Below are 56736 nucleotides of genomic sequence, written 5' to 3'. Positions count from 1 at the left end.
GCTTTAACCGCCTCGACCTGCTCGGCCATCCAACGCCGCTGGAAAAACTCGAACGCCTGTCCGCATGGCTCGGTCGCGAGGTGTACATCAAGCGCGATGACCTGACGCCGCTGGCCATGGGCGGCAACAAACTGCGCAAACTCGAATACCTCGCCGCTGATGCCTTGGCGCAAGGCGCCGACACGCTGATCACCGCCGGCGCGCTGCAATCGAACCACGTTCGGCAGACCGCTGCGCTGGCCGCCAAGCTCGGTCTCGGTTGTGTGGCGTTGCTGGAAAATCCGCTGGGCACCGACGACAGCAACTACACCGGCAACGGCAACCGACTGCTGCTGGATCTGTTCGACGCCAAGGTCGAACTGGTCGACAACCTCGACAACGCTGATGAACAACTCGCCGCCCTCGCGGTGCGTTTGCGCAGCAACGGTAAGAAGCCGTATCTGGTGCCGATTGGCGGTTCGAATGCGCTCGGTGCGCTGGGTTATGTGCGCGCCGGCCTGGAGCTGGCCGAGCAAATCAAAGACACCGGCCTGAATTTCGCCGCCGTGGTGTTGGCCTCGGGCAGCGCCGGCACGCACAGTGGTCTGGCCTTGGCGTTGAGCGAAGTGTTGCCACAGTTGCCGGTGATCGGCGTGACGGTTTCGCGCAGTGAAGAAGATCAGCGGCCGAAGGTGCAAGGGCTGGCTGAGCGTACGGCGGCGCTGCTCGGCGTCGAACTGCCGGCGGATTTCAAGGTCGAGTTGTGGGACGAATACTTCGGCCCGCGCTATGGCGAGCCGAATGCCGGGACGTTGGCGGCGGTGAAGTTGCTGGCGAGTCAGGAGGCGGTGTTGCTGGATCCGGTTTATACCGGCAAGGCGATGGCGGGGTTGCTGGATGGTATTGGTCGTCAGCGCTTTGATGAAGGGCCGATCATCTTTTTGCACACCGGCGGCGCGCCGGCGTTGTTTGCCTATAGGGATTTTCTGTAACGAGATCGTTCCCCACGCTCTGCGTGGGAATGCAACCTGGGACGCTCCGCGTCCCTTTTAAAGCCGGAACGCGGAGCGTCCCTAGAGCCGTTCCCACGCAGAGCGTGGGAACGATCAATATTCAAATAAGATCTAACAAATTAAATATTAAGTATTTTCAAGTCTAACGCAGACATCTTATAGTCTCGCCGCAGGCGAATTTCGCGCAAGACGCATAAGCTGCTTTAGGGCACGATAACGCAGGCGCACGAATCACGAATTCGCCAACTTTCCTTTAGCGTCTTCCATAAGAAAACACAGGGGCTCGTCATGAATTTTTCCGCACTACGTCGCAATCTGCTGGTGGGTTCACTGGGTCTGGCGCTGAGCGCCGGTCTGATCAGCCAAGCCATGGCCGGTGAGCAGCTACAACAGATCAAGGACAAAGGCGTTATCAACGTCGGCCTGGAAGGCACTTACCCTCCGTTCAGCTTCGTCGATGCCGACGGCAAACTGTCCGGTTTCGAAGTCGAGCTCTCGGAAGCGATCGCGCAAAAACTCGGCGTCAAAGCGAAGATCCAGCCGACCAAATGGGACGGCATCCTCGCCGCGCTGGAATCCAAGCGTCTCGACGTTGTGGTCAACCAAGTGACCATCTCCGACGAGCGCAAAAAGAAGTATGACTTCTCCGAGCCGTACACCGTTTCCGGTATTCAGGCGCTGGTGCTGAAGAGCAAAGAGTCCGCACTGAACATCAAGACCGCCGCTGACCTGTCCGGCAAGAAAGTCGGTGTGGGCCTGGGTACCAACTACGAACAATGGGTTCGCGCCAACGTGCCGGGCGCTGACGTGCGCACTTACGATGATGATCCGACCAAGTTTGCCGACCTCAACAACGGTCGCACCGACGCCATCCTGATCGACCGTCTGGCCGCGCTGGAATACGCCAAGAAAGCCCCGAAAACCGTCGCCGCCGGTGAAGCGTTCTCCCGTCAGGAAGCCGGTGTTGCCCTGCGCAAAGGTGAGCCGGAACTGCTGGCTGCCGTGAACAAGGCCATCGACGAACTGCGTGCAGACGGCACGTTGAAGAAGCTGTCCGAGAAGTACTTCAACGCAGACGTCACTAAATAATGGAAGTTGGATTTCAATTCGAAGCGCACTTCCCGCAGTTGAGCCAGCAACTCGCCGAGACATCGGCGCTGTTGCTGGACTCCGCGCCCTTTCTGCTCAAGGGCGCGTACTACACGGTAGTCCTCAGCCTCGGCGGGATGTTCTTCGGCTTGCTGCTGGGCTTCGGCCTGGCGTTGATGCGCCTGTCGCGCTTCAAATCAGTGAGCTGGCTGGCGCGCGTGTATGTGTCGTTCTTTCGCGGGACGCCGCTGTTGGTGCAGTTGTTCGTGATCTATTACGGCTTCCCGCAATTGGGAATCGAACTGGATCCGTTACCAGCAGCGCTGATCGGCTTCTCGCTGAACATGGCCGCGTACGCCTGTGAAATTCTGCGCGCCGCGATCGGTTCGATCGAACGTGGTCAGTGGGAAGCTGCCGCGAGCATCGGCATGACCCGCGCGCAAACCTTGCGTCGGGCCATCCTGCCGCAAGCAATGCGCACGGCGCTGCCGCCGCTGGGCAACAGCTTCATTTCGCTGGTCAAGGACACGGCACTGGCCGCCACCATTCAGGTGCCGGAGCTGTTCCGTCAGGCGCAATTGATTACCGCCCGGACTTTCGAAGTCTTCACCATGTATCTTGCCGCCGCGCTGATCTACTGGATTCTGGCCACGGTGCTTTCGCACTTCCAGAACAAGTTGGAAGAGCGGGTCAATCGGCACGACCAGGAGTCCTGACGATGATTGTCGTGGAAAAACTGACCAAGCAATTCAAGGGTCAGGTCGTGCTCAACGGCATCGACCTCGAGGTCAAGGAAGGCGAAGTCGTCGCGATCATCGGCCCCAGCGGTTCGGGGAAAACGACGTTCCTGCGCTGCCTGAATTTCCTTGAACAGCCCACCAGCGGCCGGATCAAGGTCGGCGATATCGAAATCGATACCAGCCGCCCGTTGAACCAGCAGCAGGGTCTGGTGCGCAATTTGCGCCAGCACGTGGGTTTCGTCTTTCAGAACTTCAATCTGTTCCCGCACCGCACCGCGCTGGAAAACGTCATCGAAGGCCCGGTCGTGGTCAAGAAAATGCCTCGCGAGGCCGCCATCGCCTTGGGCAGAAAGCTCATGGCCAAGGTCGGTCTGGCGGGCAAGGAGGACGCTTATCCGCGTCGTCTGTCTGGCGGTCAGCAACAGCGAGTGGCGATTGCCCGGGCGCTGGCGATGGAGCCGGAAGTGATCCTGTTCGACGAGCCGACTTCGGCTCTCGACCCGGAACTGGTGGGCGAAGTGCTGGCGACCATCCGTGGTCTCGCCGAAGAGAAACGCACCATGGTCATCGTTACCCACGAAATGGGTTTTGCCCGCGACGTGGCCAACCGTGTGGTGTTTTTCGACAAAGGCGTGATCGTCGAACAAGGCGAAGCCAAAGCGTTGTTTGCCAACCCGAAAGAAGAGCGCACCAAACAGTTTCTCAGCAAGTTTCTGAATCACGCCTGAATCTGTTCAATGCATTAAACGATAACTTCCATGGATGGAAGTTACGCTATCCCGCTGAATAAACCTCCTGCAATAACAAACACCCTAAATGCAGTGCACTTATATGTTCTGCAACAGACACATATCAATAGAAAACCCTGCTCAAACCATGATTGGGTTCAAACAGTCTCGCCCTCGAAACCGGCAAAACGCCCGGATAATCGTGGTCTCATTCGCCAATCCTCCTAGGCAGAATGCCTCGCAAGCGTAGGAAGGTTCTGATTAATTCGTAATTCACGGATTAGCTTAACGCCTCTATTGACTCCACTTCCCGCACGCTCTTATCTAGTCGCCAACCGACGTTTATTAGTTCAATCAACCAGCATTCTGACGCAACAGAAGTTCGCTGTTGTATTGCCTGGCAATTCACGCCTTTTGTTTTTCAGAAACGGACTTCGCTGCAAGGCTTCAAGGAGAGAAACCGATGACTCGCACTTCGAACACCCCCGAACTGGCGGCGCCGATCCTGGCGTCCGCGCAAAAAACCGGCATCAACCTGTCTGCGGCTGCACACCTGCTGATCGAGGTGGCGCCCTACCCCGGCATGGACGCCGGCGATCTGATCGAACTGTTCTGGAATCGCTGCTACGTCGCCTCCCGTGTACTCACCCGCGACGAGGTGGGCGAGGCCGTCAGTCTGCGTGTGCCGGAGAGTTTTATCGTCGACGGTACGGCGAGCATTCATTACCGGCTCATGCAGGTTGGCCAAGGCCCGGCGCTGTCGGCGGCGACGCGGGTGCAGGTCAAACTCGATTGCCCGGGCGGCCAGCCCCCAGCGCTGTCTGGGGACGAAAACCAGCAATTGGCACCCGTCACTCTGCCCGACACTATTCGCCGTCAGGGCGTGAATCCGAACCAGATCAAACGCGGTGTGCCGCTGACCATCGAGCCTTACGTGAACATGGCCGAGGACGACGAAATCACCTTGCGCTGGGGCGATGTGCGCATGGATCTGCCGGCAGTCACGGCGGCCGATGTTGGGCGGGCGATTCAGGTGTGGGTGCCGCCGGCGGTGATTGTCGAAGCGGGCGAGGATTTGCGCCTGGACGTGACGTACTGCGTGATTGATCGGGTGGGCAACAACTCGCGCTGGGCACCGCCACGGACATTGAAGATTGGATGCGCGAATCCTTATCTGAAAGTGCCGCTGAGGCCGGAGCTCAAGGCCGCAGAATCCCGCAAATATTGACTTCACTCCCCTGTGGCGAGGGGATTTATCCCCGCTCGGCTGCGAAGCAGTCGTAAACCCATAACTCGCGGTGTGTCTGATGCACCGCGTTGTCTGATTTTGGGGCCGCTTCGCAGCCCAACGGGGATAAATCCCCTCGCCACAGGGATCGCGTTGGCGCTTACAAATATTGTTAACCAACCCGACCATCACCCCTTCTATGCATATTCCTAAAAGTTAGTTTATTTAATATTTATACACGCTTAGGGTATATGCACCGGACCACCGGACATTCTTTCGTTCGCCGCACTTATGCGGCGTTTTTCATAAGATGTGAGGTAGGTAGTATGGTCCGGAACACAATCACCCCAGTGCAGATCGCCAGGGCATTGCGTGCAGCCAAGGAGCGGCACTGATGTCCAGTCTGGCAGACGCAAACGTCCAGTCGGATCTGGACATCGCCCCGTTGTTGTTGCCCGCGCAGGTTTTGCGCAACGACGCACAAGCCATCAAGGCCGCCCATGAGCTGGCGCAAGTTGCCCGCCTGCAGGCCGCCAAACGCGACCGTCAGCGCAAGCTGCCGTGGTCGGAAATCGAGCAGTTCACCCGCAGCGGTTTAGGCAGCATCGCCATCCCGCGCGAATACGGTGGCCCGCAGGTTTCATTCGTCACCCTGGCCGAGGTGTTCGCGATCATTTCCGCCGCCGACCCGGCGTTGGGACAGATTCCGCAGAACCAGTTCGGCATCATCAATCTGGTGCTCGGCAGCGCCACCGAAGCGCAGAAAAAACAGCTGTTCCAGAGCGTTCTGGAAGGCTGGCGCATCGGCAATGCCGGCCCGGAACGCGGCACCAAAAACACCCTGGAATTGAAAGCGCGAATCACCGCCGACGGCGACGATTACGTGATCAATGGCCAGAAGTTTTACTCCACCGGCGCACTGTTCGCTCACTGGGTCGCAGTCAAAGCGCTCAACGATGACGGCAAGCAAGTGCTGGCCTTCGTCCGTCGTGGCACCCCGGGTTTGCGCATCGTCGATGACTGGTCGGGCTTCGGTCAGCGCACCACCGCCAGCGGCACGATTTTGCTGAACAACGTTCGCGTCGAATCGAGCCTGGTCGTCGACAACTGGAAGATCAACGAAATCCCCAACACCCAAGGCGCGGTGTCGCAGTTGATTCAAGCGGCGATCGACGCCGGTATCGCTCGTGGTGCTATCGACGACGCTATCGATTTCGTCAAAACCCGTGCACGGCCATGGATCGATGCCAAGGTCGAGCGGGCCAGTGATGACCTCTACGTGATCGCCGACATCGGCAAACTGAAAATCGAACTGCACGCCGCCGAAGCGCTGTTGCGCAAGGCCGGCAAAGTGCTCGATCAGGTGCACGCCGCGCCGCTCACCGCCGAATCCGCCGCGCGCGCCTCGATTGCCGTGGCCGAAGCAAAAGTGCTGACCACCGAGATCTCCCTGCAAGCCAGCGAAAAGCTGTTCGAACTCGCGGGCAGCCGCGCGACCCTCGCCGAATTCAATCTCGACCGCCACTGGCGCAACGCCCGCGTGCACACGCTGCACGACCCGGTGCGCTGGAAATATCACGCGGTCGGCGCCTATCGCCTCAACGGTACTTTGCCTGCTCGCCATTCCTGGATCTGACGACCGCACACTTTCTCAATTGCAATGGAGAAACCTATGACTTTTTCCCATCACGTCGCGGTCATCACCAGCGATGAACAAGCCCTGATCGTCGCCAGCGACCTGGCCGAAGACTTCAAACGCGACAGCGCCGTGCGCGACCGCGAACGTCGCTTGCCACTGCCGGAACTCGACGTGTTTTCACGCTCCGGTCTATGGGGCATCAGCGTGCCGAAGGAATACGGCGGCGCTGGCGTGTCCAACGTCACCCTGGCCAAAGTCATCGCCCTGATCGCTCAGGCCGACGGCTCGCTCGGGCAGATTCCACAGAACCATTTTTATGCACTGGAAGTGCTGCGGGTAAACGGCAGCCACGCGCAAAAACAACGGCTGTACGCCGAAGTACTCGCCGGCCAGCGCTTCGGTAATGCACTGGCGGAACTGGGCACCAAAACCGCTCACGACCGCGTCACCAGCCTCAAACGCGACGGCGACGGTTATCGCATCAACGGCCGCAAGTTCTATGCGACCGGCGCGATTTACGCGCAGCGCATCCCGACCTCGGTCGTCGATGAAAACGGTGTGCAGCAACTGGCGTTCGTCCCGCGTGACAGCCAAGGGCTAAGCGTGATCGACGACTGGAGCGGTTTCGGCCAGCGCACCACCGGCAGCGGTTCGGTGGTGTTTGAGGACGTCTACGTCGCAGCTGAAGACGTGCTGCCGTTTCAAAGTGCCTTCGAACGCCCGACCACTGTTGGCCCGTTGGCACAGATCCTTCACGCCGCCATCGACACCGGCATCGCCCGCGCCGCGTACGAAGACGCGCTGCACTTTGTGCGCAGCAAAACCCGGCCATGGATCGATTCCGGCAACGACAAAGCCACCGAAGATCCGCTGACCCTGAAAAGCTTCGGCCACTTGAGCATTCGTCTGCACGCCACCGAAGCCTTGCTCGAACGCGCCGGCGAATTTCTCGACGCCGCACAAGCCGAGAGCAATGCCGAAACCGTCGCTGCGGCATCGATTGCTGTCGCCGAAGCCCGCGCGATCAGCACTGAAATTTCGCTGGCCGCCGGCAGCACATTATTCGAACTGGCCGGCAGCCAAGCCACGCTGATCGAGCACGGCCTCGACCGTCACTGGCGCAACGCCCGCGTGCACACCTTGCACGACCCGGTGCGCTGGAAATATCACGCCGTCGGCAACTATTACCTCAACGATGAAAACCCTCCACTGCGAGGGACGATCTGATGAGCGCGGCGAAAAAGAAGATCTTGCTCAACGCGTTCAACATGAACTGCATCGGCCACATCAACCACGGCTTGTGGACGCACCCGCGCGACACCTCAACGCGGTACAACACCATCGAATATTGGACTGAACTGGCGCAACTTCTGGAGCGCGGGTTGTTCGACGGACTCTTCATCGCCGACATCGTCGGCGTGTACGACGTCTATCAGAACTCGGTCGATGTGCCGCTGAAAGAGTCGATCCAGTTACCAGTCAACGACCCGCTGTTGCTGGTTTCAGCGATGGCCGCCGTGACCAAAAACCTCGGCTTCGGTCTCACCGCGAACCTCACCTACGAGCCGCCCTATCTGTTCGCCCGACGCATGTCGACGCTTGATCATTTGAGTCGCGGCCGTGTCGGCTGGAACATCGTCACCGGCTACCTCGACAGCGCCGCCAAAGCCATGGGCCTCAGCGAACAAGTCGAGCATGACCGTCGTTATGATCAGGCCGACGAGTATCTGGAAGTGCTCTACAAACTCTGGGAAGGCAGCTGGGAAAACGGCGCGGTGCTCAATGATCGCGAGCAGCGGATTTACGCGCAGCCGGAGAAAGTGCACAAGGTCGAGCACAAGGGCGAGTTCTATCAGGTCGAGGGTTATCACCTCTGCGAGCCGTCACCGCAGCGCACGCCGGTGTTGTTTCAGGCCGGCAGTTCCGATCGCGGTTTGCTCTTTGCCGGGCGTCACGCCGAGTGCGTGTTCATCAGCGGTCAGAACAAACCGTCGACCAAGGTTCAGGTCGACAAGGTGCGCGCCAGTGCCGTCGAGGCTGGGCGCAATCCTGAGGACATCAAGGTGTTCATGGGCCTCAACGTGATCGTCGGCGCGACCGAAGAAGCGGCGTGGGCCAAGCATGCCGAGTACCTGAGTTACGCCAGTGCCGAGGCCGGCGTGGCGCATTTTTCTGCATCGACCGGCATCGACTTTTCTCAGTACGAAATCGACGAACCGATCCAGTACGTGAAGAGCAACGCCATTCAATCGGCGACGAAAAACCTGCAGAACAACGACTGGACGCGACGCAAATTGCTCGACCAGCACGCCCTCGGTGGCCGCTACATCACCGTGGTCGGTTCGCCTGAGCAAGTCGCGGATGAGCTGGAATCGTGGATCGCCGAAACCGGTCTCGATGGTTTCAACCTGACCCGGATTGTTACCCCGGAAAGCTATGTCGATTTTATTGAGCTGGTGATTCCGGAGTTGCAGCGGCGTGGGTCGTACAAGACCGCGTACGACAGCGGCAGCTTGCGCGAGAAGCTGTTTCACGGGGAGGCGCAGCTACCTGAGCAACACACAGGATCCGCGTTTCGCCGCTAAAAGCATCGCGAGCAGGCTCACTCCTACAGGGGAACGCATTCCAAATGTAGGAGTGAGCCTGCTCGCGATGAGGCCATAAGAAACACCACAAATTTTATGCACTGACTGGAAAACCCATCATGACCCAGAAACTCCTGTCCCACCCAGTCAAAGCACTGGCCCTGGCCCTCGGCCTGTTCAGTTCGGCGATCTTCGCCGCCGACGCCCCGCTGAAAGTCGGCACCACCGCCGCCTTCGCCATCCCGCTGGAAGCCGCCGTTGAAGAAGCCTCCAGACAAGGCCTCAAAGTCGAGCTGGTCGAGTTCACCGACTGGATCGCACCCAACGTCAGCCTCGCCGCCGGCGACATCGACGTGAACTACTTCCAGCACATCCCTTTCCTTGAAAACGCCAAGGCCGCCGCCGGTTTTGACCTGGTGCCGTTCGCTCCAGGGATCATCAACAACGTCGGTCTCTACTCGAAAAAATACAAAAGCTTCGATGAGCTGCCAGAAGGCGCCAGCGTCGCCATCGCCAACGATCCGATCAACAGCGGTCGCGGTTTGCAGCTGCTGGCCAAGGCCGGTTTGATCACCCTGAAACCCGGCGTCGGCTACAAGGCCACCGAAGACGACATCGTCGCCAACCCGAAGAAAATCAAAATCCTGCAAGTCGAAGCGGTGCAACTGGTGCGCGCTTATGACGACGCCGATCTGGTGCAGGGCTACCCGGCCTACATTCGTTTAGCGAAGACTTTCGATGCCGGTTCGGCGTTGCTGTTCGACGGCCTCGACCACAAGGAATACGTGATCCAGTTCGTCATCCAGCCGAAGAGCAAAACCGATCCGCGCCTGATCAAATTCGTCGACATCTACCAGCATTCGCCGGCCGTTCGCGCTGCGCTGGATAAGGCCCACGGCAAGCTGTATCAAGCCGGTTGGGAAAGCTGAGCATGACGGCCGCGATCCAACGGCGACTGGAAATTCCAGAGCCACACAATGCTGAAAAAACCGAACTGCATCCGGAATTGAATCGCGCTCATGTGCGCTTCATCGGGCTGGGCAAAACCTACAACGGTCGACAAGGCCCGGTCGCCGCGTTGCAAGGCATTGATCTGGCGATTCAGCGCGGTGAAGTGTTCGGCATCATCGGTCGCAGCGGCGCCGGCAAGTCGTCGCTGATTCGTACGATAAATCGTCTTGAGCAACCAACGTCGGGGCGTGTGTTGATCGATCAGGTCGACATCGGCGAGTTCGATGAAGACCGCCTCGTGGCGCTGCGCCGACGCATCGGCATGATCTTCCAGCACTTCAATCTGATGTCGGCCAAGACCGTTTGGCAGAACGTCGAACTGCCGCTGAAAGTCGCTGGCGTACCGAAAGAGCGACGCGAGAAAAAGGTGCGCGAACTGCTTGAACTGGTCGGTCTGCAAGAAAAGCACAAAGCCTATCCGGCGCAGCTTTCCGGTGGCCAGAAACAGCGCGTCGGCATCGCCCGCGCGCTGGTGCATGACCCGGATATTCTGCTCTGCGACGAGGCGACTTCGGCGCTCGATCCAGAGACCACCCAGTCGATCCTCGGTCTGCTGCGCGAGATCAACCAACGCCTGGGCCTGACCATCGTGCTGATCACTCACGAGATGGCAGTCATCCGCGAAATCTGCGACCGCGTCGTCGTGCTTGAGCATGGCCGCGTCGTCGAACAAGGCCCAGTGTGGGAAGTGTTCGGCAATCCGCAACACGAGGTCAGCCAGACCTTGCTCGCGCCGCTGCAACACGCGCTGCCGGAAGAATTACAAAGCCGTTTGCACCCGCAAGCGCCCTCCTCCGACGCGGCTGTGGTGCTGCGTTTGCAGTTCACCGGCAGCGCCAGCGACGAACCGGATCTGGCGGCACTGTTTACCGCGCTCGGCGGCCGGGTGAAATTGTTGCAGGGCGGCGTCGAACGGATTCAGGGGCATGCACTGGGGCAACTGTTATTGGCCGTCAGCGGCTCAGCGTTCAGCGCCGAGCAATTGCGCGAGCGCGCCGCACCGTGGGCGCAACGAGTGGAGGTGTTGGGTTATGTGGTTTGATCGCTTGTTGCAGGGGTTTATCGACACGTTTCTGATGGTCGGCGTGTCGTCGCTGATCGCGCTGCTGGTGGGGATTCCCATGGCGGTGATTCTGGTCACCAGCGACAAGGGCGGCATCTACGAAGCACCGCTGTTGAACCGTGCGTTGGGCGCCTTCGTGAACCTGTTCCGCTCAATCCCGTTTCTGATTCTGATGGTCGCGCTGATTCCGTTTACCCGGTTGATCGTCGGCACTACGTACGGAGTCTGGGCGGCGGTTGTGCCGCTGACGATTGCGGCGACGCCGTTCTTTGCGCGGATTGCTGAAGTGAGTTTGCGTGAGGTTGATCATGGTTTGATCGAAGCCGCGCAGGCGATGGGGTGCCGGCGTTGGCACATCGTCTGGCATGTGCTGTTGCCGGAAGCGCTGCCGGGAATTGTCGGCGGGTTCACGATTACGCTGGTGACGATGATCAACTCGTCGGCGATGGCCGGGGCGATTGGTGCGGGCGGGTTGGGGGATATCGCTTATCGCTACGGGTATCAGCGGTTTGATAGCCAGATCATGCTGACGGTGATTGTGTTGCTGGTGGCGTTGGTGGCGGTGATTCAGTTGGGTGGGGATCGGTTGGCTCGGGGGTTGAATAAGCGGTGATTGACCCGGGCACTGCATATTCAAGTCAGCAAAATTCTCCCATAGAGAATGCGATTATCACCACAACGCACTGTGTCTGCGTACCACTTTTCCCATGACTACCGAAGACGCCTTCTGAACTTGTGCTTGATGACTAGGCAATTCCACTGAGTCGTCCGAAGAACTCCCGCTTTGGGAATAGTCATGGTCATCAACCGGCCTTACTGATATGTAAAAATCCGTACCCCCAAAATCCTCACGAGAAATTTTGGTAGCCTCCATCCCAAATGCTTTGAGCACATTACTCATAGATTTCCCCAACGGAGTTTGTGAAATAAATACACTCAACATCCTCTCAGGTTCGTTGGCCAACCCATTTATTGATTCAAGCGTCTGAAGATTCACAACTAATCCTCCCTTTAGCACAGAGGGCAAATACCCAAAAAAGCCGCCAGACCTAGATGCTTTTACATATTGAGACAGAGCAACATCGCTAGCAAAGTAATTGGAAGAACGATCATTTTTGAAATTCTCGGAAAAAGTCCACATTTCCTTTGAATAAGTATTAACAAATCTGTTTGATCCATGAACTGAGCTGACAGTAACTCCGTCATTGGAGTGTGTTTCATGATGAATGAACTCTTCACCCACTGCAGCGATCCGCCTCAAAGCCTCCCTCCCTGTTCCATCCAGGCGATGTTGTAGGTCGTCCATAAAAAAAGAGGCCGATTGATCTTGTATACCCGAATTAAAGTACGAATCGAACAACTCATTCCCTGTTGAAATGACCTCCGCATCAACTCCCAATTTTTGTATTTTTGCTGGAGGCTGGTTAATTCCCGCTCCAAAAACGTCCTCAAGATCACTCCAAATATCATCGTCATCCAGAATTGGAGACAAACCTAAAAAATCTCGCAAGACTGCCGGCCTGTTACCTACCATTTGGTAAAAATTCAGTCCGTCGATACTCCCGGCGGGATCGGCTGCCATCCAACGCTGCAACCACGGCGCGTAATATCGATATCCATAATAGTAAAGCCCCGTGGCATCCCGTTCTTTACCTGAATAACGAATCGTCTTGTACTTCGCCGTCAATGCACTTTTACCCGCCCAACACGCTGTACCACCAAAAGCGTAGAAATACTCCTGGCTCAATATCCCCGCACTCTCATCCAACTCCATCGAGCTGGAACCAAGATGATCGCCGAGGCTGTAACCCCATTGATCGCTTTCAGCACCTTCGGGCCAATGCAGTAATCGCGCGTGGTTCCGCCCGGCGTCGACACTGACTACATGCCGCTCTACGCCGCCGACTTCGCGATGAATCTCAAGACCCGGCAGATAACGCACTTCTGTTGTCAGGGCTTGCCCGGATGCCCGACTGATTTGCGTCTTACGCAACCGATGCCCCGGCTGATCGTAGACATAACACTCAAAGTCATCCGCCTCAGCCCCACGCCGCACCAGCGTCACCCGACTCAACTCATTGCGCACATTCCACGCCATGGCCTGCCCACGCTGCAATTCCAGCTGATTACCCGCCGCATCAAATCCAAGCGCTATCTGCGCCTCTCCCGGCAGGGATCCATCGTCAAGCTGCGCCAGACTCCGATTGCTGCGCGCAGAAGTGAACATCGAAAACCCAGGCGCGCCACTGTGATGCCGTGTGATCAGGTTGCCTGCCGCGTCATAAGTAAACGTCTGCGTGTAATTGCGCCGTTGAGCGGGATCCAGCGGCATAGGCAGCAAATCGGGTAGCGCCGGGCCATGGCTCGGTTTGCTGACCTCCCAGCCTTTGGCTTCGACCAATTGGTACAGGCTGTCATAGCGATATCGGCTGACCGGCTCGATGCGCTGGCCGTTGAAGTGGCTCACGGTTTGGCACTTGTCTTCGAGCTCGACAATATTGCCCACCGGATCGTAGGCGTAATTCAAATCTTGCAAAGGCTGTTGCCCTACGACACCTGCGAAAAGCCTCAGCAGGCGACCATCCTCAAGGCTGTAATCTACGCTTGAGACTACGCCGTTGCCGGCCGTTTCACTTTCGATCTGATCTTGTGCGTTGTAACGGATTTCGCTGACAAGACACCGTGGATGCTGACCTTCACCGGATTGCAAAAGCCATGTCGCAGAGGATTTTCCCGCCACGTTGAAATGGAAAATTTGTGCATTACCCGCTGCATCGATCTGACGCTGCACCTCGCCCGTTGGATAGAAAGCGTATCGGGTGACGTAGGCTTTTTCTTCGAGAAGTTCGTCTCGGGCGTCCAGTAGAAGCGGCCAGTCCGGCGCATCCAGCTCAATGAGAAAACGTCGAGACTCCTCCAGCACTGCACCCGACCAACCATAATCGCCTAGGAACTGGCCACCGCCCGGGTCGTCATGCCGGATCAGTTGCCCACACTGATTGTGCTGGGCAAAACTCTCCGTGGCGTCGGCATAAGTCCAGCGCTCAACCACTTGAAGTTGCTTACCAAAGGCCTGCTCCGTCAGTGCAACCGGACGCTGCAAATCATCAAACTCACGATGACATTGGCTACCCCGCTCATCCCAAAAAGAACTTTGGGAACCTGCTTGATTGCACATGCTCAACTGCCAACCGGCATCCACGCTGTCCGTCAGCAACACCTGACCGCTCAAGGCGTAAACGGTGCTCAGATTCGGTTTCGGCCCGACTCCCCACAACCGGGGATCCCACGCCGCCACTTCGCGCCCCACCTCATCGAAGATCTGCCGGGTGATGCGCGGTTCGACGCCGGGTTTGTCCGGGTGCTGGCAGTAGGCGACGTTGCGAATCGCCAGTGCTCGCGGGTCGACGACGGACAGGGTGGGATGAGGTGAGTGCTGAGTCGCCTTCATGGCTGTGAACGTACTCCAGGCTTGGGGGTAGCCTGAAGGTTTTTTCATCGGGTCGATACTGTAAGAAGTAACAGGTGGAGTGAAAGAATCACGTTCGTGAGTGGCGACTGAACAAGGATCGAAAAAACGACGGTTTATTGCCTTGTCCCTTGGGCGGCGAAGCCGGCTGTCTCGTAGCTAGCGTCCGCTTAGGCGGCGGTGCCACGACCCTCGCATACCTCGCCTCGGACTCTTTGGCGTAGATCTGTTGCGCAGTCATTCCTGATGCGTCCATTTTAAAAATCACATTGATTCCTTCGCTACTTTCCCAACGCTCTTTAGCGGCTTCCCATGCTCCATGTTCTTTCAAGTGCTCAATCAGGCCATTGAAGTCACTTTTGTATTGCTTCACCAATTGCCCGTAATGTTCCGGGGAGCTAATCGATTCCATTCGGATTGCTGAATCAAACGATGTGCTTTCAGGTACCGGCACATACCTGACTGATTGTTGCTGCGGCGCAATCTCGCGAATCATCGCCTCGACCGCGATCGAAGGCTCTGGCTTGTAATGACCGGAATGATTGTTAATGAGAAATCTGTTGCCTTGCGCGTCCTCACTTTTCATCAGGCCGGCGAATTCCGGCAAGCCCATACCAGGCTGTATGCCCATATGTTGAAAGTGCATGTTGGCGAACAGACGAAGCTTCTTATCTTGATCGCGGAACATGGCGATGGCTTGGCCGAATGAAGACGGGGTCCACTCCGAAAGTTCTCCCTCATAGACCTTCATCCCTTGCCCATACACCAAACCAGTGCTGGCGAAAGCGGCTTTTTTTTCGTCCCAGATCAGCTCCTCAAACCATCCGGTGCCGATATCTTTGGCGATGGGATTGACGATATCGCTGATAAAAATATCCACCGGGATTTTTATCAGGCCCTGCCAATCGTAAAAATTGAGCGGGCAGTTGCCCACCATTTGATATTGATTCAGGTCGTCGGCACTCCCCGCCGGATCCGAACTTACCCACCGCTGCAGCCACGGTGCGTAATACCGGTATCCGTAGTAATAAAACCCCGTCGCATCACGCTCCTTGCCACAATATCGATAGGTTTTGTACTTCGCCACTGAAGCGTTTTTACCTGCCCAGCAGGCTGTGCCGCCGAACGGATAGTAGTGTTCACGTGTCAGCACTGCGCCTTCATCGTTCAGCTCTAACGTGCTGGAACCCAGATGATCGCTCAAGCCATAGCGAAGTTGATTCGAGTACGCCCCATCGGGCCAATGCAGCACCTGCACTGAATTACGCCCGGCGGGAACAGTGATGACATGATGTTCCTCACCACTGTTATGACAACGTAATTCCAGGCCCGGAAGATAACGGACTTCACTTCGCAGCGACTGACCTGCGGCGCGGGCAATGGACACTTTGCGCACGCGATGGCCGGGACGGTCGTAGCGATAACATTCGAAATCATCCGGTTGGTTTTCTCGTGCGACCAGGGTGACTTCCTGCAACTGATTGCGAGCGTCCCAGACCATGTTTTGGCCACAGTTCAGATTCAGTTGATTTCCGCATGCATCGAAACCCGCACTGATTTCCGGCTCTCCTGGCAACGAACCATCATCGCGCTGCCCGAGGCTACGGTTGCTGTTGCCGGAGGTGAACATCGCAAATCCGGCCGTTGCGCTGTGCTGGCGGGAAACGAGATTGCCGCCGCTGTCGTAGACGAACTTCTGGAGATAATTGCGGCGCTGAGCCGGATCCAGCGGTGTCGAAATCAGCTCGGGTAATGCCGGCCCGTGACTTGGCTGGCTGACCTCCCAACCCTTGGCTTCGATCAGTTGATAGAGACTGTCGTAACGGTAAGAACAGACCGGAGCAATGCGCTGGTTCTTGAAGTACGTGATGGGTTGGGCCTTGTCTTCCAGCTCGACGATATTGCCCACCGGATCGACGCAATAATGCAAATCCAGCAAGGGCTTATGAGGGTGGATGGCAGCGGTCAACCGAGTCAGCCGGCCATCCCTGGCGTCATAGTCAGCACGGGCGATAACGCCGTTCCCGGCGGTTTCGATTTCAACCTGATCCTGTGCGTTGTAACGAATATCGCTGACCAGACTTAGCAGCGTCGTTGCCTCTCCCGCCATTTGCAGCCAGACCTCGCGAGATCTGCCAGCGATGTCATAACCGAACCTTTGCGCGTTGTCCCGAGCATCGATCTGCTTGAGCAATTGCCCTGCGGAATTGAATTCCGAGCGAGTCGTAAACGTCTGTTCTTCCAATAGCGCATCGCGTCCGGCGAGATCGACGGGCCAGTCAGGCGCGTCAAGAGCCTCGAGGAATCGCTCCTGCACCGTCAATATGGAACCGGCTATGCCATAGCTGGGGCATTTCCGCGAACCTGCGGGATGATCGTGGCGGATCAATCGGCCGCACTGGTTGTGTTGCGCGAGCGCTTCATCGGCGTAGCCATAAATTAGTCGCTCAACAATTTTTGCTGGGTGGCTGACCCTCTGCTCTGTAACGGAGACTGAGCGACGTTGTGTGTCGTACTCATAATGTCGCTGCGTACCCCGTGCATCCCAGAAGGAACGCTGCGAACCTGCGTCATTGCACAGATTCAACTGCCAACCGGCATCCACGCTGTCCGTGAGCAACACCTGACCACCCAAACTGTAAACAGTGCTCAGATTCGGCTTCAACGCGACGCCCCACAATCGTGGATCCCACGCCGCCACTTCGCGCCCCACCTCATCGAAGATCTGCCGAGTGATGCGCGGTTCGACCTCGGGTTTGTCCGGGAGCTGGCAGTAGGCAACGCTGCGAATCGCCAATGCTCGCGGGTAGACGACGGACAGTGTGGGATGAGATGAGTGCTGAGTCGCCTTCATGGCTGTGAACGTCCTCCAGGCTTAGGGGTAGCCTGAAGGTTTTTTCATCGGGTCGATACTGTAAGAAGTAACAGGTGGGTATTGAGGCAAGATCAAAAGATCGCAGCCTGCGGCAGCTCCTACAGGATCGAGGCCGACCGTGGATGAACGCCTGTAGGAGCCGCCGCAGGCTGCGATCTTTTCGCTTATAGTCGGCACATCTCTCCCTGAACGTGCAGCCGACCATGAAGCAAACCCCCTCCGATCTCGAACAGATCACCGCCACCACCCTCGGCCATTACAACTCGGTGGCCGAAGACTTCCGTGAAGGCACACGTGATCACGATGTCAGCCAGAATATCGATGCGTTGCTGCGGCATATTCAGGGTTCAGCGCCGTTGACGATTCTGGATTTCGGCTGCGGGCCGGGGCGGGATTTGCAGACGTTTACGCGTATGGGTCACGTTGCGGTGGGGCTGGATGGCTCTGAGGAATTTGCGCGGATGGCGCGGGAGGACAGCGGCTGTGAGGTGTTACAGCAGGATTTTCTGAAGCTGGATCTGCCGGCTGAACGCTTTGACGGGATTTTTGCCAATGCGGTGCTGTTTCATGTGCCGTTGCAGGAGTTGCCACGGGTGCTCAAGCAATTGCATGGCGCTTTAAAACCCGGTGGGGTGTTGTTCAGTTCCAATCCGCGCGGGGATAACCGTGAGGGCTGGAACGGGCCGCGTTATGGCTCGTATCACGATCTGGCGGCGTGGCAGGGGTTGTTGACGGCGGCGGGGTTTGTCGAGCTAGAGCATTACTTCCGGCCGGCGGGGCTGCCGCGCGAGCAGCAGCCTTGGTTGGCCAGCGTTTGGCGGCGTGTTGGTTGAAGATCAAAAGATCGCAGCCTGCGGCAGCTCCTACATTGGAATGCGTTTCAATGTAGGAGCTGCCGCAGGCTGCGATCTTTTGCTTTTGCCTTAGGCAGTTTCTTTTTTCGGTTCGCGAATCTTGTACCAGGCCACGTACAGCGCCGGCAGGAACAGCAGCGTCAGCAGCGTCGCCACCACAATCCCGCCGATCATCGCGTACGCCATCGGCCCCCAGAATACTTCGCGGGCGATCGGGATCATGCCCATGCTCGCCGCCGCAGCGGTCAGCAGGATAGGCCGGCGTCGATGCTCTGTCGCTTCCACCACCGCATCCCACGGCTCATAGCCTTTGCGTTCGAATTCATCGATCTGCGTGACCAGGATTACCGAGTTGCGGATGATGATGCCGATCAGCGCGAGAATCCCCAGAATCGCCACGAAGCCCATCGGCGTGCCGGTCGGCACCAGCGCCAGCACCACGCCGATCAGCCCCAGCGGCGCGACACTCGCCACCAGGAACATTTTCTGCACGCTGTGCAACTGGATCATCAGGAACGTCGCCATCAAGAACAGCATCAATGGCAACACCTTGGCGATCGGCCCTTGGGCCTTGCCGCTTTCCTCGACCGTACCGCCGGTGGCGACTTTGTAGCCGACCGGCAGTTTTTCCGCGAAGGCATCAATCGATGGCTTGAGGATTTTCACCAGGTCGGTCGGCTGAATCTCGTCGCGCACCGAAGCCTTGATGGTGATGGTCGGCAAACGATCGCGACGCCACACCAGCGGTTGCTCCAGCTCATAACGAACCGTGGCGAATGCGAGCAGCGGGATCGAGGTGCCGCTCGGTGTGACGATCTGCAGGTTCTGCAGGGTTTCCGGGGTACCGCGTTCGGAATCCACCGCACGACCGACCACGTTGATCAGGTAGATATCGTCATCGACCTGGGTCAACGGCGAGCCACTGACGATGCTGTTCATCAGGTTGGCGACGTCTTCGGACGACAACCCGAGCTGGCGCGCCTTGTCCTGTGCGATGTCGATGCGCAGGACTTTGCCCGGCTCGTTCCAGTCGTAAATGATCTCGCCGATGTGCGAGTTTTTATCCAGTTCGGTGGCGAGGTCGATGGCGTGCTTGCGCACTTGATCGATGTCCTTGCCGCTGACCCGGTACTGAATCGGACGCCCTACCGGCGGGCCCATTTCCAGTGCCTGCACGTAGCTGCCGATGCCGACGAACTCTTTGCGCAGACGCTCACGCAGCCGTGCGCTCAGAGCCTCGCGAGACTCGAAGCCTTTGCTGACGATCACCAGTTGCGCGTAGTACGGGTTTTGCAATTGCTGGTCTAGTGGCAGGTAGAAACGGATCGCGCCCTGACCGATGTAGGTGCTCCAGCGCACGATGTTCGGGTCGCCCTTGAGGGTTTCTTCGAGCTTGTCGACGGCCTTGCGGGTTTCGTCGATCGAGGCGTTTTGCGGCAGGTTCAGGTCGACGAGAATTTCCGGACGATCCGAGGCCGGGAAGAACTGGTTCTGCACGAAACGCATGCAGAAAATCGACAGTGCAAACAGCAGCACGGTGATACCGATCGCCCACCAACGGTTGCGCATGCTCCACAGCAAACCGCCGTTGAATGCGCGGCCAATGCGCCCTGGTTCAGCGGCGTGGGGTTTCACGTTGGCGCTGAGGATGTGCACGCCGATCACTGGCGCGAAGAACACCGCGACGATCCACGAGACGATCATCGCCACCGCGATCACCGCAAACAGCGTGTAGGTGTACTCACCAGCGGAGCTGGCGTTGAGGCCGATCGGCACGAAACCGGCGACGGTCACCAGCGTACCGGTGAGCATCGGGAACGCGGTCGAGGTGTAGGCGTAGGTCGCGGCCTGCTCCTTGGTCTCGCCCATTTCCAGGCGCGTGACCATCATCTCCACCGTGATCATCGCGTCGTCCACCAACAGGCCGAGGGCGATGATCAACGCACCGAGGGAAATCCGCTGCATGGTGATGCCGCTGTATTCCATGAAGACGAAGACCATCGCCAGCACCAGCGGAATCGAGCACGCCACCACCAGACCGGCGCGCACGCCGAGGCTGATAAAGCTCACCACCAAGACGATGATCACCGCTTCGAACAGCGCGCTGGTGAAGCCGCCGACAGCTTCCTCAACTACCACGGCCTGATCGGATACGGTGTGGATACCGACGCCTACCGGCAGGTCTGCGGTGACTTGATCGATGCGCTCATGCAACGCCTTGCCGAACGCCTGGACGTTGCCGCCCTTCTGCATGGCGATCGCCAGACCGATTGCCGGTTTGCCGTCGAAACGGAATTCCGGGGTGGCCGGGTCGACGTAACCGCGACTGATCTCGGCGATGTCGGCCAGACGATAGAAGCGGTCGTTGAGCTTGAGGTTGACCTCGGCCAGGTCTTTCTCCGAGGCGAATTGCCCCGACGTGCGCACGGAAATCCGCTCCGGCCCGGCCTCGATCACACCTGCCGGGGTCACGGCGTTCTGCGATTGCAGGCTCTCTACGACCTGGCGCTGATCGATGCCCAGCGCAGCCAGTTTGCGCGTGGAGAAGTTCAGGTAAATCACTTCGTCCTGCTGGCCGACCATTTCGATCTTGCCCAGCCCCGGCACGTTGCGAATCTCCGCCCGCGCCTGCTCCACGTAGTCGCGCAACTGGCGCATGGTCAGGCCGTCGGCGGTAAACGCGTAGACCGAACCGAACACATCACCGAACTCGTCGTTAAACCCCGGGCCTTGAATGCCTTGGGGAAACTGCCCGCGAATATCGTTGATCTTCTTGCGCACCTGGTACCAGATTTCCGGGATGTCCTTGGCACTGGTGGTGTCGCGCAGGTACACGTACACCGTCGATTCGCCGGGGCGCGTGTAGCTTTTCACGTAGTCGAGGGAGTCCAGCTCTTCGAGTTTTTTCTCGATGCGGTCGGTGACCTGCTTGAGCGTTTCCTCTTGGGTCGCGCCCGGCCATTTGGTCTGGATCACCATGGTTTTGATGGTGAACGACGGGTCTTCTTCGCGGCCCAGATTGAAGTAGGAAAACACCCCCATCAGCAACGCGACGAACATCAGGTACCAGACGAAGGACTGGTGTTTCAGGGCCCATTCGGAGAGGTTGAAAGAGCCTTTCATTGACTGTCCTCGTCAAGTTTCACTGATTGTCCGGGTTTGAGACTGTTGACGCCGGCGCTGACCACTTGCTCGCCGTTCTTCACCCCACCGGCCAGCACCACGGTGCTGTCGGTGCGGCTGACGACGGTGACATCGCGGGGGCTGACGGTTTTGTTTTGGGTGTCGATCACCCAGATCCGTGTTTTGCCATCGACTTCCTGCAACGTGGTTGCCGGCAGTTCGATGCGCGGTTTGATCGCTGAGCTGAGGGTCACGCTGATCGCGGTGCCGAGACGGAAACCTTCCGGCGTATCAGTCAGGGTCAGACGAGCGCGGCGGGTGCGCGTGGCGCTCTGTGCCTGCGGTTCGATTTCGCGGATGACCGCTGTGGTTTTGATGCTGGGATCGAGTTGCGCAGCGACCAGAAAAACCACGTCCTTGGGGATCTGATCGACCAAAGTGTCCGGCAGATCGATCACCGCTTCCTTGATGTCCGGCTGCGCCAGCGTCACCACTTGTTGACCCGCCGTCACCACTTGCCCGGCCTCGGCATTCCACGCGGTGACCACGGCTTTGTGGTCGGAGCGCAGTTCGGTGTAGCCAAGTTGATCCTTGCTCTGATTGACCGCCGCCCGCGCCTGATCGAGCGAGGCCTGAGTGGTTTTCAGGTTAGTGGTGGCCTCGTCGAGTTGCGCCTGCGCGCCGACGCCGCGATCAAACAGCGCTTGCTGACGTCGCGCATTGGCTTGTGCGTTGATCAGTTGCGCTTCGATTTTTGCCAGATCGCCCTGCGCCGAACGCAGCTGATTCTGCTGATCGGACGGGTCGAGGGTGGCGAGCAGTGTGCCCTTCTCCACTTCGGTGCCGACATCAACGTTACGGCTGGCAATGCGCCCGCCGACACGGAATCCGGTGTTGCTCTCGTAACGCGCCTGAATGCTGCCGGCGAAGCGACCGAGGGTTTCTTCGTTCAAGGCCTCGACCTTGACCGACAACACCGGGCGCACCGGCTCCGGAGGTGGCTCCTTCTTGGAGCATGCCGCGAGCAACAGCCCGACGGCCAACAGCCCGAAACGCTTCATGGCTGCGCTCCCATTTCCAGATCCTTGTAAGTGTTCTCGGCAATCTCGACTTTCATGCCCGGGTGCAATAACTGGCCGCCGGCGATGATGACTTTTTCGCCGCCATTGAGACCTTCGCTGATGATCACTTTGCCGGTCAGGTAACGGCCGACCGTGACCGTGTGCAATTGCGCTTCGCCCTTGTCGTCGACCAGCCACACGGCGGGGTCGCTGACATTTTTGGTCAGCGCCGACCACGGCAAAGCCACCGCCGATTTGCCGGTGCCCTTGGCCGTCGCGCTCACTACCGAACCGAGTTGCATGCCTGGCGGCAGTTTGTCGAGGGTGACTTTGACTTGCACGGTGCCGGACTGCGCGGACACCGACGGGGTGATTTCGCGCACGGTGCCGGTGGTTTTGATCTCGGGATTGTCGAGCAGGCTGACGGTGATTTTGTTGTCGGTAGGCCGCTCGGCCAGCAGCGACTCGTAGACGTTGAACACCGCATCGCGATCGCCATCGCGGGCCAGACTGAAAATTGGCGCCGTGGCTTGCACGACCTGGCCAACTTCGGCCTGACGCTCAGTGATGACGCCCGGCGCATCAGCAATCAGCGAGGTGTAGCTGAGCTGATCCTTGGCATTGGCCAGTTGCGCCTGAGCCGCGCTCAAGGCGCTTTGGCTACTGCGCAACGCGGCTTGCGCGGTATCGAATTCGCTTTGGCTGGTGTAGCCCTTGGGCAGCAGTTTTTGCTGACGCACAAACGCCGCCGCGCTCTGCTTGACCCGCGCCTGTTCGGCGACGACCTGAGCCTGAGCGGAATCGACGTTGGTCTGCAAATCCTTGGGATCGAGTTTGGCCAGCACTTGCTTGGCCGTGACACGGTCGCCGACATCGACCGAACGCTGGATGATTTTGCCGCCGACGCGGAACGACAATTCTGTCTGCACGCGCGCCTGCACATCACCGGTCAGTGTCACCGAGGCCGCGTAATCCGCGGGTTTCACCTCTTGAACAAAGACTCTCGGCAGGTACTCCTGGGGAGCCTTCTTTTCGCCGCAAGCGGTCAGCAAGGCAATGGCGCTCAAGGCCATTACCACTTTAATTCCGGGACCCGCCATGCAGACTCCTTGGCATTTTTAGACGATCAGGACGATACGACTTCAGAGCTTAGAACAGGGTTCAACCATTGCTCATGCGAATAACAGATTAAACACCGAAGGAGCTGCCGAAGGCTGCGATCTTTTGCTTTTTTGCGGAAAAGATCAAAAGATTGCAGCCTTCGGCAGCTCCTACAGGGGGTATTCTGCGGCGGATTCGGAGGATCTCATTCATGCTCAACACCCTGGCGGTGGCCAATTACCGCTCGATCAATAAATTGGTGATCCCGCTGGGTCGTCTGAACCTGATCACCGGCCCCAATGGCAGCGGCAAGTCCAACCTCTATCGGGCCTTGCGCCTGCTGGCGGAAACCGCGCAGGGCGGTGTGGTCAATGCACTGGCGCGTGAAGGCGGACTGGATTCGACGTTCTGGGCCGGGCCGGAAACCATCAGCCGGCGCATGCGCAACGGCGAGGTGCCGATCCAGTCGACGGTGCGCCAAGGCGTGAAGCGTTTGCGCCTGGGCTTTGCCGGGGAAGATTTCAGTTATTCGATCAGTCTCGGCCTGCCGGATTCCAACGGCCATTTCATGCTGCCCGAGCATTCGCGGCCGATCCCCTCGCGCTTCAGCCTCGACCCGCAGATCAAGCGCGAATGCATCTGGGCCGGCCCGCATTACCGCCCCGCCAGCCTGTTGGTCGATCGCGACGGCCCGATGATCCGCGCGCGCAACGAGCGCCAATGGGATGTGCTGGCGCAGCACACGCCGAACTTCGACAGCCTGTTCGATCAGGTTGGCAGTCTGCGCAGCTCGCCGGAAGTGTTCCAGATGCGCGAGTTCATTCGCCGCTGGCGTTTTTATGATCACTTTCGCAGCGACGCCGACGCACCGGTGCGCCAACCGCAATTGGGCACGCGCACACCGGTGCTGCACCACGACGGCCGCGATCTGGCGGCAGCGTTGCAGACCATTATTGAAATCGGTGACGGCGACGCGATGCGTGCGGCGATTACTGATGCCTTTCCGGGGGCGCGCTTGCATATCGACGCTCAGGCGGGTGGACGCTTTGCCATCGAGTTTTATCAGGAAGGTTTGCTGCGGCCACTGTCGGCGGCGGAGTTGTCGGACGGGACGTTGCGTTATTTGTTGTTGGTCGCGGCGTTGCTGACACCGAGGCCGCCATCGCTGATGGTGCTGAACGAGCCGGAAACCAGCCTGCACCCGGATCTGCTGCCGGCGTTGGCACGGTTGATCATTCGTGCGTCGGAGCAATGTCAGGTGTGGGTGGTGTCACATGCGCGGCGGTTGATTTCGGCGTTGCAGGAGGATCCGGAGTGCAATTGCATTGTGCTGGAGAAGACGTTGGGGGAGACCGGGATTGTCGGGCAGAAACTGCTGGAGACGCCGGCGTGGTATTGGCCGGATTGAGTGCTTTGGTCACAAGCCCCTCACCCTAGCCCTCTCCCGGGGGGAGAGGGGACTGATTAGGGGATGCTCCAGAGTGACGCCGACCTGAAAATGCTGCTGTGAATCCATAATCGACTCGGTTTTTCAGGTCGATGTGTGACGCAGGACACCTCGGTCGGCCCCCTCTCCCTCCGGGAGAGGGCTGGGGTGAGGGGCAAGCCTCACCACCGACCCATCAGGCAATCACCCCTGCCACTTGCCCCCTTCAACAATCACGCTTTCAGGCTTGGTGTCATCGCTCAGTTCTTTACGCACGTATTGGTCGTACAGCTTGAGCAGATACTTCTCTTCACCCAACTTCGTCAGCTCGGTATTCACCCAGTCACGCAGTTCAATATTGCCCTTCTTCACCGCCGGTGCAATCGGCGCTTCGGCACCGAGTTTATCCTCCAGCACGCGATAGCCCGGGTTCTGCTTGGCCCAGCTGAACAGCACCAGATTGTCCTGCGCATACGCATCGCCGCGACCATTGGCCAGGGCTTGCAGCGACTCGGAGTTTTTCTCGAACTTCAGCAGTTTCCAGTCCGGGTGATTCTTGGTCAGCCAGATATCGGCAGTGGTGCCGGTGGTGACGATGGTGGTGCGGGTCGCCAGGTCATCCAGGTTTTTCACCGAGCTGCTTTGCGGCACCAGCGCTTGCACCGCGACCTTGAGGTTCGGGTTGGTGAATTCCACCGCTTCCTTACGCTCAGGCGTGACGGTCATGTTGGCGAGGATCAGGTCGACCTTGTCGCTTTGCAGAAACGGAATGCGGCTCGCCGGTTCGACGGCAACGAATTCGACCTTGTTTTCATCGCCGAGCAGATCCTTGGCGAAACGACGGCCGATGTCGGTATCGAAACCTACGTAGCGCCCCGCTTCATCGACAAAACCAAACGGCGGCTTGTCGGTAAACACGCCGACGATCAGTTTGTCGCGGGCCTTGATCTTGTCCAGATAACCGGCCGGCGCGGTACTTTCGCTGGCGACTTTCGGCTTTGGCGGTTCTTCGGTTTTGCTGCAACCGGCAAGCAAGGCGAGGCTCAGTAGGGGCAGTAAAAAAGCGGCAGTTTTCATAACAGTTCCAGTTCCTTTGTCGGATTCGTTTTTGGCAGTGTTGCAACGAAGGAGAACTTCTCCAGAAACTGCTGCGCGCGTGCGGTTTGCGGGTTCGTAAAGAAAATCTCGGGCGGGGTTTGTTCAAGGATGCGCCCGGCATCCATGAACACGATGCGGTCGGCCACCGCGCGGGCGAAGGCCATTTCGTGGGTGACTATCAGCAGGGTCATGCCCTCACGGGCCAGGCCCTGAATGACCTGCAAAACTTCCTTGACCATCTCCGGATCAAGGGCGGCGGTGACTTCATCGAAGAGCATCACCCGTGGGTTCATGCACAGCGAACGGACGATGGCGATGCGTTGCTGCTGACCGCCCGAGAGCTGACGCGGGAAGGCATCGCGCTTGTCCAAAAGTCCCACGCGTTCGAGCAAGGCTTCGGCTTGTTGTTGCGCTTCACGGCGCTGACGCTTTTGCACCTTGAGCGGGCCGAGCAGCAAATTGTCGAGCACGCTCATGTGCGGAAACAGGTGATAACTCTGAAACACCATGCCGATCTGCTGGCGGATGTCGCGCCAGTCGGTGGCCTTGTCGAGCAGCTCGCGGTCGAGAAATTTCAGGCTGCCGCTGTGGGCGACTTCGAGGCCATTGAGGCAACGCAGCAGCGTACTTTTGCCGCAGCCGCTGGGGCCGAGGATGACGATCACTTCACCGCTCTGCACTTGCAGATCGATGCCGTTGAGCACCTGCTGCTCGCCGAAGAATTTGTTGAAGCCGTGAAACTCGATCAATGCGCTCATGCTTGCGTCCAGCGCCGCTCCAGCACGCGCGAGGCGGCCGACAGCGGGTAGCAGATGAAAAAGAAAAACAGGAACAGCGCGCCGTAGATCAGCACTGATTCATAGGTGCGTTCGATGATCTGCTGGCCGACCTTGATTACATCCACCACACCGATCAGTACCGACAGCGAACTGGTTTTGATGATTCGCGTGTAGACGTTGATGGTCGGCGGCGTCATGCGCTTCAGCGCTTGCGGCAGCAACACGTAGCCGTAGAGTTGCGCAGCGTTCAGTCCAATCGACAGCCCCGCTTCACGCTGCCCGCGCGGCAACGAATGCAGCGCACCGCGCGCCACTTCGCCGACCTCGCTGGCGCCCCACAGCGATAGCACCAGCACTGCGCACCAGAAACTCGGAATGCTCAGGCCAAAGAAAATCGGCAAGCCGAAGAACAATAGGTACAACCAGACCAGCACCGGGATCGCCCGGAACAGCTCCAGATACACCCGCAGAATCGCGTTCAGCCACGTCACGTTCAACGTGCGCAATACACCGTAGAGCACGCCGCCGACAGTGCTGATGGCGATGCTCAGAAACGAGATCGACAAGGTTTGCCCGGCGCCTTTTGCCAGTTGCGGCAACGATACCCAGAGTAATTCAAGACCCGAACTGGCCATGCTGGAGCCTCCTTTCCAGACGGCTGAGCAACAGCGACAGCGGCAAGAACAACAGCACGCAGATCAGCGTCAGCACGGCGAGCATTTCGTAGGTTTTGTAATAGAGCGCGATGTAGCTCTTGGTGGTATAGAGAATTTCCGGCACCGCCACCGCCGACACCACGGTGGTTTCCTTGAGCAGGAAAATGAAATTGGCGAACAGCGACGGCAGGCTGAGAATCCCCGCTTGCGGCAGGATCACATAGCGCAGCAACTGTCCGTGCGACAGGCCGATGGAGCGCCCGGATTCCAGTTGCGCCTGCGGCACCGCGTCGACGCCGGCGCGCAGCACTTCAGTCAGATAGGCGCCGCCAAGGAAAGTCATGGTGATGATCGCGGCGGTGAAACCGGATACCTGAATCCCTACTGCCGGCAAAGCGAAGTAGACGAAAAACAACTGGATCAGCAGCGGCGTGTTGCGCGCCAGTTCCACGTACAGGCCGACCAGTTTTTGCAGGTACGGCGTGCGGAACACCAGAATCGTCGCGTTGAGCAGCGCCACCACCAGCGAGGTGCCAATGGCGATGAAACCGACCTGCAGCGTCACACCCACGGCTTTGAGAAACGCCGGCAGCGTGCTGAGAATAAAAGCGTAATCGAAGGTCATGAAGCGTCCTGGACATCGCTCGGTAAGCGACGGTCGTGCAGTCCATGGACAGCGGGTGGCTGTCCGGCAGGCACTGACTTTATAGGTATAAAAACAAGAATTTAAATACCGTTAAAGCATATTGATATCACTCAAAAAACTATCCTGTCGGTTTGCCGGGGAGGAATAAGAAGGCTATTTTTCCTTGCGCTGTAGGACGGATCTTTTTTTGATTCAGGCCCTCCAAGGACGCACAGCTTTTGGCCAGACTCCTCCGGCCGAAACCAATTACAAGGAAGAGAACATGGACGTAAAAGCGCCGCAGCGGCTGGATCCGCAGGAGATTTTGAAATTGTTGGTGGCGTTGAGGCGGGCGTTGAAGGCTGGGGTGGCCTGAGCAATAAAGATCAAAAGATCGCAGCCTTCGGCAGCTCCTACAGGTGTTCATTTCTCTGTAGGAGCTGCCGAAGGCTGCGATCTTTTGCTTCTGGCTGCTGATTTTGCACACACAAAAACGCCGATGCCCATCACTGGCCATCGGCGTTTTCACACCTTGAAGGGGATGGTTCAAGCGTCAGATCAGAACGCCGGCAGTACCGCGCCGTTGTACTTCTTCTCGATGAACGCTTTGACTTCCGGGCTGGTCAAGGCTTTGGCCAGTTTCTGGATCGCGTCGCTGTTCTTGTTGTCCTCACGGGCCACCAGGAAGTTCACGTACGGCGAGTCAGCGCCCTCAATCACCAGCGCATCTTTCTGCGGGTTCAGCTTGGCTTCCAGCGCGTAGTTGGTGTTGATCATGTCCAGATCAACTTCCTTCAGAACGCGTGGCAGCAGGGCCGATTCCAGTTCCTTGAACTTGAAGTTGTGCGGGTTCTTGGCGATGTCTTTCGGCGTTGCCAGAGCGTTTTTCGGATCTTTCAGCTCGATCAGGCCAGCCTTCTGCAGCAGGATCAGCGCACGGCCGCTGTTGCTGCCTTCGTTCGGGATAGCGATGGTCGCGCCGTCTGGCAGTTCAGCCAGGGTTTTGTACTTGCTCGAGTAACCACCGAACGGTTCAACGTGCACGCCTTGCACAGTCACCAGGTACTTGGATTTGTCGTCTTTGTATTTACCCTGGTTGAAGCTGTTCAGGTACGGCAGGGTCTGGAAGTAGTTGGCGTCCAGACGCTTCTCGCCCACTTGCACGTTCGGCTGAACGTAGTCGGTGAAGACTTTGATTTCCAGATCCACGCCTTCTTTGGCCAGGGTCGGTTTGATCAGCTCAAGAATTTCAGCGTGCGGCACCGGCGTTGCGGCAACCACCAGTTTCTCGCCGGCGTTGGCCAGGGAAGCCGTCAGAGCAGCCGCCAATGCGGTAAACAACAGAACCTTTTTCATGCAGTGTCCTTATCGAAAATCGGTCGTCATCGACGACGGCATCTAATACGAGTGCCAGTGAAGTGATATCGCTGGCGTGGGTCGGACAATACCGGGATTTTATATTCCCGGACAATAACGTTTATTCACGTTGATATTCCATTTTGTTCATACACGCGATTTAGACGTGTAGGAGCTGCCGAAGGCTGCGATCTTTTGATTTTCAACAAGTTAAAACGTTGAAAAGCAAGATCAAAGGATCGCAGGCTTCGCCAGCTCCTACAGGAGGCCGGTGTTTTTCAGAAGTTTTTTGAGGGCAGCTTGGTCAGCCGTGGAGCCGGTGGCGATGATCTGGTTGATCTGGGATTCGATCTGGGTCAAGAGCGGCGGTAGATTGAGGTGCTCCGGCAGAATTTCGTCGCCCGTGCTCACCAGCAACGCAAAATGAATGACGTTTTCCAGTTCGCGGGTGTTGCCCGGCCAGCTGTGTTGCTCGAGAACATGTTGCGCGGCTTCGCTGATCAGCGGCACCGGCAGGTCGAGGCGCTGGCTGTAGATGCCGAGGAAATACTCGGCCAGCGAAAGGATATCGCCGATCCGCGCGCGCAACGCCGGTAACTCGAGATGACCTTCGCTGAGATAGTGATAGAGCCGCTCGTGGAATTTTCCGGCGTCCACTGCTTGCGCCAGATCGATGCTGGTGGCCGCGACCAGGCGCACGTCCACCGGGCTCGGCTGATGCGCACCGACGCGAGTGACCTCGTGGTTTTCCAGAGCCGCGAGCAATTTGATCTGAATCGGCAGCGGCAGATCGCCGATTTCATCCAGGTACAACGTCCCGCCATTGGCCGAACCGAACCACCCCGCGCGGCTGCTGGCCGAACCGCTGAACGTGCCGGCGGCATAGCCGAACAATTCGGCATCGGCGTAGGTCGGGCTGATCGCACCGCAATTGACCGAGACAAATAAACCGCTGCGATCACTGGCGCGATGGATATGGCGGGCGAGCAATTCTTTACCGGTGCCGGTCTCGCCACGGATCAATACCGAGATCGAGCGCGGGGCCAATTGCTCCAGCTCTTCGCGCAACTGGCGCGAGCGTGGATCGACGAACACCAGCGCTTTGGCGCGGATGCTCAGGGGGCTTTTTTCTGCATCGGGAAAGGTCAGCAACGGCTGACCGAAAGTGTCGAAACTCATGGCAGACTCCCGCCCAAAACCGCCGGGAGACGGGGGCGATCAAAGAAAAAACAAATCAGGCGCGACGGCGAGCGTGGTGTTCCATACGGTTTTGCAGGCGATAGAGATAAGCAAAACCCTGCTCCCAACGCTGATGCCCGGACTTGACGTTGATGTGCCCGGCACCGGCGAGAATCCCCGCCTCGGCGCCCCAGTTGCGCGCCAGTTCCATGGCACGCGGCGCACTCACGGCCGCATCGTTGTCGGAGCTGACGACCTGACTTGGAAACGGCAGCAGATCCGTTGGAATCGGTGCGAAATTGCGCAGCGCGGGTGCGCAGGCCGGACGTTCGACATCCGCCGGCGCGACTAGCAAGGCGCCGCGCACCTGACGCAGGTATTGCACTGGGGCAGTGGCCGCCCAATGGGCAACGGTGATGCAGCCGAGGCTGTGGGCGATGAGGATGACGGGCGTGCTGTCAGCGGCAATCGCCTCGGCCAGCGCGGCGACCCAATCTTCACAACGCGGCGTCAGCCAATCGGCCTGCTCGACCCGCGCGCTGTTCGGCAGGCTGTTCTGCCAGTGGCTTTGCCAATGATCTTCCGGCGATCCTTGCCAGCCCGGCACAATCAGATAGCGAATTGATTCGTTGCGCATGGGGAGCTCTCCTGCGTGTCTGTTCCTGAAGGAGTATAGGGAGGGGATTTATATTCGTTAAGGAATAAGAAGCTATTTATTAAGACCTGAAACGAATATGACAAATATCCTGTAGGAGCTGCCGAAGGCTGCGATCTTTTGATCTTGCTTTTAAAATCAAAATCAAAAGATCGCAGCCTTCGGCAGCTCCTACAGGGTTGGTGTTCGAGAAACAAAAAAAAGGGCCGCACCCTGCCAAGGAGACGGCCCCGGAAAAACGTAAAGCCTGTTACCGCGCCGTGATCACCGACAACTTGGTAATCCCTGCCCGCTCAATCGAAGCCATCGCTCGCGCCACTTCGCCGTAATTCACTCCGTCATCCGCCTGCAATTGCACGCGCACTTCCGGATCCTTGGCCTTGGCCGACTTGAGGTTGAATTCCAGCAAGTCCGGCTGAATCTCGTCCTTGTTGATAAACAGTTTGCCGGCACCGTCGATGCTCACCACCAGCGGATCCTTTTGCTCGACCGGCGCCACCGCCTCAGTCTTCGGCAGGTTGATCGGGATCGCGTTGGTCAGCAGCGGCGCGGTGACGATAAACACCACCAGCAGCACCAGCATTACGTCCACCAGCGGGGTCACGTTGATCTCGCTGAGTACCTCATCACTGTCTTGCGTGGAGAAGGCCATATCAGGACGCCTCCTTCACTTTTGCCGCGTTGCCCTGCGCTGCAACCTTGTGCGCAGTCGGGTGGATCAACACGCGGAACGAGCTCTTTTGCGCCAGGCTGTAGAAGTCGTGGGCGAAGTCATCGAGATCCGCCGCCGTCAGTTTCAGACGACGTAAAAAGTAGTTGTAAACCAGCACCGCCGGTACCGCGACGGCAATACCCACACCGGTCGCGACCAGTGCCGCACCAATAGGGCCGGCGACTGTTTCCAGGCTCGCAGAACCGGCCGCGCTGATGCCTTTCAACGCTTCCATGATTCCCCACACCGTGCCGAACAAACCAATGAACGGCGACGTACTGCCAATACTGGCGACTACTGCCAGACCGGTTTCCAGCGAACGGCGTTCGCGGACGATCTGCTGACGCAAGGCGCGCTCCAGTCGATCCTGATGGTTGATCGCCTGGCTCAAATCCGTGGCCTGTGGCGCCTCACCCACTTGAATCGCCGCGTAACCGGCTTGAGCTACTCGTGCTGCGGCACCGGGCTGGGTCTCGCTCAATTCAGCAGCGGAATCCAGACTCGACGCCGCCCAGAAGCGTTTATGAAAACGGCGATCCTGCGCCTTCAGACGACCGAACTGCACAGCCTTGAGCAATGCCAGGCCCCAGGTGGCGACGGAAAAAACCACCAGCAGCCAGATCACCGCGCTTTCGATGGATTCCAGTGGAGATGCCAGTAACGTCATGATGTATTCCCTCGTGTAAACATTTCGCGCGAATTTGGTTTCGGTTTAATGAATCTTGAAATCGATGGGCACGCTGACCCAGCCGTCCTGGGCGACATCACCCTGCTTGGCCGGGACGAAACTCCAACGTTTCACGGCGTTCAGCGCCGCATCGTCGAGCTGTTGCCGACCACTGCTTTTTGCTATCTGGATCTCACCCGGTTTGCCGCTGGCCAACACATGCACGCGCAGCAACACCGTGCCTTCCCAACCGCGACGCTGAGCCAGCGACGGGTATTCCGGCGCCGGGTTTTTCAAGTACGCGGCGTTGGCCGAGGCCGGGGTTACCGGAGCCGGCGCCGGTGGTGCAGGTGGCGCTGGCGCAGCGACTGGAGCGACCGGTTTAGGCGGCGCCGGTGGTTGCTCGACGGCTTTCGGCGCCGGTTTCGGTGGCTGTTTAACCACCGGTTTCGGCTTTGGAATCGGCTTCGGCGGCGGTGGTTTTACGGCAAGCTCGTCCTCAACCGGCGGCGGTGGTTCGACCACAGGCGCTGGAGGTGGCGGCTCGACAACCGGTGGCGCTGGCGGAGCCGGGCGCGAAAACTCGATGGTCATCGGTGGAATTTCTGGCGGCACGATTGGCAGCGTCGGCGTCGGCTGCTGGTTGATCCAGTAGATCACCGCGCCATGCGCCAACAGCGCCAACACACCCAGCAGGATTGCCTCGCGCCGACTCAAGATGCCTTTGGGGGCACGCTGCAAACTTTGCTGCCCCAACGGCACACGGTGCGGCCGGCCGAGATCGACCAGTTCGCCACTCGGCGTCTGACGCCACAGCAATTCCTCTGCGCTGGCGGCGGTCTGGACATTGCCCATTGATTCACTCCCTGCGGTCTTTTTTGCGTTCTCTTTACCAAGCAGTCGATTCGCCGTTTGTTGAAGCCCCCACCGCGATCGATGGGTGAATCATTGGCTTAGACGCTTATCTCCGAAAGTAATCTTTAACGTTATCCATAGGCTTTTATGGAATATACGAGCTGATCACTTTCACCAAAGCCACGGCCCATAAGGGCTGTAGCCATGTGGTGAAAACAGCATGCTTTTCAGGCATTGAAAGTATTCGCGCAACGCATCAACAAAGACCCGATGCGCGCCTCGACTAGCGACTGGCGTTGGTCTGCTGCACGCCCACCACCGGTGCAATCACAGCGGTTTCGGAGCGCGGCGTACCCTGCGGCACCCAGTCATAACTCACAGGTAACGCGCGATACACCCAATTGCTGACGGCATCGCTGCCCGGAGCTTTGCCCAGGTACGGGCTGACGTATTCCCAGACGTTTTCGCCGCTGGCCGTGACCTGGAAAAACCGTCCGTTCATGCCTTCGTCGATCAACGTATTGCCGTTGGGCAAACGCCGCGCACTGCTGATGAAGGAGCTGTAAAACGCCCACCCCGGTTGCTTCGAATTGGCGGCGCTGTACTGCCAGACGATTTCGTTTTTTACCGGATCGATTTCCAGCACTCGCGAGCCGGAAATCAGCCCGAGGGTGACGTTCGGATAACCCGCCGACCCCTGGTTATCGAACACCAGCACATTGCCCGCGCCCGGTAGCCCGGCCGGAATGATGTGGGCGTCATGCTGACCGACAAATTGATCGACCGGACGAGGCAGCGTCCGCGCGGTTTTCGGGCTGGCCAGGGGCAGATTCGGCCCCAGACGCCAGACCACTTTGCCGCTGCTTTTTTCGATGATTGCGATGAAGTTGGCGTTGCGCGAATCGAACAGCAGATTGTCCGGATTGAAACGCTTGTCACCGGCATCGAACCACTTGTTCGGCCCGACCACGCTGAGGTTATTGATGTGCAGGTAGTCCGCATCCTCGCTGCCGCGCACCAGTTTCAATTGCTCTGGGGTGAAGCCGAATTCGTTGAGGTGCTCCGACGCCAGCCACTGCCATTTCACCGCACCGTCGGGGCTGACTTCATAGATCGCATCGTCGATCACCTCGGGGACTTTGAAGCCTTTGATCGGGTGCACTTTGTTCGCCAGCACCACGGTGTTGCCGTTGCTCAACCGGCGTTGATCGTGATGCTGCTGCGCTGCGCCACCGGGCGCCTTGTCGCCCCACTGCCAGACGACTTTGCCATTCCAGTCCAATTCGCCGACGCTCTGATTGCCCAGGCCATTGCCGGCTGAACCGAGTTTGCCGGGATCCTTGTCACTCAGTTGCAGCAGGACATGCCCGCGCTCGCCGCCGACCAGTTTCGGGTCGATGATCGCTGAAGGGAAACCTGCCTGCGGCCAGTTCTTGACCTCGTTGCCGTTCATGTCGATCAGGTGCGTCTGCTTGTCGGCGCCGCTGAAAATCACGTACTGATTGAAGGCTTTGTCCGGGTCGTAACGGGTGACGCCAGTCGGGTAAACGCTCGGTGCGGCGAAGGCGCCAGCGCTAAACACCGCGCCGGACAACAACAGCGGAAAAGCCGTTTTGATGCGCAACATGATGCAGCTCCTTGAATGACTTATCAGAAGTCGTAGCGACCGGTGACGCCGAGGGTTCGCGGTGTGCCGAGCAGGCCTTCATAGCCGCCGTTGCCGCCCGTCCACAGGGTCGTGTAGTAGGTTTTGTCGAAGGCGTTTTTCAGCCACAGCGAGATGTCCCACTGCCCTTGGTTGAAGTCGCCGCGCAGGCCGGTGGAAAGGTTGACCACCGCGTAACTCGGGATCTGCCCATAGTCGGAATCCTCGACCGTGCCGACGGCTTTCGAGCGGAAGGCATAGCTGCCGGTGACGTACGGTTCGAAGCCGTTATCGAGATTCCATTTGTATTCGCCGTTGGCGTTGCCGATCCATTTCGAAGCGCCGACCACTTGGTGACCGCTGAGGTCGCAAGAGGCTGGGGCACCCGGTGCCTGGCTGATTTCCGGCGGGCACGGCGCGTCTTTGTAGGAGAGGTAGCTGACGTCGTTGAAGGAGCCGTTGAAGTTAAGGGTCAAGCCGCGCAGCGGGATCACCGTGCTTTCAAACTCGACGCCGCGCGAGCGCACGGAGCCGGCGTTGGTCAGGTATTGCACGCGGTTGACGTCGTCGTAAGCGTTGGTCTGATAGGCGTTGACCTGCGTCCAGAAGACGTTGGCGTTGAGCTGCAAACGACGATCCCACAGCGTACTTTTGAAACCGAGCTCGGCGTTGTTTGCGCGTTCGGTGCCAACCAACAGCGAGTCGGCGCCGGCGGCGGGTGCAGAGCCGACTGAGAGGTTAACGCCGCCGGATTTTTCGCCGTGAGACACCGTCGCGTAACCGAGCACATCGTCAGTGATGCGATAGCTGAGGTTGAGCAAACCGGACGGGCTGGAACTGTACTGATTCAAATCGCCGGAATCGTAGGCGCCGGCACGACCGCGCCGCGCCGTTGCCGCTGCACCCGTCACCGCCGCGCCACCGACCGGCGCATCGCGAGTGACCCAGGCGTTCTTCTCTTCATAGGTGCCGCGCACGCCGGCGGTGAAATCCAGGCGCTCGGTCAGATGCCAGGTGCCTTGGGCAAACAGCGCAAAACTGTCGGTCTTGATATGGCCGTTGCCGACGCTGCCAATGTTGGCCAGCGCACCGGCCGGCGTACCGTTCCAGATGTCCGCTTGCGGGCCGTAATAGGCGAAGGATTTGTTGTCCAGATCGTTGCCGAAGTAGTAGGCGCCGACGACGTAATCGAAGAACTCGCCCTTGGGCGACGCCAGGCGAAATTCCTGTGAATACTGTTTGTCTTCTACCGAAACACCAGCGTTGTAAGTCGACGCGACGTTGAGACCATCGTCATTTTTCGGGGTGAAATTCCAGAAGCGGTACGAGCTGATCGAGGTCAGGGTGAAATCGCTCGGCAGTGCCCAATTGGCTTCAACCGAGGTACCGCCCTGATGCACGGTGACGTGTTGATCGCTGTCCAGATTGACCTTGCGGTGCGAGCCGTTGACCAGCGTTGCACCGGCCGCCGCTGCCCGCGCCGAGTAAAGATTGACGCCGTTGATGGTCGGGCCGGTGTCGTACAGCACGCGGGTACCGGCGCTTGAATCCTCTTCGTTGTAGTCGCCGATCCAGCGCAGATTGAAGTCTTCGTTGGGCTTGAACAGCAACTGGGCGCGGAAGCCATCGCGCGAGCCGCCGTTCAAATCATGGCCGTTGTATTCGTTCTTGATGTCGCCGTCACTGCGCGTGCGATAGGCGGAAAAACGTCCGGCCAGCTCATCGTTGAGCGGCCCGGAAATCGTGCCTTTGGTTTGGAAATAACCGTCTTCGCCGACCGAGGTTTCGATGCTGCGCTCAGGCGTGAAGGTCGGCGCGCGGGTGCTGATGTTGATCACCCCGGCGGTGGTGTTTTTGCCGAACAGCGTACCCTGCGGCCCACGCAACACTTCGAGCTGTTCGATGTCCATCAAATCGAACACCGCCATGCCTGGACGGCCGAGATACACGTTGTCGATGTACAGCCCGACGCTGCCTTCCAGACCATCGCTCGCCGGGTTGTTGCCCAGGCCTCGGATCGACACGCTGGACTGCCGCGCATGCATGTAGGCGACGTTGACGCTCGGTACCAGTTGCTGCAAATCCTGAATCCGGTAAACCCGTTGCGTCTCCAGATTCTGGCCGCTGACCACGCTCATTGGCGTCGGTACATCCTGCGAACTTTCTTCGCGGCGGCGAGTGGTCACGGTCACGGTTTCCAGCTGCGAACTGTTGGCCGCCGGTTTGCCTGCGGGTACCGGCGTCGGGGTTTCCGTTTCGGCGGCGTAGCTGTGAGTCCAACTGGCGCTCCCTGCCAGCAACAAGGCCAGAGGCAGGCGTTTGAGCCGTCGTGGTGTTAAGGGTGACGCTAGGTTCAACGGACTCATGGCGCGGCTCCTGGTCAAAAAACACACAGACATCTTCAGCGCTGCATATTCTTTTAAGTTATTTATTTATGGATTTACAAATATTTACTGCATAAGAGATTGCCTTTATAAGGAGTCGACCTAATGCATATCCAATGCATTTCCCGGATATTTTTTATGTGAAAAATGCATATCGACTTGCGGCAACTTCGTCACTTCATCGCCTTGGCTGAACAACGCAGCTTCGTCGCCGGCGCGCAGGCGGTGAACCTGTCGCAGTCGGCTTTCAGCCGTAGCATTCAGGCGCTGGAGCACAGCGTCGGCTGCCAGTTGGTCGATCGCGGGCGCAAGGAATTACCGCCGACCAAACAGGGCCAGGTGCTGCTCGAACACGCGCGGCGGCTGGTCAGTGGTGCGCAGCAAATGGCCAACGAGATCAGCCAGTTCAATGGGCTGGAGGCAGGGGAATTGCGCTTCGGTTGCGGGCCGGCACCAGCGGCGGGTTTGATCCCGCGCGCAATTGGCAGCTTCATCGGTCGCTATCCGAAAGCGCGGGTGCAGTTTCAGGTCGATGATTGGCAGAGTTTGAGCAAACGCTTATTGAGCGAAGAGTTTGAGTTCTTCGTTGCGGACACTCGGCATTTCGAGGCGGATCCGGATTATCTGACACATCGGTTGCGCCCGCGTAAATGGCATTTCTGCTGCCGCGCGGGGCATCCGTTGGCGGCATTTGATCGAGTCACCGCCGAGCAATTGATGAGTTATCCGCTGGCGGTGAGCATCCGCCCGCCGAACCTGCGCAAGGTGATTGTCGACCTCAGCGGCCGCCCGGATTTCACCCCGAATGTGGAGTGCGAAAACAGCTCGAGTCTGCTCAGTGTGGTGCTGCGTTCGGAGGCGATCGGGATTGTCGGCGCGTATTCGGACGCCCTGCATCAGGCCAAGGGTGAGCTGGTGTGTTTGCGGGTTGAGGGTTTGGCGGATGATCTGGAGGAGCTGTATACGCGCTATGGGATTGTCAGCCGCGCGGGGTATCGGTTGTCGCCGTTGGCGGAGGCGATGATTGAGCAGATCAAGGTGATTGATGCGGTGGATGAGGAGGTGTGTTCGCTGGATAGACTTGCCGTCTGATCGACCGCTATCGCGAGCAGGCTCACTCCTACATTTGAAATGCATTCCCCTGTAGGAGTGAGCCTGCTCGCGAAGGGGCCAGTGCAGTCTCCGATGCACTCCCTGCATAAACCCCATTCCCCAAATGCACTTGCCGAACACCCCCACCGAAAGCGAAAACCCTCGCCTGTCCCACTGACCGGTGAACCCCATGCCCACCCAGCCAAACCCCGTGCGCAACGTGCTGTACATCATGTGCGATCAACTGCGCCGCGATTACCTGTCCTGCTACGGCCACCCACATTTGCACACGCCGAACATCGATCGCCTCGCCGCCGCCGGCGTACGTTTCAGCCGCGCCTACACCCAAGGCACGATCTGCGGGCCGTCGCGGATGTCGGCCTACACCGGGCGTTACGTCAGCAGCCATCAAGTCGCCTGGAACGCCGTGCCGCTGCCACTGGAAGAACTGACGATCGGCGATTACCTGCGCCCGCACGGCATCCGTACCGCGCTGGTTGGCAAGACTCACGCAACGGCGAACGTGGATGCCTTGCAACGTCTGGCGATCAACCCCGAGAGCGAGCAAGCCGAAATTCTCAACGAAGTCGGTTTCGAACCGTACATGCGCCACGACGGCATCTATCCCGACGATCCGCTGTTCGATGACAAACGCGAATCTGCGCCCTACACCCATTACCTGCGCGAGCACGGTTTCGAGGGCCGCAACCCTTGGCACGACTGGGCCAACGCCGCCGAAGGCGACAACGGCGAAATCCTCAGCGGCTGGCAAATGCGTCATTCGAAACTGCCAGCACGAATTCCCGAGCAACACTCAGAGACTGTCTACACTACAAATCGAGCCATCGACTTCATCACCGAGCAAGGCGAGAAATCGTGGTGTTTACACCTTTCCTATATCAAACCGCACTGGCCCTACATCGTACCAGCGCCATACCACGCCTTGTACAGTACGAAATCGATTCTCGAACCGATCCGCGCGACGCCCTCCGAAGCCAGCAAACACCCCGTATACACTGCCTTTCGCCAGCATGAGGAAAGCCTCAACTTCTCCCGCGATTCAGTACGATTGACTGTAATCCCCACGTACATGGGCCTGGTCAAGCAAGTCGATGATCAACTTGGGCGTCTGTTCGATTTTCTGCAGAGCAATGGCCGTTGGGATGACACGTTGATCGTGTTCACCAGCGATCACGGCGACTTTCTGGGCGATCACTGGCTCGGCGAGAAGGAGTTTTTGCTGGAGCAGGCGGTGGGCGTGCCATTGATCGTGCGCGACCCTCGGGCGGCGGCGGATTCCACGCGCGGCACGGTGGATGATCGGCTGGCGGAAACCATTGATGCGTTGCCGACGTTTCTTCAAGCGCTGGGATTGCCGGCGGCGGAGCATCGACTTGAGGGTCGTTCGTTTATCCCGCTTCTGCACGGAGAGAATCCGGACTGGCGCCGCTATGCGATCAGCGAATACGACTACGCGTTTCAGGCGCCTGCGCGGGAGCGACTGGGCCAGCCGATCGATCGTTGCCGCATGACCATGGTGCGCAGCGAACGCTGGAAATACCTGGCGTACGACGGCTTTCGGCCGCAGTTGTTTGATTTGCTGAATGATCCGCAGGAGCTGCGTGATTTGGGCGACGATCCGGCGTTCGCGGCAGTGCGCGAGGAGCATGCAGGGTATTTGTTTGAGTGGGTGCGGGGGTTGAAGCGGCGCACGACGATCAGTCATCAGGAGATTGATGGGCGTGGACAGCGGTTTCGGTATGGTGAGCCGGAATCCGAGAAAGTCGTTCAGATCGGGGTTTGGTGATTCCGGTAGGAGCTGCGGCACGCTGCGATCTTTTGATCCTGATCTTCAAATCAAAAGATCGCAGCCTCGTTTCACTCGACAGCTCCTACAGGTATCGAGTCCGATCAGACGCCGACGATGTCCGCGCCTTTGATAGTCTGGCTACGCTGCCCGTTCGCCCCCACCGGCACCTCACCCTTCAACGTCACCCGACGCACCACCCGATCCTGAGTCCCGTAATCATCAATCGCATAATGCTGCGTCGAACGGTTATCCCAGATCGCCACATCACCCGCCTTCCAGCGCCAGCGCACGGTGTTTTCCTGACGGATCACATGGCTCTGCAAAAGCCCAAACAAATGCGCCGAATCAGCCTGCGAGTAACCTTTGATGCGTTTAACGAAATGCCCCAACAACAAGCTCTTCTCGCCGCTGATCGGGTGCACGCGCACCACCGGGTGCTCAGTCTCGTAAACAGTCGATGTGAAAACCTTGCGATAGCGCTCCAGCTTCTCTGCCGACACGTCCGGTTTCGCACTGGCGTAGTCGTACTCGTTGCTGTGCACGGCGACCAGTTTATCGGCCAGTTCACGCAGTTCGGTCGGCAAGCCGTTGTATGCCGTCGCGGTGTTGGCCCACAGGGTGTCGCCACCGAATGCCGGGGCCACCACCGAGCGCAGGATCGAGGCTTTCGGGTAAGCATCGACGAAGGTCACGTCGGTGTGCCAGGAGTTGGCCCGCTGACCTTCCGCGCCGTCCAGTTCGAGCAGATAACGCGTGCCTTCACGGGACGGAACGGTCGGGTGCGCCACCGGTTCGCCGAGCAAATGAGCAAAGGCTTCCTGACGCTGATCGTCGAGCTGAGTCTGTTCGCGAAAGAACACGACTTTGTATTGAACCAGCGCCTGTTGAATGGCTTCGACGGTGGCGGCGTCCAGTTCACCGGATAAGTGCACGCCACGAATCTCGGCGCCGATACGACCGGCCACCGGGTGAATTTCCAGCGCGTGGACAGCGGGTTTTACTGCGAGTGCGGCATTGCTCATGGGTAGACCCTCATCGACTGCTTACGGTTGGGCGGCAGCGAAACATTGCTCTATCTATATTCCATTTACATCTAATAGATATTCACATGCTTCGTTGACGGAATAAGAGCTTGCATTTAAAACCTCTAGCAACCCTCGTCGCAAATGCCTTCGAGCTATTTTTAGGATGCCGGAAAAGCATATGGATCTTCGCCAGTTGCGTTACTTCATCGCCCTCAACGAACACCGCAGTTTTGTCCGCGCGGCGGACGCGATGGGCATCACTCAACCGGCGTTCAGCCGCAGTATTCAAGGGCTGGAGCAGGAGTTCGGCTGCGTCCTGGTGGATCGCGGCAACAAGGATCTGCGGCCCACCCCCGAGGGCCAAGTGGTGCTGCAACACGCCCTGAGCCTGGTACAAGGCGCGGCGATGCTGAGTGCTGAAGTGACGCAGATGACCAAGCTCGATGCCGGCGAAGTGCACTTCGGTTGCGGCCCGGCGCCGGCGGTGAAACTGGTGCCGGATGCAGTGGCGCAATTCATCAATGCGCACCCGAAAGTGCGCACCTGTTTTCAAGTGGATAACTGGGAAAAACTCAGCCGCGCGCTGAGCCGTGAGGAGATCGAATTTTTCATCGCCGACATTCGTCATTTCGAGGCGGATCCGAACTTTCAGACGCAAGCCCTGACACCGAAACGCGGAGTGTTTTTTTGCCGTCCGGGGCATCCGCTATTGGCCAAGGAAAGCCTGTCGACCAACGACATGTTCGACTACCCGCTGGCGACCACGCGGATTCCGCCGGGCATTCGTAAACTGCTGGCGAATCTCAGCGGCAGGATCGATTTTTCGCCGACCATCGAGACCGAGCATTTTCCGGCGCTGGTGAAAGTGGTGCTGCAATCGAATGCGATTGGCGTCGGTACGGAGGAGGCATTTGTCGAGGACATTGCCAAGGGTTCGCTGGTGCTGCTGCACTGGCGTAATTTGCCGCAGAACCTGGAGAGCATGAATGCGCGCTGCGGGATTGTCAGCCGTACCGGGTTTCGGCTGTCGCCGGCGGCGCGGGCGATGATTGAGACGCTGGTGGCGGTGGATCGAGAGGAACATCGCGTCGCCGTTTAAAGAGGATCGTTCCCACGCAGAGCGTGGGAATGTAGCCCGCGGACGCAGAGCGTCCATTGATGCATTTCCACGCAGAACGTGGGAATGATCGGTTCCCCTGTAGGAGCTGCCGCAGGCTGCGATCTTTGCTTTTAAAGCTTCGCAGCGGCCAACACAGGCGCCACCCATTCATTGACCTTGAACGGTTTGCGAATCAGCCTCTGCTGCGCCGCCAGATCGACCTTGTCCTGCAAGCTATCCAGGAACGCCGGATCCAGCGTCGACGGGAATACTTCGCTCAGTTTCTGATCTTTCAGATCTTCAGTAAGGATCACCGGCGGATAACTCGCCAGCCCTGACACCAACTGTACGTACGCATCCTTGTTGCTGTCCTGCGTCAGCCATTCCACGGCCTGCTGCTGCGCCTTTAACAACTTCGCCACCGCCTCCGGATGCCCATCAACAAACTTGCCGCTGCCCACCAACACCGACTGCACACTGCCGGCCCCGCCCAAATCCTTGGTGTTCAACGGCAACTCGGCCAAGCCCTTGATTTGCAATGCCGCCAACCCGGAACTGCCCCACGACGCATCAATCTGCTTCGCCGCCAGTGCAGCGGTCGCGCCGGTGAAGTCGAGATTAATGACCTTCAGATCCTTCTCGCTCAAGCCCTGACTGGCCAGCGCCGCGTCAAACGACAACTGCGTCGCGGTGCCCTTGAAGATCGCCACACGCTTGCCCTTCAGATCCTGCAAGGTCTTGATCCCGGAACCCGGCACCACGCCGAGATACTGCTTCACCCCACGTGCACCGGCATTTAGCAGCCGCGTATCGAGGCCGTTGGACTTGCCAATGATCGCCGCCAGATCCCCGAGATACGCCAGATCAACCTGACCATTGGCAAACGCCTCATTGATCACTGGCCCCGCACCCTTGAAGAAATTCCACTGAATCTTGATGCCCTGATCGGCGAACGCCTTTTCAAAAATTTGCTGATCACGCAGCACGTCGACCACACCGCCGCCACTGTGTTGAGTGCCGGCGCTCAGGTCAGGCACGGCGATGCGGATTTCCTTTAGCTCATCGGCCTGCGCCGTCAGGGTGAGAAAACCCGCCAGCGCCGGGGCGGCAAACAGACTGATGACACGTTTGAAAGGAAGGTTCATGGGTGCGGCTCCTTGATCAATACAGGCGTTAAGGAGCCGAAAGTAGGCCGAAGCAACACCTTCGCTTAAATACTATAAACGCACATTTTTATAGCTTTTAACGCTAAGCGAACAACGCCGGGGCTTGCAGCGGCGTATGCATTAACAGCATCGAAAATATTCTTCGAATGCATTGGATGCGTGTGGGCTGTAAGCCTTAAATGGTCTGGCTTATCTCCAATTAGTATTGATTTGAATATTGTTAGATCATTTTTGCATACGCCACACAACTTGTAGGAGCCGAGCTTGCTCGCGAAGGGCCGTGTCAGTCAACGCAACAGTCGACTGATTTAACGCCTTCGCGAGCAAGCTCTGCTCCTACAAGAGCGGTGGTTTGCCATGCAACCCGACAACGGAGGTCACCCATGGCCCGTCAATCTCTGCTCAGTTTGCCGCTGCCAGCGCCACCGCTGAAAAGCCGACGCTCCTGGCCCAGCATCAACCAACGCGTGTTGCCATGGCTGCTGCCCATCAGTCTGTTCGCTCTATGGTGGCTGGCCGCGCGCAACCAATGGATGAGCGAGCAGATCCTGCCGGCGCCGTCGCTGGTGTGGAACAGCGCCGTCGAGCTGTCGCAAGGCGAGCTGTGGAGCCATTTGTGGATCAGCCTGCAACGCTTATTCTGGGGTTTGCTTGCAGGGATTTCCGCCGGTGCAGTGCTGGGTGCCGCGCTGGGTTTCAGTCGCCGTCTGGAGCGTCTGATTTTCCCGACCTTCGCCGGTCTGGCGCAGGTGCCGACGCTGGCGTGGATTCCGCTGTTCATGGTGTTTTTCGGCATCGGCGAAGTGTTGAAACTGGTGGTGCTGATCAAAGCCATCGTCGTCCCGGTGACCTTGCACACGCTGGTCGGCGTGCGTGACGCTCAGCCGAAACTGCGCGAAGCCGCTGCCGTGTTGCGCCTGCCACCGCGCCTGCTGATCCGGCGATTGGTGCTGCCCGCCGCCCTGCCCGCGTTCATGGCCGGTGTGCGTTTGGCGCTGGCCGCCGGCTGGACATCGCTGCTCGCAGTCGAGTTGCTCGCCTCCAGCGAAGGCATCGGTTATCTCATGGTCTGGGCGCGCCAGCTGTTCATGCTCGACATCGTTTTCGTGTGCATCGTGGTCATCGGTTTGATCGGCGTGGCGATGGATCGCGGCATCGGTCTGCTGGATAAAAAACTGGTGCACTGGCCGCACCCGGCCACTGCGGAAATTCGTCGCGGCCCGCGCTATGAAGGCTGGCAGCGTTTGCAACCGTGGCTGCTGCCGCTGGGCTTGCTCGCGCTTTGGCAACTGGCGAACGATCAACAGTGGGTCGATCCGAATATTCTGGTGAGCCCGCTGGCCGTGCTGAGTACGGCGTGGGACGGTCTGCTCGATGGCACGTTGATCAACGGCATGGCCCTGAGCCTGGGTCGCACCCTCGGCGGTTTGTTGCTGGGCGGCGGACTCGGTTTGGCCCTCGGCTTGCTGCTGGGCTTGTCACGCACCAGCGAACGTGTGCTCGGCCCGACACTCGCCGCGCTGCGCCAGATCGCGATTTTCGCCTGGGTGCCGCTGCTCACCGCATGGTTCGGATTGGGAGAACTGGCGAAGTGGGTGTTCGTCGCCCTCGCCGCATTCTTTCCGCTGTTTATCGCCACGCAACGCAGCGTCGCCAACCTTTCGCCGCAACTCAACGAAGCCGCACAAGTGCTGCGCCTGAGCCTTGGTCAACGCCTGCGTCGTCTGGTGCTGCCAGGCGCGGCACCGGGGATTTTCGCCGGTCTGCGCCTGAGCCTGATCTACGCCTGGCTCGGCACCATCGGCGCTGAATATTTCATGCCGTCCAACGGCGGCATCGGCAGCCAGATGATCGGCGCGCAACAACTGCTGCGCATGGATCTGATCATGGCGTGCATGCTCTTCGTCGGCCTCACCGGCGCCCTGCTCAACCTTATTGGCCAACGCCTGGAAATTCGCGCGACCCGCTGGAGACACGCATGAACGCACCCATTGTCAGCTTCACCCACGTAGGCAAATCCTTCGACGTCGACGGTTTCGAACTGGAGGCGATTCGCGAATTCAACCTGGACATCGCCGAGGGCGAATTCGTCGCCATCGTCGGTTCCAGCGGCTGCGGCAAATCCACCTTGCTGCGTTTGTTGGTGGGTCTTGATACGCAATTTCGCGGGCAGATCACCGTCGATGGCAAAGCCGTCAGCGGCATCGGCGGCGAGCGTGGCATTGTCTTTCAGGAGCACCGCTTGTTTCCGTGGCTGACTGTCGCCGACAACATCGGCCTCGGCTTGGTCAACGAGCCGTTGAGCGCTGCACAAAAGCAAAAACGCATCGACGATTTCATCGATCTGGTCGGCCTGCGCGACTTCACCCGCGCCTATCCGCACCAGCTCTCCGGCGGCATGGCACAACGCGTGGCGATTGCTCGCGGCCTCGTCGCCAGCCCGCGCATTCTGCTGCTAGACGAACCGTTCGGCGCGCTCGATGCGCTGACCCGCCAGCAAATGCAGGACGAGCTGTTGGCGATACGCAACCGCGCGAAAATCACCACGATTCTCGTTACCCACGACGTCGAGGAAGCGATCTTCCTCGCCGACCGCGTGGTGGTGATGGAGCCCCGTCCGGGGCGGATCAAGCAAGTGGTCGACATCGCCCTGCCCCATCCGCGCCAGCGCAGTAGTTTCGACTTCCATCAGTTGCGTGAAGAACTGCTGCACGAACTGACCAGTGATGACCATTACCAACCGAGCGTGCCGGTGCAGATCCGCGATCTGCCGCTGACGTTCATTGCCTGCTGAACAGGAGTTTCGCAATGCCGCAACGTCCCAACTTTTTGGTGATTCTGGCCGACGATCTCGGCTTCTCCGACATCGGCGCGTTCGGCGGCGAAATCGCCACGCCGCACCTTGATGCCTTGGCCAACAACGGCCTGCGCCTCACCGATTTTCACACTGCCCCGACCTGCTCGCCAACCCGTTCGATGCTGCTCACCGGCACCGACCACCACATCGCCGGCATCGGCACCATGGCCGAAACGCTGACCCCGGATCTGATCGGCAAACCGGGTTACGAGGGTTACCTCAACGACCGCGTCGTCGCCTTGCCCGAGCTGCTGCGCGAGGCCGGTTATCAAACGTTGATGAGCGGCAAATGGCACCTCGGTTTGAAAGCTGAACTGGCGCCGCATGCGCGGGGTTTCGAGCGCTCGTTTTCGCTACTACCGGGCGCGGCCAACCACTATGGTTTCGAGCCGACCTACGATGAGCAAACGCCGGGCCTGCTGAAATCAACCCCGGCGCTGTACATCGAAGACGACACCTTCATCGACGAATTGCCGAAGGATTTCTATTCCTCCGATGCCTTCGGCGACAAATTGCTGCAATACCTCAAGGAGCGTGATCAAACTCGGCCGTTCTTCGCTTACCTGCCATTCTCCGCACCGCACTGGCCGTTGCAGGCGCCCGCTGACATCGTCGAGAAATACCGTGGCCGCTATGACGCCGGCCCGGAAGTGTTGCGCCTTGAACGGCTGGAAAAACTCAAAGCCCTCGGCCTGATTGAGCCAGACGTCGAACCGCATCCGCTGATTCAGTTGACCAAACAGTGGGACGCGTTAAGCGACGAGCAAAAGCAGATTTCCGCGCGGGCAATGGAGGTCTACGCGGCGATGGTCGAGCGCATGGACTGGAACATTGGCCGGGTCGTCGATTACCTGCGCCAACAGGGGCAACTCGACAACACCTTCATCCTGTTCATGTCCGACAACGGTGCCGAAGGCGCGCTGCTTGAAGCGTTCCCGAAATTCGGCCCGGAACTGGTGACGTATCTCAGCCAGCACTACGACAACAGCCTCGACAACATTGGCCGGGCCAACTCTTACGTCTGGTACGGGCCGAATTGGGCGCAGGTGGCGACCGCGCCGTCACGGCTGTTCAAAGCGTTTACCACCGAAGGCGGGATTCGCGTGCCGGCGCTGCTGCACTATCCGCAGCTGGCGATCAAAGGACAGATCAGCCATGGCTTCGGCACGGTGATGGACATCACGCCGACGATTCTCGATCTGGCCGGTGTGCGTCATCCGGGCAAGCTGTGGCACGGTAAACCGGTGGCGCCATTGCGTGGCAAATCGTGGCTGGGGTTCTTGTCGGGCGAGACTGCGCAGGTGCACGACGAGCACACGGTGACGGGTTGGGAATTATTTGGGCGAAGGGCGATTCGGCAGGGATCGTGGAAAGCGGTGTGGATCCCCGGGCCAGTGGGGCCGGCGACCTGGCAGCTTTATGATTTGAGCAGCGATCCGGGGGAGATTCATGATCTGGCGCTGAGTCAGCCGGAGAAGCTCAGCGCGTTGATCGGGCATTGGCAGCAGTATGTCGAGGAGACCGGGGTGATTTTGAGTGAGTCGCCTTTCCAGCCAGATTGATGCTGCCTGAGGTGTAGCTATCGCGAGCAGGCTCACTCCTACAGTTGGAATGCGTTCCCCTTGTAGGAGTGAGCCTGCTCGCGATGAGGCCCGTGCAGTCAGCCATCAAGCCTGGGCTGTACGCACCTCTTTACTCACCACCTCATCGCGCCGAACAAACCGGTTCGCCCGCCCAAACGTCCCAAAATCATTAAACCTCACCCCCATCTCACGCATCACCTTATGCGCCACCGGCACGGTCATCTGACGAATATAAAACGGCTCCTTCACCACAAAATGATGAATCCCGTGGCTGCTGCCAAAGTTGAAGCAGAACGCCTGCAACGGCCACAACCACCAAGGGTTCAACACCTGACACTGCTGCAGCACGTTACCCAGTTCAACATCGCCGTAGTAATGCATGTTCGAGCTGATGAAGTGCAGGCAAAACGTACGCAAAACATTCGGGCCGATGATCACCACAGCGGCGATATCGATCACCTGCATCACCGACAACGTCGTCGCTGACCATTCAATCGGCGCGCCCAGCAGATACGCGATGCCATTGGCCGCATGGAAACCGAGAAACACATACCACGCACCCCAATGCACCAGCGCCAGCGGCGCGTACACCTTCAACGTGCGTTTGATGATGCTGAACTTGTGCGCCCAGGTCTTGGCTCGCAGCATGCGGATAAATGCCGACATCACGTTGTCGCCGACCATCAGCAAACGCGCAAAACCCCACGGCTCGCCGTTGGTGATCGCGCGCTCCTCCATGTCAGTTTCAGTGCCGGAGACCTTGTGGTGATTGAGGTGCAGATGCCGACGAATCCACGGATTGATCGTGCTCGGCCGCGCCAGCCACACCAGGCCCATCATCAAATTGTGCGGCACGCGCTGCTTGCGGAAATACATGCTGTGGATCAGGTCGTGCTCCAGCTCATGGGTCAGCGAAGCAAAAAAAGCATTGAGCAACAGGCACGCCCACCACGCCATATGGCCGGTGATGTACAGCGTCGCCGAGCCGATCATCCCGATCAGGGCAAAGGCCAGAATCCCCGCGCCCAGCGCATCCTGATGCTTGAGAATCGGGTAGCGCTCACGCAATTCGACGCCTTTGGCCAGCACCACTTCGCGAATATGTGCTGATCGCTGGGCCGCATTGTGTCGCTGGGGACTTGCAGAAGTACCGTCCATGCTTCCATCCTCGGGTTTATGATGTTCGCATCGTGCCTCGCCAGTGCTTCAATTGCGGTAGCCGAGAACGCCAACCTGTTGACCGGAAGCGCCAATCAGCATGAAGGAACCGACCTCCCTCGCCAGTTGGACCCGTGCCTTGCGCAAACAACTTGATGCGCTGGGGCTGGACAGCATTGCCCTGTGCCAACAGGCCGGGCTTGATCCAAATTTGATGGACGACCCCAACGCGCGCTATCCACTGTCCGGGACCACGCGCCTGTGGGAAATCGCCGTGCAGGTCAGCGGCGACCCGGCGATTGGTTTGCGCGTGTCGCGGTTCGTCAGCCCGACCACGTTCCATGCGCTCGGTTATGCGCTGGTCGCAAGCGGCAGTTTGCGTGAAGTGTTTGAACGCATCGTGCGCTATCACCCGGTGGTCAGCGATGCGCTGGAGCTGGAACTGAGCCGCAGCGACGACCGCTATCAATTCCGTCTGAAAATTCCGTCAGGCAATCCGGCGCCAGCCTTCGAAGCCATCGACGCGTTCACCGCGATCTACGTGCGCACTTGCCGCAATCGCCTCGGTCGCGACTACGCGCCACTGGCGGTTTACCTGCGCCGCCCGGAACCGAGCGATGCGCACCAATGGCACAAAGTCTTCCGCGCCCCGGTGCATTTTGGTTGTGCCGAGGATCGTCTGGAGTTCGCCCTCGTCGACTTCGACAGCCACCTCGACGACGCCAACCCGGAACTTGCCGAACACAATGAGGCAGTGCTCAAACGCACCATGGCTCAGCTCCAGCCGCTGACCTGGGAGCGCAAGGTGCGCGATGCCATCGAAGAACAATTGCCGGAAGGTGAGCCGAGCGCTGAGCGTATTGCTCAAGCGTTGCATTTGAGTTTGCGCAGCTTGCAAAGGCATCTGGCGGATGAGGGTTGTCGCTTCGACACACTGCTCAACGAGAGCCGCGAGAACCTGGCGCTGTTGCACCTGCGCGATCCGCAGTGTTCGTTGAGTGAGGTCAGTTATTTGCTCGGGTTCGCCGATACAAGCAGCTTCAGCCGCGCGTTCAAGCGCTGGACGGGGATGACGCCGGGGCAGTTTCGTGACGGGTTGCGCTGATCGTCAGCCTTTAGCCAGACTGCGTTCCATACCGGATGACCATTGTTCGATCATCGCAGCACCCATCGCGGCGAACGCCGGATGACTGGCGCCGTACTCCGCCATTTCGCCCATTGCCACCTGCATACCGTTAGCGACTTGCTGCAGCAATTCATTGCAACGCGCCTCCGTCAGATTGCAGGCCGTACGACCGAACCGCATCAGCATTTTGTGCTTGGGCCAAGCCTTCGAGCCACCCAAGAGCAACGCCATACTGTCGTTCTTTATGTAGACCGATGTGGTGATGATGTCGTATGTGGGCGCGAGTCTGATTGTCGATTCCTCGCCGCAGCTTTCGTAAAGCACGCCGAAGTTTTTGAGATGAGCGTCGCCGTTTTTCACGCCTGCGGACAAAGCCACAATCTTGAAAAATGCTTCCAGCGCCAGATTGAGCAATGCAGGCGAAACAAACGCTTTGATCTGCCGGGCCGCGCCTTCGTAAGAGCCGTCGTATTTGGCTTTCGACGGCCAACCGTTGAGTACGCAGAAGTCCTCAAAACCCAGGTAGCCCGTAGCGCTCAAATCAAAGCGCTCGATAACCAGAAACCTGCCATGTTCGCTGAGCTCGAAGTTCGGCACGTCTAGCCCGCAGTGTTGTGCGGCACGCATGCAGAAGTATTCGTTGGTCGCCAAGTGCGGATATTCATCAGCCCGAAAAGCTTTGACCAAATGGGTCGATCCCCGATGCGTCAGACGATCAATCGCAGCCGCACTGTCACGTACCAGCACTTTAGGCTGCACCCCGGACACTCCGGAATACTGGCCATAGGTTTGCAACAGATCCTCGAACAGGCCTTGCGCACCATCGTGCACCAGCAGATCGGCCAGCGACGTTTCAGGCGGGCGATCCGTCATCGATGGGCTGGCAATGGATAACCGACCGAGCTGATAGGGGCCGACAATGGCCAGCAATGCAAAGTCATCGAAGCCGCGAACTGCTTTGCTGAAACGCCGAACCAGCTCATCACGAAGGGCGCCTTCGGGCAGATTCATCTCGAAAACCGGATGAATGCCATGCTCCCAACGATAACTCTCCAGGCGGGACGGCATTGTCAGTGACACGGCATTTTCAGCACTGATTTCTTCGCGGTAACTGAAGACGCTGTCGACTCGATCTTGCCCGCGCGCCAACGTTCCCACCGCTTGCCCGCCGACACAGACATTTAATCGATCTGACGACTCAATCATGGAAGTTGACCTTTTGCAGCGTATCGAGTGTCGGTCGACGAGACTGACGCGGAACCGCAGTCAGCTCATAGCCAAAACCGTTGAGGATCGCTTCGACTTTGCGTAGGCCGATTTCCGAAATAGTGTTGTTTTCGATCCCCGAAATCGTCGCGCGGCTCATTCCGTATTGCTGAGCCAGTGCCTGCTGGGTCATTTTGTTCGCCTTGCGCAGGGCTTTGATCAACTCGCCAAGCTGTTCCATAGAGATTCCTGCATCAAATATGGTGCAAATTTAGATATATGCTTAATTTGCATCGCATTTGATGCATTCATTGAAGAAGATTAGCCTAGTTCTCAGTGATTACGAAGGAATCACTTGCTCACCACAAACCCCAGCTCAAAAACAGTGCCGTCAGCATCACTACTCACCCGCACCTGTCCCCCATGCCACTGCATGATCGACTGCACGATCGCCAGCCCCAAGCCACCCGAATCCCCCGGCTCTGCCCGTGAAGGATCGACGCGGTAGAAGCGGTCGAACAGTTTGCTCAGATGTTCCTGCGCAATCGCCGGGCCATGGTTGTGCACTTGCAACCAGCACTCACCTGGCTCGTCGCGGCGACGCAGACTGATCACCGATCCTTGATCGGCATGACGCACGGCATTGGCCAGCAGATTGCCGAGTGCCCGTTGCAACAGTTGCTGATCGGCAAGCAGTTCACCGTGCAGTTGATTGTCGAGCCGCACGTCACGGTCATCCGCCAAGGCTTCAAAGTAATCACACAGCTCACCGCCAACGCTGTGCAAATCCAGGGTTTGCAAATTCAGAGCGCGCTCGGCCTGTTCTGCCCGGGCGAGGAACATCAAGTTCTCCGCCATGCGTTTGAGCCGTTCGAATTCTTCCATGTTCGAGGCCAGCACTTCCTGATATTCCTCGGTGCTGCGCGGATGATTCAGTGCCTGGCCGTTACTGGCGAGCAAGGTGTGCAACGGCGTGCGGATTTCGTGGGCGAGGTCGGCGGAGAACTGCGACAGGCGCTGCACGCTGTCGTCCAGTCGCGCAAGCATGCCGTTGAGCGCCTGCACTGGTTCAAGCAGTTCGGCGGGCGTGCCATTGGCGGGCAGGCGTTGATCAAGGCTCCGCAGATCGATGCCGCGCACCGCTTCGCTCAACTGCCGCAACGGTTGCAGGCCCCGGCGCAGTAAGAGCAAGCCCAAGGCAAAAGCGAGCAACGCACCGAGGCCAACCGACAGGTACAAGCGCATGCGATAACTGCCGAGCATCTGCTCACGCTCGCTCAGCACTTTGCCGGCAATGACCGTCAGCGGCTCGCCGTTCGGCCCCTGCGCTTCGCCGGACAACAGCGCCAGTTCAGCACCGTCCGGCGCTTGCCAGGTGAGTACATCGGGACGCTGCGGCGTTTGCTCGCGGGGGATGGCGTTCAGTGCGGGCAACTCGCGTTGCCGTGGATTGATCGCGATCACGCTCGATCCGTCGGCGCGGCGCACCAGCAATAGGCTGTCGAGATTGCCGAGCATGTTCTGATACAGCCGAGGCCGCGCCTGCAAAGCGCCGAGGCTGTCGCTGTCGGCGAGCAAGGCGCGCACTTGCTCCAGTCGACCGAGTAATGCGAGGTCGTCGCGGTAGGCGATTTCCGAGGCCAGCGAGCGGTAGAGAAACACGCCAATCGCGCTCAGTACCAAGGCGCAAACAATGGCGAATGCCAGCGCCAGTCGCCAGGCGATCGACTTAGAGCGCATCGTCCGGCGCTTCCAGTTGATAACCGACACCGCGCACGGTGTGGATGAGTTTGGGCATGTACGGATCATCGACTTTCGAGCGCAAACGCCGCACGGCGACTTCGACCATGTTGGTGTCGCTGTCAAAATTCAGGTTCCACACCTGCGAGGCGATCAGCGTGCGCGACAGCACTTCGCCCTGGCGACTGGCGAGCAATTGCAGCAGGGCGAACTCCTTGTTGGTCAGGGCGATGCGCTGGCCATTGCGGCTGACGCGGCGGCGCAGCACATCGATTTCCAGATCGGCGATGCTGTACGACTCGGCTTCGCGCATCGGCCCGCGGCGCAGCAAGGTGCGCACGCGCGCGAGCAGTTCGGCGAAGGCAAAGGGTTTCAGCAAGTAATCGTCGGCGCCCAGTTCGAGGCCGCGCACACGGTCTTCGATGGCGTCCTTGGCGGTGAGGAACAGCACCGGCGTGGCGCCGCGCTGGCGGATCAGCTGCAGCAGTTGCCAGCCGTTGAGGCCGGGCAGCATCACGTCGAGGATGATCAGGTCATATTCCTGCTGCTCGATAAAGTAGCGCCCATCGAGGCCGTTGAGCGCCACGTCCACGGCAAAACCCGACTCGCCCAGGCCTTTGGCGAGGAAATTTGCGGTTTTGGCTTCATCTTCTACGACCAGCAAACGCATGGCACACCTCGATTGATAGGCACACAGGCTAGGCGCCTTCGGCGACGTTGCCCATTACAAACTTGTAATCCAACTGACGAGGTTCTGACGAAGACCGGCGATTAAGGTACGGCCTTCGCTTCTGGAGCTTGTCCATGACCCTGAAATTCTTGCTCGCCAGCCTGACCCTCGGCCTCAGCGCCGGGGTTTACGCCAGCCCGGAACTGCCGCGTCACGCTGACCTCGACCTGAAAACCGCACGTCTGCTCGCCGACACCGCCATGGCCAATTGCACCGGCACGGTGTCGGTGCTCGATCGCGGCGGCAATCTCCTGGTGACCTTGCGCGGTGACGGCGTCGGCCCGCATAACACCGCCGCCAGCCAGCGCAAGGCGTACACCGCGCTGTCGACCAAAACCGCCACCCGACTGTTCGCCGAGCGTGCTCGCAGCAATCCGGAAACCGCCAACCTCAACACCCTCGACGAGTTGTTGTTGCTCGGCGGCGGTATTCCGCTGTTCCTCGGCACTGAACTAGTGGGCGCAATGGGCGTGGCCGGTTCCGGCGGCGGTGAGCAAGACGAAAACTGTGCAATCAAGGCGGCCGAGAAAACCGGCCTGGCCACCACCCGTTCCCAATAAGGAGATGCATCGATGAATACTTTGCGCATGACTTTCGCCGCGCTCGGCCTGAGTGCTTTTTCAAGCCTGGCGCTGGCCGCTGGCAACCCGTTGAGCGTGCACGTGCTCAATCTGGAAAACGGCCTGCCGTCGCCGGGCATCAACGTGACTTTGGAGAAACACGTTGGTCAGGACTGGCAGCCGCTGGCTCAGGGCACCACCAATGAACAAGGGCGGATTGCCGAACTGTTCCCGGCCAAGCAGCCTTTTGAGGCGGGTGAATACCGCGTGGTGTTCAAGACTGGTGAGTACTTCAAGAAGGTCAAGCACGACACGTTCTTCCCGGAGATTCCGGTGATTTTTGAAGTGAAGCAGACCGATCAGCACTACCACATCCCGCTGCTGCTGAGCCCGTACGGTTTCTCGACCTATCGCGGTTCCTGAGCCCTACACAAATCCCCCTGTAGGAGTGAGCCTGCTCGCGATAGCAGTCTGTCAGTTGATCAATCTGTGACTGACAGACCGCTATCGCGAGCAGGCTCACTCCTACAATGGTTCGGTGTTAGATCCTAGATCGTGGCCAGGGCGCGCAATCGCGTGGCATCGAGGATTTCGATCTCACCATACCCGAGCCCGATAATTCCTTGCCCCTGCAAATCCTTGAGGATCTGGTTAGTGGTCTGCCGCGACAGCGACAGCATCGACGCCAGTTGCTCCTGCGGCAGTTGCAGCACCCGGCGTGGCGCGTCGAGTTCGCCGTAGCCTTCGGCAATCATCAGCAAGCGATGAGCCAGACGCGCCGGCGCTGGCAGCAGGCTCAGCTGTTCGAGGTTGATAAAAGTCAGGCGCAGTTTGTGGCTCATCAGCAGCGCCAGATGTCGCCAGTACACCGGGTTCTCATCCAGCAACTTCAGCAACGTCACCTGCGGAATATTCAGCAGCAGGCACGGGCCCACAGCATAAGCATCATGCGTACGCGGCTGCCCGTCGAACAGGCAGATTTCGCCAAACCAGTGCGGCGCCTCCACCAGACTCAACAGCGCCTCTTTGCCCTGCTCACTCACCGCACCAATGCGCACCGCGCCCTCAAGCACCGCGTACAAACCGCACGGTGCATCGCCACGCTGGAACAAGCGCTGTCCTGCCGTCAGCCGCCGCTCCCGGGCCGCCGCCAGCAGGCTATCCTGAAAGGATGCGGGCAGATGACTGAACCACTGGCCGCTTATCAGCCGTGAACGTATTTGCATAAACACTCCTGGATTGTCGCCTGCCTGACAGAGCGAACCCTGATCCCGAGGGATGATGCGATCAACCCTACCGGAGGAACAACAATGAAAAGCCTCGTCGACCATCTCAGTCAATACGCCGCCTACCACCGTGATCCGCGCAACATCGCCAGCCACTTTATCGGCATTCCGCTGATTGTGGTGGCTGTGGCGGTTTTGTTGTCGCGGCCGGAATGGTCGCTTGGCGGCTTGTGGATATCTCCAGCCGTTATCGTGGCGCTGGCCTCGGCGTGGTTTTACCTGAGACTGGAAGTGAAGCTAGGCGTATTGATGACCGTGCTGATGGGCCTGTCGGTCTGGGCCGGGCACGTCTTGGCGCAGCAGAGCACCATGGTCTGGCTGAGCGGCGGGCTGGCGATGTTTGTGGTGGGCTGGGTGATCCAGTTTGTCGGGCATCACTATGAAGGGCGCAAACCGGCGTTTGTCGATGACGTGTCGGGGCTGATTGTCGGGCCGTTGTTTGTGGTGGCCGAACTGGCGTTCATGCTCGGGATGCGGCATGAGTTGAAAGAGCAGATCGAGGCGCGGGCGGGGGTTGTGCGAGTTAATCCGAATCGTGCGGCTGTCTAGACCGCATTCGCGAGCAGGCTCGCTCCCACAGGGATTTTGGTTGTTCTGATCGTTCCCACGCTCTGCGTGGGAATGCCGCCATGGACGCTCCGCGTCCACTGTGACGCGGAGCGTCACGGGATGCGTTCCCACGCAGAGCGTGGGAACGATCAGT

The 56736-nt window shown here is 58.8% G+C and carries 50 protein-coding genes (2 of these 50 only partly in view); 24 read left to right on the top strand and 26 right to left on the bottom strand.

From position 1 onward, the window contains the following. From ACIP66_RS05670 to ACIP66_RS05620, 11 genes are all read left to right on the top strand, one after another. On the top strand, positions 1–971 hold the 3' portion of the coding sequence (locus ACIP66_RS05670) for a D-cysteine desulfhydrase (RefSeq protein ID WP_053116515.1). The gene continues 22 nt to the left of window position 1, outside the view; only the last 971 of its 993 coding nucleotides appear in the window; its start codon lies off the left edge, out of view; the stop codon is at positions 969–971. 309 nt (positions 972–1280) lie between these two features. Next, complete coding sequence (gene tcyJ / locus ACIP66_RS05665; protein WP_212549993.1) at positions 1281–2081, top strand: cystine ABC transporter substrate-binding protein; 801 nt, start codon at positions 1281–1283, stop codon at positions 2079–2081. Next, a complete protein-coding gene (gene tcyL, locus ACIP66_RS05660; protein ID WP_008083614.1) occupies positions 2081–2797 on the top strand; it encodes a cystine ABC transporter permease in 717 nt (238 codons plus the stop codon). The genes tcyJ and tcyL overlap by 1 nt, the downstream gene beginning before the upstream one ends. 2 nt (positions 2798–2799) lie before the next feature. Continuing rightward, positions 2800–3549: an L-cystine ABC transporter ATP-binding protein TcyN gene (tcyN, locus tag ACIP66_RS05655; protein WP_400646140.1), complete on the top strand. Its 750-nt coding sequence runs from the start codon at positions 2800–2802 to the stop codon at positions 3547–3549. A 463-nt stretch (positions 3550–4012) separates the two neighbouring features. After that, positions 4013–4777, top strand: coding sequence for a hypothetical protein (locus ACIP66_RS05650; protein WP_400646137.1), 765 nt, complete (start codon positions 4013–4015; stop codon positions 4775–4777). Between the two features lie 394 nt (positions 4778–5171). Continuing rightward, complete coding sequence (locus ACIP66_RS05645; protein WP_282355860.1) at positions 5172–6413, top strand: SfnB family sulfur acquisition oxidoreductase; 1242 nt, start codon at positions 5172–5174, stop codon at positions 6411–6413. A 36-nt stretch (positions 6414–6449) separates the two neighbouring features. Next, positions 6450–7643 carry an SfnB family sulfur acquisition oxidoreductase gene (locus ACIP66_RS05640; RefSeq protein WP_159811989.1) on the top strand — a complete coding sequence of 398 codons (1194 nt, stop codon included), beginning with the start codon at positions 6450–6452 and terminating at the stop codon, positions 7641–7643. Continuing rightward, a complete protein-coding gene (locus tag ACIP66_RS05635) occupies positions 7643–9001 on the top strand; it encodes an LLM class flavin-dependent oxidoreductase (RefSeq protein WP_400646133.1) in 1359 nt (452 codons plus the stop codon). Before ACIP66_RS05640 ends, ACIP66_RS05635 begins: the two co-directional genes overlap by 1 nt. A gap of 119 nt (positions 9002–9120) precedes the next feature. After that, complete coding sequence (locus ACIP66_RS05630; RefSeq protein ID WP_400646131.1) at positions 9121–9930, top strand: MetQ/NlpA family ABC transporter substrate-binding protein; 810 nt, start codon at positions 9121–9123, stop codon at positions 9928–9930. Positions 9931–9932: 2 nt separating this feature from the next. Continuing rightward, positions 9933–11054 (top strand): methionine ABC transporter ATP-binding protein, encoded by a 1122-nt coding sequence (locus ACIP66_RS05625; protein WP_400646129.1) that lies wholly within the window; start codon positions 9933–9935, stop codon positions 11052–11054. Continuing rightward, the gene (locus ACIP66_RS05620; RefSeq protein WP_039756400.1) at positions 11044–11688 is read left to right on the top strand and encodes a methionine ABC transporter permease; all 645 of its coding nucleotides are present in this window, start codon (positions 11044–11046) and stop codon (positions 11686–11688) included. The genes ACIP66_RS05625 and ACIP66_RS05620 overlap by 11 nt, the downstream gene beginning before the upstream one ends. A 57-nt stretch (positions 11689–11745) precedes the next feature. On the opposite strand, the gene ACIP66_RS05615 is transcribed toward ACIP66_RS05620, so the two are convergent. Beyond that, positions 11746–14526 (bottom strand): RHS repeat domain-containing protein, encoded by a 2781-nt coding sequence (locus tag ACIP66_RS05615; RefSeq protein ID WP_400646126.1) that lies wholly within the window; start codon positions 14524–14526, stop codon positions 11746–11748. 88 nt (positions 14527–14614) lie between these two features. After that, positions 14615–17398, bottom strand: a complete 2784-nt coding sequence (locus tag ACIP66_RS05610; protein ID WP_400646123.1) for an RHS repeat domain-containing protein — start codon at positions 17396–17398, stop codon at positions 14615–14617. Between the two features lie 224 nt (positions 17399–17622). On the opposite strand from ACIP66_RS05610, the gene ACIP66_RS05605 reads away from it, so the two are divergent. After that, the gene (locus ACIP66_RS05605; RefSeq protein WP_400646120.1) at positions 17623–18252 is read left to right on the top strand and encodes a class I SAM-dependent methyltransferase; all 630 of its coding nucleotides are present in this window, start codon (positions 17623–17625) and stop codon (positions 18250–18252) included. A gap of 90 nt (positions 18253–18342) precedes the next feature. Here ACIP66_RS05605 and ACIP66_RS05600 read toward each other — a convergent pair whose 3' ends face one another. From ACIP66_RS05600 to ACIP66_RS05590, 3 genes are read right to left on the bottom strand one after another with little or no spacing between them, the layout of a single operon-like run. After that, on the bottom strand, positions 18343–21396 hold the full coding sequence (locus ACIP66_RS05600; protein ID WP_400646117.1) for an efflux RND transporter permease subunit: 3054 nt from the start codon (positions 21394–21396) through the stop codon (positions 18343–18345). Next, a complete protein-coding gene (locus tag ACIP66_RS05595; RefSeq protein WP_159811981.1) occupies positions 21393–22457 on the bottom strand; it encodes an efflux RND transporter periplasmic adaptor subunit in 1065 nt (354 codons plus the stop codon). Before ACIP66_RS05595 ends, ACIP66_RS05600 begins: the two co-directional genes overlap by 4 nt. Beyond that, positions 22454–23557 carry an efflux RND transporter periplasmic adaptor subunit gene (locus ACIP66_RS05590; protein WP_053116500.1) on the bottom strand — a complete coding sequence of 368 codons (1104 nt, stop codon included), beginning with the start codon at positions 23555–23557 and terminating at the stop codon, positions 22454–22456. The genes ACIP66_RS05595 and ACIP66_RS05590 overlap by 4 nt, the downstream gene beginning before the upstream one ends. 212 nt (positions 23558–23769) lie before the next feature. On the opposite strand from ACIP66_RS05590, the gene ACIP66_RS05585 reads away from it, so the two are divergent. Next, positions 23770–24966, top strand: coding sequence for an AAA family ATPase (locus ACIP66_RS05585; RefSeq protein ID WP_400646113.1), 1197 nt, complete (start codon positions 23770–23772; stop codon positions 24964–24966). 222 nt (positions 24967–25188) lie between these two features. Here ACIP66_RS05585 and ACIP66_RS05580 read toward each other — a convergent pair whose 3' ends face one another. From ACIP66_RS05580 to ACIP66_RS05565, 4 genes are read right to left on the bottom strand one after another with little or no spacing between them, the layout of a single operon-like run. Then, on the bottom strand, positions 25189–26061 hold the full coding sequence (locus ACIP66_RS05580; protein WP_053116498.1) for a transporter substrate-binding domain-containing protein: 873 nt from the start codon (positions 26059–26061) through the stop codon (positions 25189–25191). Then, positions 26058–26840 carry an amino acid ABC transporter ATP-binding protein gene (locus ACIP66_RS05575; RefSeq protein ID WP_159811978.1) on the bottom strand — a complete coding sequence of 261 codons (783 nt, stop codon included), beginning with the start codon at positions 26838–26840 and terminating at the stop codon, positions 26058–26060. Before ACIP66_RS05575 ends, ACIP66_RS05580 begins: the two co-directional genes overlap by 4 nt. Next, positions 26837–27496 carry an amino acid ABC transporter permease gene (locus ACIP66_RS05570; protein WP_400646110.1) on the bottom strand — a complete coding sequence of 220 codons (660 nt, stop codon included), beginning with the start codon at positions 27494–27496 and terminating at the stop codon, positions 26837–26839. The genes ACIP66_RS05575 and ACIP66_RS05570 overlap by 4 nt, the downstream gene beginning before the upstream one ends. Next, complete coding sequence (locus ACIP66_RS05565) at positions 27477–28142, bottom strand: amino acid ABC transporter permease (protein ID WP_053116495.1); 666 nt, start codon at positions 28140–28142, stop codon at positions 27477–27479. The genes ACIP66_RS05570 and ACIP66_RS05565 overlap by 20 nt, the downstream gene beginning before the upstream one ends. A gap of 208 nt (positions 28143–28350) precedes the next feature. On the opposite strand from ACIP66_RS05565, the gene ACIP66_RS05560 reads away from it, so the two are divergent. Beyond that, positions 28351–28518, top strand: coding sequence for a hypothetical protein (locus ACIP66_RS05560; RefSeq protein ID WP_159811976.1), 168 nt, complete (start codon positions 28351–28353; stop codon positions 28516–28518). 182 nt (positions 28519–28700) lie between these two features. Here the strand turns inward: ACIP66_RS05560 and ACIP66_RS05555 are convergent, their stop codons facing one another. From ACIP66_RS05555 to ACIP66_RS05520, 8 genes are all read right to left on the bottom strand, one after another. After that, positions 28701–29498 (bottom strand): MetQ/NlpA family ABC transporter substrate-binding protein, encoded by a 798-nt coding sequence (locus ACIP66_RS05555; RefSeq protein ID WP_007918708.1) that lies wholly within the window; start codon positions 29496–29498, stop codon positions 28701–28703. Positions 29499–29756: 258 nt separating this feature from the next. Next, complete coding sequence (locus ACIP66_RS05550) at positions 29757–30677, bottom strand: sigma 54-interacting transcriptional regulator (RefSeq protein WP_159811975.1); 921 nt, start codon at positions 30675–30677, stop codon at positions 29757–29759. Positions 30678–30732: 55 nt separating this feature from the next. Then, positions 30733–31314: an alpha/beta hydrolase gene (locus ACIP66_RS05545; RefSeq protein WP_212550005.1), complete on the bottom strand. Its 582-nt coding sequence runs from the start codon at positions 31312–31314 to the stop codon at positions 30733–30735. Positions 31315–31582: 268 nt separating this feature from the next. Then, complete coding sequence (locus tag ACIP66_RS05540; protein WP_003220570.1) at positions 31583–31984, bottom strand: biopolymer transporter ExbD; 402 nt, start codon at positions 31982–31984, stop codon at positions 31583–31585. A gap of 1 nt (position 31985) precedes the next feature. Beyond that, complete coding sequence (locus ACIP66_RS05535; protein ID WP_053116492.1) at positions 31986–32711, bottom strand: MotA/TolQ/ExbB proton channel family protein; 726 nt, start codon at positions 32709–32711, stop codon at positions 31986–31988. Between the two features lie 45 nt (positions 32712–32756). Further along, on the bottom strand, positions 32757–33566 hold the full coding sequence (locus ACIP66_RS05530; RefSeq protein WP_400646103.1) for an energy transducer TonB: 810 nt from the start codon (positions 33564–33566) through the stop codon (positions 32757–32759). Positions 33567–33849: 283 nt separating this feature from the next. Beyond that, on the bottom strand, positions 33850–35193 hold the full coding sequence (locus ACIP66_RS05525; protein WP_053116490.1) for an aryl-sulfate sulfotransferase: 1344 nt from the start codon (positions 35191–35193) through the stop codon (positions 33850–33852). Between the two features lie 23 nt (positions 35194–35216). Then, positions 35217–37577, bottom strand: coding sequence for a TonB-dependent receptor (locus ACIP66_RS05520; protein WP_212546317.1), 2361 nt, complete (start codon positions 37575–37577; stop codon positions 35217–35219). A 165-nt stretch (positions 37578–37742) separates the two neighbouring features. Between ACIP66_RS05520 and ACIP66_RS05515 the strand changes: the two genes are divergently transcribed. Continuing rightward, entirely contained in the window at positions 37743–38687 is a 945-nt protein-coding gene (locus ACIP66_RS05515) for a LysR family transcriptional regulator (protein ID WP_400646099.1), read from the top strand. 190 nt (positions 38688–38877) lie between these two features. After that, positions 38878–40494 (top strand): alkaline phosphatase family protein, encoded by a 1617-nt coding sequence (locus ACIP66_RS05510; protein ID WP_400646097.1) that lies wholly within the window; start codon positions 38878–38880, stop codon positions 40492–40494. Between the two features lie 104 nt (positions 40495–40598). On the opposite strand, the gene ACIP66_RS05505 is transcribed toward ACIP66_RS05510, so the two are convergent. After that, on the bottom strand, positions 40599–41519 hold the full coding sequence (locus ACIP66_RS05505; RefSeq protein ID WP_053116486.1) for a TauD/TfdA family dioxygenase: 921 nt from the start codon (positions 41517–41519) through the stop codon (positions 40599–40601). A 181-nt stretch (positions 41520–41700) separates the two neighbouring features. Here ACIP66_RS05505 and ACIP66_RS05500 point away from each other — a divergent pair, with 181 nt between their 5' ends. Further along, complete coding sequence (locus tag ACIP66_RS05500) at positions 41701–42621, top strand: LysR family transcriptional regulator (protein WP_053116485.1); 921 nt, start codon at positions 41701–41703, stop codon at positions 42619–42621. Between the two features lie 131 nt (positions 42622–42752). Here the strand turns inward: ACIP66_RS05500 and ACIP66_RS05495 are convergent, their stop codons facing one another. Continuing rightward, positions 42753–43766, bottom strand: coding sequence for an ABC transporter substrate-binding protein (locus tag ACIP66_RS05495; RefSeq protein WP_400646092.1), 1014 nt, complete (start codon positions 43764–43766; stop codon positions 42753–42755). 404 nt (positions 43767–44170) lie between these two features. On the opposite strand from ACIP66_RS05495, the gene ACIP66_RS05490 reads away from it, so the two are divergent. Genes ACIP66_RS05490 through ACIP66_RS05480 form a run of 3 tightly spaced genes read left to right on the top strand, consistent with a single transcriptional unit; the run spans position 44171 to position 48206 of the window. Next, the gene (locus tag ACIP66_RS05490) at positions 44171–45769 is read left to right on the top strand and encodes an ABC transporter permease (RefSeq protein WP_400646089.1); all 1599 of its coding nucleotides are present in this window, start codon (positions 44171–44173) and stop codon (positions 45767–45769) included. Further along, a complete protein-coding gene (locus ACIP66_RS05485; protein ID WP_053116482.1) occupies positions 45766–46581 on the top strand; it encodes an ABC transporter ATP-binding protein in 816 nt (271 codons plus the stop codon). Before ACIP66_RS05490 ends, ACIP66_RS05485 begins: the two co-directional genes overlap by 4 nt. Positions 46582–46595: 14 nt before the next feature. After that, positions 46596–48206 (top strand): arylsulfatase, encoded by a 1611-nt coding sequence (locus ACIP66_RS05480; protein WP_400646087.1) that lies wholly within the window; start codon positions 46596–46598, stop codon positions 48204–48206. Between the two features lie 105 nt (positions 48207–48311). Here the strand turns inward: ACIP66_RS05480 and ACIP66_RS05475 are convergent, their stop codons facing one another. Further along, positions 48312–49385, bottom strand: a complete 1074-nt coding sequence (locus tag ACIP66_RS05475; protein WP_400646084.1) for a fatty acid desaturase — start codon at positions 49383–49385, stop codon at positions 48312–48314. A 100-nt stretch (positions 49386–49485) separates the two neighbouring features. Between ACIP66_RS05475 and ACIP66_RS05470 the strand changes: the two genes are divergently transcribed. Beyond that, on the top strand, positions 49486–50490 hold the full coding sequence (locus ACIP66_RS05470; protein ID WP_400646081.1) for an AraC family transcriptional regulator: 1005 nt from the start codon (positions 49486–49488) through the stop codon (positions 50488–50490). 3 nt (positions 50491–50493) lie between these two features. Here the strand turns inward: ACIP66_RS05470 and ACIP66_RS05465 are convergent, their stop codons facing one another. The 4 genes from ACIP66_RS05465 to ACIP66_RS05450 all read right to left on the bottom strand — a co-directional run bounded on the left by ACIP66_RS05465 (position 50494) and on the right by ACIP66_RS05450 (position 54127). After that, positions 50494–51717, bottom strand: a complete 1224-nt coding sequence (locus tag ACIP66_RS05465; RefSeq protein ID WP_400646078.1) for a type II toxin-antitoxin system HipA family toxin — start codon at positions 51715–51717, stop codon at positions 50494–50496. After that, positions 51710–51958, bottom strand: a complete 249-nt coding sequence (locus tag ACIP66_RS05460; protein WP_007917667.1) for a helix-turn-helix domain-containing protein — start codon at positions 51956–51958, stop codon at positions 51710–51712. Before ACIP66_RS05460 ends, ACIP66_RS05465 begins: the two co-directional genes overlap by 8 nt. 110 nt (positions 51959–52068) lie before the next feature. Then, the gene (locus tag ACIP66_RS05455; protein WP_400646075.1) at positions 52069–53457 is read right to left on the bottom strand and encodes a heavy metal sensor histidine kinase; all 1389 of its coding nucleotides are present in this window, start codon (positions 53455–53457) and stop codon (positions 52069–52071) included. Next, a complete protein-coding gene (locus ACIP66_RS05450; RefSeq protein ID WP_053116476.1) occupies positions 53447–54127 on the bottom strand; it encodes a heavy metal response regulator transcription factor in 681 nt (226 codons plus the stop codon). Before ACIP66_RS05450 ends, ACIP66_RS05455 begins: the two co-directional genes overlap by 11 nt. Positions 54128–54261: 134 nt before the next feature. On the opposite strand from ACIP66_RS05450, the gene ACIP66_RS05445 reads away from it, so the two are divergent. Further along, complete coding sequence (locus ACIP66_RS05445) at positions 54262–54747, top strand: heme-binding protein (protein ID WP_053116475.1); 486 nt, start codon at positions 54262–54264, stop codon at positions 54745–54747. 12 nt (positions 54748–54759) lie between these two features. Next, positions 54760–55170 (top strand): hydroxyisourate hydrolase, encoded by a 411-nt coding sequence (gene uraH, locus ACIP66_RS05440; RefSeq protein WP_016987599.1) that lies wholly within the window; start codon positions 54760–54762, stop codon positions 55168–55170. A gap of 125 nt (positions 55171–55295) precedes the next feature. Here the strand turns inward: uraH and ACIP66_RS05435 are convergent, their stop codons facing one another. After that, positions 55296–55973 (bottom strand): Crp/Fnr family transcriptional regulator, encoded by a 678-nt coding sequence (locus tag ACIP66_RS05435; RefSeq protein WP_400646072.1) that lies wholly within the window; start codon positions 55971–55973, stop codon positions 55296–55298. Between the two features lie 84 nt (positions 55974–56057). Between ACIP66_RS05435 and ACIP66_RS05430 the strand changes: the two genes are divergently transcribed. Further along, positions 56058–56582 (top strand): DUF962 domain-containing protein, encoded by a 525-nt coding sequence (locus ACIP66_RS05430; RefSeq protein WP_400646070.1) that lies wholly within the window; start codon positions 56058–56060, stop codon positions 56580–56582. A gap of 153 nt (positions 56583–56735) precedes the next feature. Here the strand turns inward: ACIP66_RS05430 and ACIP66_RS05425 are convergent, their stop codons facing one another. Then, on the bottom strand, position 56736 holds a 1-nt sliver of the coding sequence (locus ACIP66_RS05425) for a sulfate/molybdate ABC transporter ATP-binding protein (protein WP_053116472.1). It continues 989 nt past the right edge of the window; a 1-nt sliver of its 990-nt coding sequence is all that appears in the window; its start codon lies off the right edge, out of view; only part of the stop codon is in view: it crosses the right edge, with 1 base visible at position 56736.

The sequence above is a fragment of the Pseudomonas sp. NPDC088429 genome, from assembly GCF_044753305.1.
GTDB lineage: Bacteria > Pseudomonadota > Gammaproteobacteria > Pseudomonadales > Pseudomonadaceae > Aquipseudomonas > Aquipseudomonas rustica.
Note: the sequence above shows the minus strand (reverse complement) of the source record. Positions and strands in the feature narration are given on the sequence as shown.

Coding starts and splice junctions, on each gene's coding strand:
- ACIP66_RS05635 (WP_400646133.1), top strand. CDS start 7,643: ATGAGCGCGGCGAAAAAGAAGATCTTGCTCAACGCGTTCAACATGAAC.
- ACIP66_RS05500 (WP_053116485.1), top strand. CDS start 41,701: ATGGATCTTCGCCAGTTGCGTTACTTCATCGCCCTCAACGAACACCGC.
- ACIP66_RS05570 (WP_400646110.1), bottom strand. CDS start 27,496: ATGGCCAGTTCGGGTCTTGAATTACTCTGGGTATCGTTGCCGCAACTG.
- tcyN (WP_400646140.1), top strand. CDS start 2,800: ATGATTGTCGTGGAAAAACTGACCAAGCAATTCAAGGGTCAGGTCGTG.
- ACIP66_RS05460 (WP_007917667.1), bottom strand. CDS start 51,958: ATGGAACAGCTTGGCGAGTTGATCAAAGCCCTGCGCAAGGCGAACAAA.
- ACIP66_RS05505 (WP_053116486.1), bottom strand. CDS start 41,519: ATGAGCAATGCCGCACTCGCAGTAAAACCCGCTGTCCACGCGCTGGAA.
- ACIP66_RS05465 (WP_400646078.1), bottom strand. CDS start 51,717: ATGATTGAGTCGTCAGATCGATTAAATGTCTGTGTCGGCGGGCAAGCG.
- ACIP66_RS05480 (WP_400646087.1), top strand. CDS start 46,596: ATGCCGCAACGTCCCAACTTTTTGGTGATTCTGGCCGACGATCTCGGC.
- ACIP66_RS05475 (WP_400646084.1), bottom strand. CDS start 49,385: ATGGACGGTACTTCTGCAAGTCCCCAGCGACACAATGCGGCCCAGCGA.
- tcyL (WP_008083614.1), top strand. CDS start 2,081: ATGGAAGTTGGATTTCAATTCGAAGCGCACTTCCCGCAGTTGAGCCAG.
- ACIP66_RS05540 (WP_003220570.1), bottom strand. CDS start 31,984: ATGGCCTTCTCCACGCAAGACAGTGATGAGGTACTCAGCGAGATCAAC.
- ACIP66_RS05645 (WP_282355860.1), top strand. CDS start 5,172: ATGTCCAGTCTGGCAGACGCAAACGTCCAGTCGGATCTGGACATCGCC.
- uraH (WP_016987599.1), top strand. CDS start 54,760: ATGAATACTTTGCGCATGACTTTCGCCGCGCTCGGCCTGAGTGCTTTT.
- ACIP66_RS05650 (WP_400646137.1), top strand. CDS start 4,013: ATGACTCGCACTTCGAACACCCCCGAACTGGCGGCGCCGATCCTGGCG.
- ACIP66_RS05595 (WP_159811981.1), bottom strand. CDS start 22,457: ATGAAGCGTTTCGGGCTGTTGGCCGTCGGGCTGTTGCTCGCGGCATGC.
- ACIP66_RS05615 (WP_400646126.1), bottom strand. CDS start 14,526: ATGAAGGCGACTCAGCACTCACCTCATCCCACCCTGTCCGTCGTCGAC.
- ACIP66_RS05430 (WP_400646070.1), top strand. CDS start 56,058: ATGAAAAGCCTCGTCGACCATCTCAGTCAATACGCCGCCTACCACCGT.
- ACIP66_RS05485 (WP_053116482.1), top strand. CDS start 45,766: ATGAACGCACCCATTGTCAGCTTCACCCACGTAGGCAAATCCTTCGAC.
- ACIP66_RS05585 (WP_400646113.1), top strand. CDS start 23,770: ATGCTCAACACCCTGGCGGTGGCCAATTACCGCTCGATCAATAAATTG.
- ACIP66_RS05590 (WP_053116500.1), bottom strand. CDS start 23,557: ATGGCGGGTCCCGGAATTAAAGTGGTAATGGCCTTGAGCGCCATTGCC.
- ACIP66_RS05545 (WP_212550005.1), bottom strand. CDS start 31,314: ATGCGCAACGAATCAATTCGCTATCTGATTGTGCCGGGCTGGCAAGGA.
- ACIP66_RS05565 (WP_053116495.1), bottom strand. CDS start 28,142: ATGACCTTCGATTACGCTTTTATTCTCAGCACGCTGCCGGCGTTTCTC.
- ACIP66_RS05520 (WP_212546317.1), bottom strand. CDS start 37,577: ATGAGTCCGTTGAACCTAGCGTCACCCTTAACACCACGACGGCTCAAA.
- ACIP66_RS05550 (WP_159811975.1), bottom strand. CDS start 30,677: ATGAGTTTCGACACTTTCGGTCAGCCGTTGCTGACCTTTCCCGATGCA.
- ACIP66_RS05580 (WP_053116498.1), bottom strand. CDS start 26,061: ATGAAAACTGCCGCTTTTTTACTGCCCCTACTGAGCCTCGCCTTGCTT.
- ACIP66_RS05600 (WP_400646117.1), bottom strand. CDS start 21,396: ATGAAAGGCTCTTTCAACCTCTCCGAATGGGCCCTGAAACACCAGTCC.
- ACIP66_RS05435 (WP_400646072.1), bottom strand. CDS start 55,973: ATGCAAATACGTTCACGGCTGATAAGCGGCCAGTGGTTCAGTCATCTG.
- ACIP66_RS05620 (WP_039756400.1), top strand. CDS start 11,044: ATGTGGTTTGATCGCTTGTTGCAGGGGTTTATCGACACGTTTCTGATG.
- tcyJ (WP_212549993.1), top strand. CDS start 1,281: ATGAATTTTTCCGCACTACGTCGCAATCTGCTGGTGGGTTCACTGGGT.
- ACIP66_RS05490 (WP_400646089.1), top strand. CDS start 44,171: ATGGCCCGTCAATCTCTGCTCAGTTTGCCGCTGCCAGCGCCACCGCTG.
- ACIP66_RS05530 (WP_400646103.1), bottom strand. CDS start 33,566: ATGGGCAATGTCCAGACCGCCGCCAGCGCAGAGGAATTGCTGTGGCGT.
- ACIP66_RS05470 (WP_400646081.1), top strand. CDS start 49,486: ATGAAGGAACCGACCTCCCTCGCCAGTTGGACCCGTGCCTTGCGCAAA.
- ACIP66_RS05510 (WP_400646097.1), top strand. CDS start 38,878: ATGCCCACCCAGCCAAACCCCGTGCGCAACGTGCTGTACATCATGTGC.
- ACIP66_RS05610 (WP_400646123.1), bottom strand. CDS start 17,398: ATGAAGGCGACTCAGCACTCATCTCATCCCACACTGTCCGTCGTCTAC.
- ACIP66_RS05535 (WP_053116492.1), bottom strand. CDS start 32,711: ATGACGTTACTGGCATCTCCACTGGAATCCATCGAAAGCGCGGTGATC.
- ACIP66_RS05640 (WP_159811989.1), top strand. CDS start 6,450: ATGACTTTTTCCCATCACGTCGCGGTCATCACCAGCGATGAACAAGCC.
- ACIP66_RS05525 (WP_053116490.1), bottom strand. CDS start 35,193: ATGTTGCGCATCAAAACGGCTTTTCCGCTGTTGTTGTCCGGCGCGGTG.
- ACIP66_RS05450 (WP_053116476.1), bottom strand. CDS start 54,127: ATGCGTTTGCTGGTCGTAGAAGATGAAGCCAAAACCGCAAATTTCCTC.
- ACIP66_RS05445 (WP_053116475.1), top strand. CDS start 54,262: ATGACCCTGAAATTCTTGCTCGCCAGCCTGACCCTCGGCCTCAGCGCC.
- ACIP66_RS05555 (WP_007918708.1), bottom strand. CDS start 29,498: ATGAAAAAGGTTCTGTTGTTTACCGCATTGGCGGCTGCTCTGACGGCT.
- ACIP66_RS05575 (WP_159811978.1), bottom strand. CDS start 26,840: ATGAGCGCATTGATCGAGTTTCACGGCTTCAACAAATTCTTCGGCGAG.
- ACIP66_RS05515 (WP_400646099.1), top strand. CDS start 37,743: ATGCATATCGACTTGCGGCAACTTCGTCACTTCATCGCCTTGGCTGAA.
- ACIP66_RS05495 (WP_400646092.1), bottom strand. CDS start 43,766: ATGAACCTTCCTTTCAAACGTGTCATCAGTCTGTTTGCCGCCCCGGCG.
- ACIP66_RS05625 (WP_400646129.1), top strand. CDS start 9,933: ATGACGGCCGCGATCCAACGGCGACTGGAAATTCCAGAGCCACACAAT.
- ACIP66_RS05630 (WP_400646131.1), top strand. CDS start 9,121: ATGACCCAGAAACTCCTGTCCCACCCAGTCAAAGCACTGGCCCTGGCC.
- ACIP66_RS05455 (WP_400646075.1), bottom strand. CDS start 53,457: ATGCGCTCTAAGTCGATCGCCTGGCGACTGGCGCTGGCATTCGCCATT.
- ACIP66_RS05605 (WP_400646120.1), top strand. CDS start 17,623: ATGAAGCAAACCCCCTCCGATCTCGAACAGATCACCGCCACCACCCTC.